56 protein-coding genes, 1 tRNA gene and 4 pseudogenes (1 of these 61 only partly in view) are annotated in these 55,565 nt (G+C 70.9%); 31 read left to right on the forward strand and 30 right to left on the reverse strand.

The window, feature by feature from the left end; all coding sequences use genetic code 11:
• The 11 genes from PVK37_RS08200 to PVK37_RS08250 all read right to left on the reverse strand — a co-directional run.
• Positions 1–182: the start of a DUF2637 domain-containing protein gene (locus PVK37_RS08200; protein WP_275033176.1), read on the reverse strand. 733 nt of this gene lie to the left of the window's left edge; only the first 182 of its 915 coding nucleotides appear in the window; its start codon is at positions 180–182; its stop codon lies off the left edge, out of view.
• 2 nt (positions 183–184) lie between these two features.
• Complete coding sequence (locus PVK37_RS08205; RefSeq protein WP_275033177.1) at positions 185–559, reverse strand: RRQRL motif-containing zinc-binding protein; 375 nt, start codon at positions 557–559, stop codon at positions 185–187.
• Positions 556–861 carry a hypothetical protein gene (locus tag PVK37_RS08210; protein WP_275033178.1) on the reverse strand — a complete coding sequence of 102 codons (306 nt, stop codon included), beginning with the start codon at positions 859–861 and terminating at the stop codon, positions 556–558. The genes PVK37_RS08205 and PVK37_RS08210 overlap by 4 nt, the downstream gene beginning before the upstream one ends.
• Positions 858–1,043 carry a hypothetical protein gene (locus tag PVK37_RS08215; protein ID WP_275033179.1) on the reverse strand — a complete coding sequence of 62 codons (186 nt, stop codon included), beginning with the start codon at positions 1,041–1,043 and terminating at the stop codon, positions 858–860. The genes PVK37_RS08210 and PVK37_RS08215 overlap by 4 nt, the downstream gene beginning before the upstream one ends.
• Positions 1,040–1,483: a DUF6197 family protein gene (locus PVK37_RS08220; RefSeq protein ID WP_275033180.1), complete on the reverse strand. Its 444-nt coding sequence runs from the start codon at positions 1,481–1,483 to the stop codon at positions 1,040–1,042. Before PVK37_RS08220 ends, PVK37_RS08215 begins: the two co-directional genes overlap by 4 nt.
• 85 nt (positions 1,484–1,568) lie before the next feature.
• On the reverse strand, positions 1,569–1,748 hold the full coding sequence (locus PVK37_RS08225) for a hypothetical protein (protein ID WP_275033181.1): 180 nt from the start codon (positions 1,746–1,748) through the stop codon (positions 1,569–1,571).
• Positions 1,745–2,614 (reverse strand): FtsK/SpoIIIE domain-containing protein, encoded by an 870-nt coding sequence (locus PVK37_RS08230; protein ID WP_275033183.1) that lies wholly within the window; start codon positions 2,612–2,614, stop codon positions 1,745–1,747. Before PVK37_RS08230 ends, PVK37_RS08225 begins: the two co-directional genes overlap by 4 nt.
• A gap of 89 nt (positions 2,615–2,703) precedes the next feature.
• Positions 2,704–3,573: a hypothetical protein gene (locus PVK37_RS08235; protein ID WP_275033184.1), complete on the reverse strand. Its 870-nt coding sequence runs from the start codon at positions 3,571–3,573 to the stop codon at positions 2,704–2,706.
• Between the two features lie 141 nt (positions 3,574–3,714).
• Complete coding sequence (locus PVK37_RS08240) at positions 3,715–3,891, reverse strand: hypothetical protein (protein WP_275033185.1); 177 nt, start codon at positions 3,889–3,891, stop codon at positions 3,715–3,717.
• Positions 3,892–3,902: 11 nt separating this feature from the next.
• Positions 3,903–4,331, reverse strand: coding sequence for a DUF3307 domain-containing protein (locus tag PVK37_RS08245; protein ID WP_275033186.1), 429 nt, complete (start codon positions 4,329–4,331; stop codon positions 3,903–3,905).
• Positions 4,332–4,567: 236 nt separating this feature from the next.
• A complete protein-coding gene (locus tag PVK37_RS08250; protein ID WP_275033188.1) occupies positions 4,568–4,888 on the reverse strand; it encodes a hypothetical protein in 321 nt (106 codons plus the stop codon).
• Between the two features lie 175 nt (positions 4,889–5,063).
• Here PVK37_RS08250 and PVK37_RS08255 point away from each other — a divergent pair, with 175 nt between their 5' ends.
• Both PVK37_RS08255 and PVK37_RS08260 read left to right on the forward strand, forming a co-directional pair.
• Positions 5,064–5,822, forward strand: a complete 759-nt coding sequence (locus PVK37_RS08255) for a helix-turn-helix domain-containing protein (protein ID WP_275033189.1) — start codon at positions 5,064–5,066, stop codon at positions 5,820–5,822.
• Between the two features lie 5 nt (positions 5,823–5,827).
• Entirely contained in the window at positions 5,828–6,298 is a 471-nt protein-coding gene (locus PVK37_RS08260; RefSeq protein ID WP_275033190.1) for an NUDIX hydrolase, read from the forward strand.
• Here the strand turns inward: PVK37_RS08260 and PVK37_RS08265 are convergent.
• Both PVK37_RS08265 and PVK37_RS08270 read right to left on the reverse strand, forming a co-directional pair.
• Positions 6,286–6,852, reverse strand: a complete 567-nt coding sequence (locus PVK37_RS08265) for an HD domain-containing protein (protein WP_275033191.1) — start codon at positions 6,850–6,852, stop codon at positions 6,286–6,288. The two genes, PVK37_RS08260 and PVK37_RS08265, sit on opposite strands and share 13 nt — an antisense overlap.
• A gap of 535 nt (positions 6,853–7,387) precedes the next feature.
• Entirely contained in the window at positions 7,388–8,548 is a 1,161-nt protein-coding gene (locus tag PVK37_RS08270; protein ID WP_275033192.1) for a DNA cytosine methyltransferase, read from the reverse strand.
• A gap of 256 nt (positions 8,549–8,804) precedes the next feature.
• Between PVK37_RS08270 and PVK37_RS08275 the strand changes: the two genes are divergently transcribed.
• Positions 8,805–10,964, forward strand: coding sequence for an ATP-binding protein (locus PVK37_RS08275; protein WP_275033194.1), 2,160 nt, complete (start codon positions 8,805–8,807; stop codon positions 10,962–10,964).
• 255 nt (positions 10,965–11,219) lie between these two features.
• The gene (locus PVK37_RS08280; protein WP_275033195.1) at positions 11,220–11,984 is read left to right on the forward strand and encodes a hypothetical protein; all 765 of its coding nucleotides are present in this window, start codon (positions 11,220–11,222) and stop codon (positions 11,982–11,984) included.
• 1,476 nt (positions 11,985–13,460) lie between these two features.
• Here the strand turns inward: PVK37_RS08280 and PVK37_RS08285 are convergent.
• Positions 13,461–14,114 (reverse strand): hypothetical protein, encoded by a 654-nt coding sequence (locus PVK37_RS08285; RefSeq protein ID WP_275033196.1) that lies wholly within the window; start codon positions 14,112–14,114, stop codon positions 13,461–13,463.
• A 288-nt stretch (positions 14,115–14,402) separates the two neighbouring features.
• Here PVK37_RS08285 and ssd point away from each other — a divergent pair, with 288 nt between their 5' ends.
• From ssd to PVK37_RS08320, 7 genes are all read left to right on the forward strand, one after another.
• A complete protein-coding gene (gene ssd / locus PVK37_RS08290; protein WP_275033197.1) occupies positions 14,403–15,503 on the forward strand; it encodes a septum site-determining protein Ssd in 1,101 nt (366 codons plus the stop codon).
• The gene (locus tag PVK37_RS08295; RefSeq protein ID WP_275033198.1) at positions 15,500–16,762 is read left to right on the forward strand and encodes a TadA family conjugal transfer-associated ATPase; all 1,263 of its coding nucleotides are present in this window, start codon (positions 15,500–15,502) and stop codon (positions 16,760–16,762) included. The genes ssd and PVK37_RS08295 overlap by 4 nt, the downstream gene beginning before the upstream one ends.
• Before the next feature lie 392 nt (positions 16,763–17,154).
• Positions 17,155–17,817 carry a hypothetical protein gene (locus tag PVK37_RS31825; protein ID WP_423791018.1) on the forward strand — a complete coding sequence of 221 codons (663 nt, stop codon included), beginning with the start codon at positions 17,155–17,157 and terminating at the stop codon, positions 17,815–17,817.
• Positions 17,817–18,470: a type II secretion system F family protein gene (locus tag PVK37_RS08305; RefSeq protein WP_275033201.1), complete on the forward strand. Its 654-nt coding sequence runs from the start codon at positions 17,817–17,819 to the stop codon at positions 18,468–18,470. The genes PVK37_RS31825 and PVK37_RS08305 overlap by 1 nt, the downstream gene beginning before the upstream one ends.
• Before the next feature lie 40 nt (positions 18,471–18,510).
• Positions 18,511–18,666 (forward strand): DUF4244 domain-containing protein, encoded by a 156-nt coding sequence (locus tag PVK37_RS08310; RefSeq protein ID WP_172900371.1) that lies wholly within the window; start codon positions 18,511–18,513, stop codon positions 18,664–18,666.
• A gap of 101 nt (positions 18,667–18,767) precedes the next feature.
• Entirely contained in the window at positions 18,768–19,085 is a 318-nt protein-coding gene (locus PVK37_RS08315) for a TadE family type IV pilus minor pilin (protein WP_275035028.1), read from the forward strand.
• Positions 19,086–19,093: 8 nt separating this feature from the next.
• The gene (locus PVK37_RS08320; RefSeq protein ID WP_423791019.1) at positions 19,094–19,486 is read left to right on the forward strand and encodes an Rv3654c family TadE-like protein; all 393 of its coding nucleotides are present in this window, start codon (positions 19,094–19,096) and stop codon (positions 19,484–19,486) included.
• Between the two features lie 47 nt (positions 19,487–19,533).
• Here the strand turns inward: PVK37_RS08320 and PVK37_RS08325 are convergent, their stop codons facing one another.
• The 4 genes and pseudogenes from PVK37_RS08325 to PVK37_RS31830 form a co-directional block, all read right to left on the reverse strand.
• Positions 19,534–20,112, reverse strand: coding sequence for an LURP-one-related family protein (locus tag PVK37_RS08325; protein ID WP_275033204.1), 579 nt, complete (start codon positions 20,110–20,112; stop codon positions 19,534–19,536).
• A gap of 530 nt (positions 20,113–20,642) precedes the next feature.
• The gene (locus PVK37_RS08330) at positions 20,643–20,849 is read right to left on the reverse strand and encodes a hypothetical protein (RefSeq protein ID WP_275033206.1); all 207 of its coding nucleotides are present in this window, start codon (positions 20,847–20,849) and stop codon (positions 20,643–20,645) included.
• Positions 20,850–20,910: 61 nt separating this feature from the next.
• Positions 20,911–22,578, reverse strand: a pseudogene (locus tag PVK37_RS08335) (Zn-binding domain-containing protein); the annotation flags it as partial.
• A 207-nt stretch (positions 22,579–22,785) separates the two neighbouring features.
• Positions 22,786–23,463, reverse strand: a pseudogene (locus tag PVK37_RS31830) (DEAD/DEAH box helicase); the annotation flags it as partial.
• 142 nt (positions 23,464–23,605) lie between these two features.
• Between PVK37_RS31830 and PVK37_RS08340 the strand changes: the two are divergent.
• From PVK37_RS08340 to topA, 6 genes are all read left to right on the forward strand, one after another.
• A complete protein-coding gene (locus PVK37_RS08340) occupies positions 23,606–23,962 on the forward strand; it encodes an STAS domain-containing protein (protein ID WP_275033209.1) in 357 nt (118 codons plus the stop codon).
• The gene (locus PVK37_RS08345) at positions 23,962–24,396 is read left to right on the forward strand and encodes an ATP-binding protein (protein WP_275035030.1); all 435 of its coding nucleotides are present in this window, start codon (positions 23,962–23,964) and stop codon (positions 24,394–24,396) included. Before PVK37_RS08340 ends, PVK37_RS08345 begins: the two co-directional genes overlap by 1 nt.
• Positions 24,397–24,799: 403 nt before the next feature.
• Positions 24,800–27,166: a sodium-translocating pyrophosphatase gene (locus PVK37_RS08350; RefSeq protein WP_275033210.1), complete on the forward strand. Its 2,367-nt coding sequence runs from the start codon at positions 24,800–24,802 to the stop codon at positions 27,164–27,166.
• Between the two features lie 148 nt (positions 27,167–27,314).
• Positions 27,315–27,857: a hypothetical protein gene (locus PVK37_RS08355; RefSeq protein WP_275033211.1), complete on the forward strand. Its 543-nt coding sequence runs from the start codon at positions 27,315–27,317 to the stop codon at positions 27,855–27,857.
• 74 nt (positions 27,858–27,931) lie between these two features.
• Complete coding sequence (locus PVK37_RS08360) at positions 27,932–28,663, forward strand: hypothetical protein (protein ID WP_423791063.1); 732 nt, start codon at positions 27,932–27,934, stop codon at positions 28,661–28,663.
• A 435-nt stretch (positions 28,664–29,098) separates the two neighbouring features.
• Positions 29,099–31,915: a type I DNA topoisomerase gene (gene topA, locus PVK37_RS08365; protein WP_275033213.1), complete on the forward strand. Its 2,817-nt coding sequence runs from the start codon at positions 29,099–29,101 to the stop codon at positions 31,913–31,915.
• Positions 31,916–31,979: 64 nt separating this feature from the next.
• Here topA and PVK37_RS08370 read toward each other — a convergent pair whose 3' ends face one another.
• Positions 31,980–33,293 (reverse strand): D-arabinono-1,4-lactone oxidase, encoded by a 1,314-nt coding sequence (locus PVK37_RS08370; protein ID WP_275033214.1) that lies wholly within the window; start codon positions 33,291–33,293, stop codon positions 31,980–31,982.
• Between the two features lie 229 nt (positions 33,294–33,522).
• Between PVK37_RS08370 and PVK37_RS08375 the strand changes: the two genes are divergently transcribed.
• Complete coding sequence (locus PVK37_RS08375) at positions 33,523–34,146, forward strand: TetR/AcrR family transcriptional regulator (protein WP_275035031.1); 624 nt, start codon at positions 33,523–33,525, stop codon at positions 34,144–34,146.
• A 238-nt stretch (positions 34,147–34,384) separates the two neighbouring features.
• Here the strand turns inward: PVK37_RS08375 and PVK37_RS08380 are convergent, their stop codons facing one another.
• Positions 34,385–35,593, reverse strand: a complete 1,209-nt coding sequence (locus tag PVK37_RS08380) for an alanine racemase (protein WP_275033215.1) — start codon at positions 35,591–35,593, stop codon at positions 34,385–34,387.
• Positions 35,594–35,900: 307 nt separating this feature from the next.
• Here PVK37_RS08380 and tmk point away from each other — a divergent pair, with 307 nt between their 5' ends.
• The 6 genes and pseudogenes from tmk (at position 35,901) to PVK37_RS08410 (ending at position 42,026) form a co-directional block, all read left to right on the forward strand.
• Positions 35,901–37,964 carry a dTMP kinase gene (gene tmk / locus PVK37_RS08385; RefSeq protein ID WP_275035032.1) on the forward strand — a complete coding sequence of 688 codons (2,064 nt, stop codon included), beginning with the start codon at positions 35,901–35,903 and terminating at the stop codon, positions 37,962–37,964.
• Positions 37,965–37,983: 19 nt separating this feature from the next.
• Positions 37,984–39,249, forward strand: coding sequence for a DNA polymerase III subunit delta' (locus tag PVK37_RS08390; protein ID WP_275033217.1), 1,266 nt, complete (start codon positions 37,984–37,986; stop codon positions 39,247–39,249).
• A gap of 203 nt (positions 39,250–39,452) precedes the next feature.
• Positions 39,453–39,782: a YbaB/EbfC family nucleoid-associated protein gene (locus PVK37_RS08395; protein ID WP_275033219.1), complete on the forward strand. Its 330-nt coding sequence runs from the start codon at positions 39,453–39,455 to the stop codon at positions 39,780–39,782.
• A gap of 1 nt (position 39,783) precedes the next feature.
• Positions 39,784–40,071, forward strand: a pseudogene (locus tag PVK37_RS08400) (hypothetical protein); the annotation flags it as partial.
• 248 nt (positions 40,072–40,319) lie between these two features.
• Positions 40,320–41,072: a hypothetical protein gene (locus PVK37_RS08405; protein ID WP_275033221.1), complete on the forward strand. Its 753-nt coding sequence runs from the start codon at positions 40,320–40,322 to the stop codon at positions 41,070–41,072.
• Positions 41,073–41,165: 93 nt separating this feature from the next.
• Positions 41,166–42,026, forward strand: a complete 861-nt coding sequence (locus tag PVK37_RS08410) for a PSP1 domain-containing protein (RefSeq protein ID WP_275033222.1) — start codon at positions 41,166–41,168, stop codon at positions 42,024–42,026.
• Positions 42,027–42,059: 33 nt separating this feature from the next.
• On the opposite strand, the gene PVK37_RS08415 is transcribed toward PVK37_RS08410, so the two are convergent.
• On the reverse strand, positions 42,060–43,784 hold the full coding sequence (locus PVK37_RS08415) for a metallophosphoesterase family protein (RefSeq protein ID WP_275033223.1): 1,725 nt from the start codon (positions 43,782–43,784) through the stop codon (positions 42,060–42,062).
• 149 nt (positions 43,785–43,933) lie between these two features.
• Between PVK37_RS08415 and PVK37_RS08420 the strand changes: the two genes are divergently transcribed.
• Positions 43,934–44,007 (forward strand) — tRNA-Thr (locus PVK37_RS08420).
• Between the two features lie 342 nt (positions 44,008–44,349).
• Here the strand turns inward: PVK37_RS08420 and PVK37_RS08425 are convergent.
• From PVK37_RS08425 to PVK37_RS08450, 6 genes are all read right to left on the reverse strand, one after another.
• Positions 44,350–44,994: a response regulator transcription factor gene (locus tag PVK37_RS08425; RefSeq protein WP_275033224.1), complete on the reverse strand. Its 645-nt coding sequence runs from the start codon at positions 44,992–44,994 to the stop codon at positions 44,350–44,352.
• Positions 44,982–46,337, reverse strand: coding sequence for a sensor histidine kinase (locus PVK37_RS08430; protein WP_275033225.1), 1,356 nt, complete (start codon positions 46,335–46,337; stop codon positions 44,982–44,984). Before PVK37_RS08430 ends, PVK37_RS08425 begins: the two co-directional genes overlap by 13 nt.
• A 258-nt stretch (positions 46,338–46,595) precedes the next feature.
• Entirely contained in the window at positions 46,596–47,525 is a 930-nt protein-coding gene (locus tag PVK37_RS08435) for an alpha/beta fold hydrolase (protein WP_275033227.1), read from the reverse strand.
• Positions 47,526–48,409: 884 nt separating this feature from the next.
• Positions 48,410–48,880, reverse strand: a complete 471-nt coding sequence (locus tag PVK37_RS08440) for a hypothetical protein (protein ID WP_275033228.1) — start codon at positions 48,878–48,880, stop codon at positions 48,410–48,412.
• A complete protein-coding gene (locus PVK37_RS08445; protein ID WP_275033229.1) occupies positions 48,877–49,410 on the reverse strand; it encodes an RNA polymerase sigma factor in 534 nt (177 codons plus the stop codon). The genes PVK37_RS08440 and PVK37_RS08445 overlap by 4 nt, the downstream gene beginning before the upstream one ends.
• Before the next feature lie 170 nt (positions 49,411–49,580).
• Positions 49,581–50,225, reverse strand: coding sequence for a hypothetical protein (locus PVK37_RS08450; protein WP_275033231.1), 645 nt, complete (start codon positions 50,223–50,225; stop codon positions 49,581–49,583).
• Between the two features lie 280 nt (positions 50,226–50,505).
• Between PVK37_RS08450 and PVK37_RS08455 the strand changes: the two genes are divergently transcribed.
• The gene (locus PVK37_RS08455) at positions 50,506–50,733 is read left to right on the forward strand and encodes a hypothetical protein (protein ID WP_275033232.1); all 228 of its coding nucleotides are present in this window, start codon (positions 50,506–50,508) and stop codon (positions 50,731–50,733) included.
• A gap of 98 nt (positions 50,734–50,831) precedes the next feature.
• Here the strand turns inward: PVK37_RS08455 and PVK37_RS08460 are convergent, their stop codons facing one another.
• Complete coding sequence (locus tag PVK37_RS08460; protein ID WP_275033233.1) at positions 50,832–51,767, reverse strand: oxidoreductase; 936 nt, start codon at positions 51,765–51,767, stop codon at positions 50,832–50,834.
• Positions 51,768–51,819: 52 nt separating this feature from the next.
• On the opposite strand from PVK37_RS08460, the gene PVK37_RS08465 reads away from it, so the two are divergent.
• The gene (locus tag PVK37_RS08465) at positions 51,820–52,149 is read left to right on the forward strand and encodes a nucleoside triphosphate pyrophosphohydrolase family protein (protein WP_275033235.1); all 330 of its coding nucleotides are present in this window, start codon (positions 51,820–51,822) and stop codon (positions 52,147–52,149) included.
• Position 52,150: 1 nt separating this feature from the next.
• The gene (locus PVK37_RS08470; RefSeq protein WP_275033238.1) at positions 52,151–52,834 is read left to right on the forward strand and encodes a GNAT family N-acetyltransferase; all 684 of its coding nucleotides are present in this window, start codon (positions 52,151–52,153) and stop codon (positions 52,832–52,834) included.
• Positions 52,835–52,990: 156 nt separating this feature from the next.
• Here the strand turns inward: PVK37_RS08470 and PVK37_RS08475 are convergent.
• A pseudogene (locus PVK37_RS08475) lies at positions 52,991–53,695 on the reverse strand (class I SAM-dependent methyltransferase); the annotation flags it as partial.
• Complete coding sequence (locus PVK37_RS08480; protein WP_275033240.1) at positions 53,637–53,855, reverse strand: winged helix-turn-helix domain-containing protein; 219 nt, start codon at positions 53,853–53,855, stop codon at positions 53,637–53,639. The gene PVK37_RS08480 and the pseudogene PVK37_RS08475, both read right to left, overlap by 59 nt.
• Positions 53,856–54,278: 423 nt before the next feature.
• Between PVK37_RS08480 and PVK37_RS08485 the strand changes: the two genes are divergently transcribed.
• From PVK37_RS08485 to PVK37_RS08495, 3 genes are all read left to right on the forward strand, one after another.
• Positions 54,279–54,581, forward strand: a complete 303-nt coding sequence (locus tag PVK37_RS08485) for a hypothetical protein (protein WP_275033242.1) — start codon at positions 54,279–54,281, stop codon at positions 54,579–54,581.
• Positions 54,575–54,862 (forward strand): hypothetical protein, encoded by a 288-nt coding sequence (locus PVK37_RS08490; RefSeq protein ID WP_275033244.1) that lies wholly within the window; start codon positions 54,575–54,577, stop codon positions 54,860–54,862. Before PVK37_RS08485 ends, PVK37_RS08490 begins: the two co-directional genes overlap by 7 nt.
• A gap of 89 nt (positions 54,863–54,951) precedes the next feature.
• The gene (locus tag PVK37_RS08495) at positions 54,952–55,263 is read left to right on the forward strand and encodes a hypothetical protein (protein ID WP_275033246.1); all 312 of its coding nucleotides are present in this window, start codon (positions 54,952–54,954) and stop codon (positions 55,261–55,263) included.
• The last annotated feature ends 302 nt before the right edge of the window (positions 55,264–55,565 follow it).

The following is a 55,565-nucleotide window of genomic DNA, read 5'->3' on the forward strand; positions in this document are numbered from 1 at the left end:
CCGGCGTTCTGGGTCCACAGGTAGTGGGCCTGGTGCAGGTAGCTGGTCAGCAGCGCACCGAGCAGGACGAAGCGGTTGTACCGCTTGATGGAACCGATTGCCTTGAGCATGGTCGGCACCGCGTTGCGGGCGTACTCGGCGGCGAACTGTTCGGTGAACGTGCCGGTTTCGGGTGCGGTCATGGTCAGTGGCCTCCGTGGCAGTCGAGGCAGCAGCCGTAGCGGCGGGGGATGTAGTAGGGCTTGACCTGCTCGCAGAGTCGGCAGGTCCGACGGGCACGCAGCGCCTTGCCGATGGCGGCCCGTTGGGAGGCGGTGGCGGTGCGCTTGGGCTTGGCCAGGTCGAGCCGGTACAGGTAGGCGACGCGCTTGCCGCGCCGCCAGAGGATCTGGGCGACAGGGGTCTGTCCGCCGGGGCGGAGGCCGGCGGCCCGCAGTTGCCGGACGGTGGCGAGCCCGGCCGGGGCCATCAGGTAGGGGAAGGTGGGGAACCCGTGGCGGGTGCCGAGCGGGTCGTAGAACCGCAGGCGCAGACCGATCAGGTGGGTGAGGTCGGTCATGGCCGGTCACCCCAGCGCTGCTGGGCGGCCTGGCGGGAGATGCCGAGCCGGGCACCGATCTCGGCCCAGGAGTAGCCGAAGGCACGGAGGCCGACGACGGCCGCACCGATCGCGTCATCGAGAGCGGCCGAGAGGGAGACCAGGTCGCGGAGGGCTTCCACGTCTCCGGTGGCGACCCGGCGACCGTGGGCACGGATGATCCGCCGTGCGAAGGCGGCGAACTCGTCGTTCTCGACGACGTCCCGACGCCGTTGCTGTCGGGGGAGGGGCGTCAAGGACGCCTTGACGGTCGGAGCGGTCATGCGGCACCGCCCGGGGTCGGGTCTACCTGCTGGTGGTCGGTGGCCCAGGATTCGGCACAGACCTTGTGGCAGGGCTTGCCCTTGGGGCTACGGCAGATGGCCGGTTGCCCGCAGATGACGCAGGGTTCCGGGGTGCCGGCGCTGCCGGACTTGCTCCAGTCGATGAAGACGGTGGTGGTCATCGGGAGTCACCACCGGTCGCGTGGCGGTGCTCCCACTCGTCGGCGGCGGCGTTGAGGGCGTCGATGACGTCCTCGGCGGTGTGGCCGGCGCTGTCGTTCCAGGCGAACGGTTCGGAGTGCTCTTCGAGCCAGTAGCCGTCCTCGTCGACGAGGTGGATGGGGTGGGCGAGGTCGAGGTAGGCGACCATCGCGGCGATAGCTGCCCGGTAGACCGCCCGGTAGTCGGGATGCACCTCGGTGAGGTGCTTGGCCTGCCGGCCCTCACAGGCCATGCCGATAGCCCCGACCAGACAGGCGGGCGGGGTGGGGTCGGTCCAGTCGGTGGGCAGGTAGTACATGCCCTGAATCCAGCCGTGCCGGCTCAGGTAGAGGGCAGCACCACGGAGAACCTCGGCCGGGGTGGCCGGTTCTCCGGTGGGCGGGTTGTGGGTAGCCTTCATGGCAGCCACGTCCTTTCGAGGGCTGTTGGTGAGGCCGGCAGGACCAGCTCTGCTGGCAGGCGGAATGCGCTGGTCCTGTCGGTTGCTAGGTGGTGGGGGTCAGGCGGACGACGATTCGCAGCCGCGTGTCTGCCGCGCTGACCGGAGCGGGTACGGACATGAAGACGAGCCGGCCGCACTGGCGGGCCATCGCCTGAATCACGTCGATCTCTTCGCGGGTGCCGGTGACGACCATTTCGGTGAACCGGCGAGGGGTGTGCTTCATGCGGCCATCCCCCAGTCAGCGGGAGTACCGGTCGGGGTGGTGAGGCCACCGGGGCGACGGACCCAGGCGGCGTAGTCGGCGATGCCGGCGATCTGGGCGTCGGAGAGGTAGGCGGCCTTGATGCGGCGGGGCGTGCCGCCCTCCGCGATGAGGTAGGCCGCGCCCTGGTTGGTGGGCGGGATGTCGGTGGCGGAGTAGCCCTGCTCGGCCCAGCCGTGGCCGAGGACGATGTTCGAGCTGTTCGGGGTGGTGCAGCGGAACGCGGCCCGGTAGCCGAACAGGTCCCGCAGGCTGGTGGGGATGATGTCGAACGACGGCCGCTGGGTGGCGGCGACGACGGGGATGCCGGCGGCCCGGCCCCGGGCGACCAGGTCGCGGAGCAGGGCGACGAATTCTTCCTGTTCCTGCTTGCTGCCGACGGTGGCGGAGAAGAAGGCGATCTCGTCGACCAGGACGGTGATCACGCTGAGTCGGTCGGCGGCGGTCAGCTTGCGGCGGCCGTGGGCGCGCAGCCAGGCGTACCGGTTGTTCATCACCTGCTGGAGCCGTCGCAGGACGGCCAGGGCGGCGGTGATGTCGGGGCCGATGAAGGCGTCGGCGATGTCTTCCCACTGCCCGAGTTCGACGAGCTTGCCGTCGAGGAGCACGAGCCGGGAGTCGACGGACAGGGCCGCGTGTGCGGCGATGGTGTTGAGGAGGCCGGACTTGCCGCCGCCGGGCTCACCGCCGGCGAGGAGGTTGCGGTAGGCCAGGGTGATGTAGACGGGCTGTCCGAACTCGTCGATGCCGATGAAGATCGGGTCGAACATCGACAGGCCAGGCCCCACCGGAACACCGGCGGTCGGGGCGGCAGTGGTGCGGTTCATGGTGGCCCTCCTTGGGCGGTTGTTGGGCGCGAGGAACCCCACGAACGAGCCGTAGCGGGCTCCTCGCGTCCTGGTTGATGTGGTTGGGATCAGATCCAGTCGGACATGTCGTCGGTGTCGGTCGACGACGAAGCCGCCGACGGCTTGGAGCCGTTGGCGGTGGCCGGGCGGGGTGCCGGCAGGGTGACGGTGGAGGCTTCCACGTCGGGAAGATCCAGGGCCGTCGGTGGCGTGACCGGTGCCCGGTCGCTGACCGGGGTGTCGGGATCGATCACGTCGACCAGAGGTGAACCGACGGTCGCGGTGAGCACCTCACGGCGCTTGATGTCGAACCGCAGGAACGCGGCATTGCTGTCGGAGGCCCGCTCGATCAGGGCGGACGAGGCGTGACAGGTGACAGCGATCTTGTCGAGGCGGCCTTCCAGGTCCTTGGCCGACAGGCCGGGACGCAGGTAGACCCAGACCCGCTCACCCACCGGGGTGGGGCGAGCCCAGAGGATCAGCGGCAGGGAGCCGGACTGGTTGGCGATGATGAACTGCGAGAAGCACACCCGCAGCCGGTGGCGCACGATCAGGCACCAGGCCCAGGCAACGATGGCCCGGCGGACCACCGGGATGGCGGCGGGGACACCAACGACCAGGGCGACCACGGCGAGGGTCACCAGGGCCGGGGTGTGGGTGGCGAGTTGCACCCAGGCGGCGAGCAGGGTCGTCGTGATCAGGATTTCGGGCAGCCACCACCACAGCAGCCGCAGGACCGGCCAGATACGGACGAGCAGCCAGGCGGCGGCACCGGTCGGGATGCCGATGGCCGCGCCGACGAACAGGGCAATGATCGGGTGCCAGTACGAGGCGGCGACCACGGCCGACAGGAGACCGACGATGACGCCGGTCAGCACGAACGCCAGCCGGGCGTTACGTGCGGAGGAACGGTGAACCCTGGCCTCGATGACCGTCACCGTTGGCGAGGACTTCCGCCCGAACAGGCGGGCAGGGCTAGACTTGGACACGACACGTCCTCCCAGGAATTGGGGTGGATGGGTTGGAGAGAGCGGGGTCGGCAGGTGTAGGAGCCAGTACCGGCCCCGCGCTCGAATCGCCTAGTTGCGCGTGATCTGCACGACCACACGGCGGCCCGGGAAGTCCTTCAGGATTTCCCGCTTGGCCCAACTGACATCGCTGAAGCAGACCAGGTAGCTGAAGGACGTACCTTCGGCTTTGACCTCACGGTCGGCGTACTGGGAACAAACGGGGTACTGGCACAGCATGTGCATCATGGCGTTCCCTTTCAGAGAGCAGCGACGAGAAGCGCGGACGCCCACAGGCATGCCGCGTGAAGGGACTGGTCGGCCAGGTACATCCCGCAGATCGGGGCCTGACGGTCGGCGAAATCGCCGCTTCCGGTGTGGTTGAGAATCCAGCGCACCGGCCAACGCCGGTCGAGGATCGCGTGAGAGACCGCCGAGAAGGCGAGTCCGGCGGCGAGCCCGGCCACGGTGACCGGCAGATCGAGGACGGCGATGGTGATGGTGAGCATCACCACGACGACCAGGTGATAGGCCACGACGTGGCCCAACAGGTGACGCCAGCCGTCCCAACCCGGGGCGGCCTTGTGTGCGGCCTGCTTGTCGGACTGGCCGAGAACGTGGTCAGCGACCTGGTGGCCGGCGTAGAACGTCGCCGCGACAACGGCGAACACGATGGCGGATTCGAGCATGACAACCACTCCCTGCATTCGGGGGACGATGGGTTGGAAGGTGGGCGGGGCCGGCAGGTGTAGGAGCCAGTCCGACCCCGCGCCACAGATTTCGAGAAGGGCAACCACGGGTTGCCAGGATCGGGAAGGTAGGAGCCAGCGACTTTCCCGAACCGATGAGAACCGGATCAGCGGACCATCAGGCCGCTACAGATGCCACGGACACCGGTGGCAGACACAGCACGATGTGCGAGGAACTACTTCGCCGCCGAGGTGCCAGCCGCCGGCTTCAGCGAGATCGCGCGGAACGCGACGCCGTTGCGCCCGTTGGTCGCCCACGGGATGGCCTCCAACTGCTCGACCGCGATGAGCTGTCCCACCTTCACGCTCGGCTTTTCACCCGCCGTGGTGATGGTGATGACCTCACCGCCCGTCTCGTCGAGTACGAAGACCTGGGTGGACCACATGAGCCGGCCCGTTCCCTTCTCGGACCGCTGGTTGCCGTTCTGGTCGTTCTTCGGCTCCGGGTCCTTCGACACCGTCACCTGCTTGCCCTGGGTGTCCACGTACAGCTTCACTACAGACCTCCTGTGTCTCGGGCCAGAGATTGAGCGTGTCCCCGGTGGACATTTGCTCGTGGCCTCTGCCGACAACACTCCCGGAAATGGGCGGACGAGCCACCCGACGAGGTGGACGACTAGGGACGTCTTTGCTACCTTGAATGCGTCCTAGTCGTCCCCTCTGGAGGGTCGGATGCCGAACAACCGCCTGCGTGACGCCATCCTCCGCAACGGCATGACGCCCGCAGTGATCGCCGAGAAGATCGGGGTCGACCCGAAGACGGTGGAACGGTGGATCACCCAGGACCGGACGCCGTACCCGCGCCACCGGCACGCAATCGCCGCACTCGTCCGCGAGGATGAGTCGTACCTCTGGCCAGACGCGGTGACTGCGGAGGCTGCCTCGCAGATCGGGCAGAGCGAGATGATCCAGCTCTACTCCCGGCGATCCTCTGTGCCGTACGACCTCTGGCGCCGCCTGATCGAGCGGGCGGAGAAGCGGATCGACGTGTTGGCCTACGCCGGCCTGTTCCTGGTGGAGCAGGATCCGATGCTCGTCGACACCCTGCGGCAGAAGGCGGAGGACGGCGTCGAGGTGAAGATCCTGCTCGGTGATCCGACCAGCGACGCTATCGAGCGTAAGAGCGTCGAGGAGGGTACGCCCGGCGTGATGGCCGCGAAGATCCGTCAGGTGCAGCAGTACTACAACCGGCTGGACGGCGTGCAAGGCGTCAAGGTGCTCTACCACGACACGACGCTGTACAACTCGATCTACCGCTTCGATGACGAGATGCTGGTGAACATGCACGTGCTCGGGTTCCCGGCACCACACGCGCCCGTGATGCACCTGCGCAGGATCAACGGCGGTGACCTGTTCCGCACCTACTCCGACAGCTTCGACCGGGTCCTGTCGGCCTCCTGGTCGCTGAAGGGCGGCGAGGTGGCAGCCTAGAGGGCATGGCGAGGATCGAGCACTACCACGACCCGAACGCGCCGAGGGCCAACACCATCGTCGTGGCGGTCTCCGTCTTCGTCCGGGACGACCGTGGCCGGGTGCTGCTCATCCAGCGCACCGACAACGGGCTGTGGTCGCTGCCAAGCGGCGGCCAGGAGATCGGCGAGTCGGTCGCGCAGACGGCGGTCCGGGAGACCCACGAGGAGACCGGCATCAGCGTCGAGGTGACCGGCTTGGTAGGCGTCTATTCCGACCCCGGCCACGTCATCGAGTACTCGGACGGCGAGGTGCGGCAACAGTTCTCGCTCTGCTTCCGCGCTGTGCCGGTCGGCGGCGAGCCGACCCCGAGCGACGAGTCAAGCGACGTCCGATGGGTCGCGCGCGACGAGCTGGGGACGCTGGACATCCACCCGTCGACCCTGCTCCGCATTCAGCACGGCTATCAGGAACGCGGCGAACCCTACATCGGCTGACGAACCCGGCCGGGCAGACGGCGCTCAGTACGCTGGACGGCAGCCACCATCTCCGGCTCGGCACGGATGATGAACCGGGTCACCAGGTGATCCGGCCCGTACCGCGACCGGATCTCCGCCAGCCGCTCCAGTACCTCGAAGTCCTGCCCGTCCGGCCCGGTGGTCATGTCCGAGAAGCACAGCGCGTCGGTGACCGCCGTTTCCTCTCGCGGGAACTCCGCCGCCAGGACGTCACCGAGTCCGCGTTCCTCCGCTTCCAGCCAGGCGCAGGAGTGATGCGCGACAAGGGCGGCAATCCTCTCGTCGAAGCGTTCCCGCCGCAGCCACCGACCACCGTCGAGCGCGTGGAACCCGGTGTCGACAAGCTCGGCGTTGTAGCCGATGTCGTGTAGCCACGCGGACGCCACGAGGACGTCACGATCTTCGGCCGGAACCGCCTCGCTGACGGTCCTCGCTTTGGCGGCGACCGCCTGGACGTGGCTCCATCGACGTGGCAGCGGAGTCTCCAGCTTGCGTCGGGCGATCTCCCGGGCGACATCGACGAGGGCGGCCATGCGGTCAGGGTACGGAGAGCGCACGGTCCGCGCCATCCCGTGTCGATTGGGCGACCGGAACCTAGGTGGCGGCCGGCTGCCGGCGATGTGGTTCAAAGTTTCTGTACGTCTTCAAGGCGGCCCTGGACGGGCCGCACGCGCCGCCGCCAGGGCGCGTGCCCGTCGCTGCGCTGGCGCTCCACTCCGGTCACGCAACACGCCCGGCGGCTGGCGCGGAGGGCGGGTAGCCCGGTGGGCCGCCGCATGACGACAGGCCGTTGCCCGGCGGGGTGGCGGGGCCGGCAGCCGGCCGGGCCGCGCGGCCGACACCCGCGCGGCGTGGGGGAGCGAACGCCGGCTCCGTCGGCGGCCGGCGGCCGGTGGTGGGGTTGCGGTTACTGCGCCTCCGGCGGGGGCGCTCCGGCTCCAGGACCGGCCGGGGGTCCGTCGGCGGCTCGCGGTCCGTGGGTGGTGGCGGTGGGGAGCCATCCCGCCCGCCGTCGACCCGGGCGAGCCGAGCAGACCACCGCCCGACCCGCCAGCGTCCGTGCGGGTGTCAAGGCCGTCTTGACGTGGCGGGCCGGGCAGCGGCCCGCTCCACAGGAGTGCGGGTCGACGGCAGACGGGATGGCAGGGGTCCAGGTGTGGCGGACTGTCCGCAATCCGACAACTGGGCCGAGCCGCCTTGGACGAGACGGCGGACAGTCGCTCCAAGAGCCTTCGCCATACGAACCGGAACGGCGTTACCTATTTGCCGCTCAATTGATCCAAAGTCACCCTTAAAAGCATAGGTCGGTGGAAAGGTCTGGAAAGCTGCCGCCTCGCGAAGCGTGAGGCCGCGATGTTCCGTTGGATGAATGAATGAACCGCACGCCGGAGTGGTGCACCTGGTGGTCATCGTCGGCGCAGGTTCATCCAAGCGAACTCGACCGTACGATGCCGTCGCATGCCTGGCCCGCAGATTGTCATGACAAGCCAAACGATGCTCTGGAGGCAGGTCGAAACGGTTGCCTCCAACAGGGATTGCCTTGATGCGAGCAAGAACCTTTGGCGAATGAACACGATGCCTATCCAGGTTGCTGCCTTCCAGTATCGTGGAGGACAGTTGCTCCAAGGCGGTTCGTGCGGTCGTTGGATTCTCCGTGAACCATTCTCCGAGTAGGTCGGAGACAGTGTCGGGGAGCCGGACGCGGCGACCGCGAATGGCCAGCATGATCAATCGTCGCCTTCGCTGAGGCACCCCAACCCAGGCAGCATCGAGACGGAAACTCTTGATCTGGTAGCCCAGCGCGCTAAGGGCCTTCTGAAGTCGGCTGAACCGCGCGTCCCTCTCAAGGCCAGGAACGTTCTCTAACAACACCGCAGAGGGTTTGAAGGCGCGCACGAACCGGATCACGTCGAGAACCAGGTCGTTCCGGGCGCTACCTTTTGCCGAATCGCCGCCAGGGCCGAGAGTCGAGAACCCTTGACACGGCGGACATGCCTTCAGGAGCGTCAGTTCGCCGACATTCAGGTTCAAGTCCCGGCGCATACCCGTCGCAGTTAACAGCCGAATGTCGCGATCCCAAAGCTTGACATCAGGGTGATTGATTCTATAAGACGCGGCGGCATCGGGGTCAACTTCCACAGCCCCAATGACGTCAAATCCAGCTGACCGAAGTCCCTCGGTGGCGCCACCGGCGCCGGCGAACAAGTCGACGCATGTTAGGCGGATCACGCCCGCATGCTACCTGATCAAGGGCGCGCAGTGTACCCCACACGCCGTAGTAGACAGTGGACAGTGGGGTAGCGAGCCCGGCTCTGATCCGTCACTATGCATGTTCTGACGGCGAGGAGGTCCAGTGCACGAGACCTATCAACCTGGAGAACGTGGCGGTGCAGGCGGATCTCCGCAGCCATCGTCTTCAGGTGGAGCGCAGGTGCCAGCTACGCGCCCTGCGGCTGACGGGGCAGCTGGGCTACCTAAGTACACGATGAAGATCAGCCGGCTCACCATCGACAAGCTGGGCATTAAGCTCTATGACAGGGTCACGGCCGTTCTTGCCGAGCTGATCGCAAACTCTTACGACGCGGACGCGGCGACAGTAACCATCACCCTGCCTTGGGGAACACTTTTGGCCCGTGCCGGCAAGTCCGGACCAGGCGACCATGTGCAGCTTGCCGAAGCTGGTGACGGGAGGCACCAGGCGGTTGAGGTAGCGGATGCACAAGGAGCGCTACTGAGCAGTGATGACGCCGGTGGAGTAGACGGTCAGGGGCGAGGCCATGAGATCTTGATCGTGGATGACGGCCACGGCATGACGTCCGATGAGTTGAACAAGCAATATCTCTCGGTTGGCGCAGACCGGAGGAAACGGACGGGAAGTGATAAATCTCGCCACCGCCACCGACCGGTCATGGGCCGTAAGGGTATCGGGAAGCTTGCCCCCTTTGGGATCTGCGAGACCGTAGAGGTAATCACCGCTGGCGGCGAAGAAACGCCGATGGGCTATCGCGTGTCGCATATCATAATGCGGTTGTCGGAAATGCTTGCTGACACGGATGATGAATACAATCCGCAGCCAGGCGAGTTCGACGGGACGTTCTCCAAAGAGTCGGGCACAACTGTAAAACTGAGGGACTTCTTCAGAAAGCGTGTCCCTAGTCGTGATGAACTCGATAGGCAGCTTTCGGCTCGGTTCGGCCTGACGCGTACTGACTGGATGGTCAGAGTCGTAAACTCGCTCAATGCCCAGCAGTCATTTGAGCTAGGCACACTGAAAATAGATTTTATGGACGACACCTTTATGGATGTGTCCGATATGCCGGTCAGATTCGAAGATAGCTTTCTGCCTGTCACGGGCTTCGTCGCCTACTCGAAGAAGCCGTATAAGGACCCGGCTATGGCTGGTGTCCGAATATATGCGCGAGGTAAGATTGTCGCCCAGACGCGGGATTTTGACATCGGCGCTGGCTTCACTGGCGAATTCACTCTAAGGTCATACCTTGTCGGCGAGATTCATGCCGAATGGCTAGACCAGGAAGATGATTTAGTGCGGTCGGACCGCCAGGACATTATCTGGCATTCAGACCAGGGTGAGGCTCTGAGGAATTGGGGGCAGAAACTTACCAAAGCCCTCGCTAAGCGTGGCGCGGCGGCAATGAAAAAAGAGAAATGGGCGGAGTTCGAGAAAAAATCTGATCTGAAGAAGCGCCTTGATCAAGCAGCGCCGAATGAGCCGGAGCTGAAGCACTCCGTAACTGAGGCGGCGAAACTGCTTGTCAAGGACGTTGACCCCGAGGCCCTGGAGGATCAGGACCACGTCGACCGGCTAACTGAACTCGCCTTCTCTATTGGCCCGCACCAAACGTTACTTGGAACCCTCAGAGAGGTTTCCGAGACGACGGCTACAACAGTTGACGCTGTCATGGCACTGTTTCAGCGGGCTCGTATGGTTGAAATGTACTCCCTGGGGCAAGTGGCTGAGGAGCGCCTCGACGTAATCACAAAGCTGGAAGAGTTAATTGCCAATGGGAGGACGCTTGAGAGGCCATTGCAAGAGCTAATCGAGCAGGCACCCTGGCTATTGGCTCCCGAGTGGACGCCTCTCGGGATGAATGAGTCACTGAAGCGGGTGCGGGCAAGCTTCGAGGCATGGTATGAGAAGGTCTTCGGGGTTGCCGTCGTTACGTCTGCCATCGACAACGAGCGAAAGGAGCCCGACTTCGTTATGCTCAACGACGCCGGAGTCCTCTGGATCGTTGAGATCAAACGGCTTGAATATCACCTGACGGATGAAGAGTATCAGCGCGGGTTCGGCTATCTCGCCGCACTGACGAAATTCCTTGACGATAATCCAGTTCTCGGCGAGCAGTTCCCGATACGAAGGTTAACTTTCGTGTCCGATTATATGGACAAACTTAGCCCTGTTTCGCTCTCGTCTTTGAATTCGGATGCTCGCGTCTCTCACCGTACCTGGCATGAACTCCTCGACTTCACCAAGCGCGCACACCGGGACTTCCTAGTAAGAGTAGAGTCGTCCGGAGTCAGTCTCCGGGCGGATGAGGACCCAGTCGATGAGCAGACGCTGTTTGAGGATCCGCACATTCCCGTGAGCGACGGTGACCGCCCCACAAACCAGCCGACTCAATGAGTGTCTATTGCGGGCTGACCGGATCCTGGGCTGCGACTGGGTCGGCGACGACATGTCGAGCGTGGGAGCCAGGATCCGGCCGAGCAGCCAAGCCCGCGACCTTAAGACGATGCCGTACCGGACGATCAGGCTGGCATGAGGATCAAGCTGTGGGCCGGTGCCGGGCGGCTAACTCGTGATGCGTCGACCGGCCCGAGTGAACGAGGCGGTTGTGAAGCCTGGGAGACTTCGCCAGCGGCCCCTAGACTGCTGACCGTGAGTCGTTCCCGCCACGCCCGCGACGAGTACGCCCAGAACACCCTTGCGCTCGGCCTTGGATACGAACGCCCGGGAGCACCGGCTCTCTTTGATGCGGCTGTCACGAACGCACTCGTCGCCATCGTTGCGTACGAGTGGCCCGGGGAAGAGGTTGAGCCTGGCAGGACAGGACACATGCTCTCCGCGCGACGTCTGCTGAATCTCATCGATTCGAAGGTTGGTAGTGACGCCGAGCTGTCCGATGCCGCCAGACGAGTCGCGAACCACACTGGTGTGTTGCGGAAGACTGTGACGGAGTTGGCACCCGCCAGGCATGGGAGCGGGGGTTGGGCCTCCGTCCATCCAAACGCCGTGGAAGCACTGCGAGACCTAGATCAGCATCCGGCCCTGCTTGTGCTGGACATGTTCGAGGGCGATGAGCGTGAGGCGCAGGATCTAGCCCGCGACGCAGACGCACGAGCTTTCGCAGAGTTGTACCTCGCTCTGCTCAGTGAGGATGAGGTTGCACGTCGAGTGGCAAACCTTGATGACGCTTTGCCGTTTGACCCGAAGGAGCGAGCGGCAAGCCCTGATCCGCAAGAGTGCGACGTATGCGGGCAAGAGACACTAGTGGTTACAAGCATTGATCCTCACGGGGTTGGCGTGGGAATCGGAACCTGCTTTGTATGTGGCTATCACCGTGGAGAGGCGGCAGCGACGTTGGAGGCCCGGCACCGCATCTACCTTGATGACGAGTTGGGTAGCGAGTCCTCACCCGGATAGACGTGCCATGAGAGCTTCCTAGCAGAACGACATGGGGTGGCAGCGGAATGGCTGCCGACAGTAACGATGACAGCAACCATGCCGGACGGCAGCTTGCTGAGGAACACGTGCACCGACGAAGCCCGATCTTGCAGCCGTTCCCGGACGCGTGCGGACGCTGTGCACAGAGCTTGTAAGCGAGGCATCGGGCAGCGGCAAGGCAGCAAGAAGGCAGCGCGAGCGTCGATGCAGGTCGGCCCCGAACGTGAACCGACGACGCCTGGCACCTGCTCACCGACGCAGGCCGCCACCGTTTGACAGCGGCCGGCAGTTTCAGTCCGCATCCCCCCGACGGGGGTCGTCCCTTGTCCGGGTAGACGCTCCGGCGCAGCTCACAGGTTGTCGCCGTCCTCGTCGGAGCCGTCCCCGGAGGCTGATCCCCGGCCGGAAGCGGCGGGACCTGTGACGGCGCCCGGCTCCCATGATCGTCCGAGGGCTGGGGTGTGGTGCAGCGGAACGCTCTTGTGCACGACACCCGTGGTGCCGGTGGAGGCCCTGCTGTCGGTGACCTCGCTGCGGGCCGGTCAGCGGGAGGGGCCGGACGTCCACCCGATCGCCCCGGCACATGAGTCGGCGTTCCGGCCGCTCCCGAGGGGCGAAGCGGTCTGCCGGACGGTGACCGGATCGCGCCGCGGGTCAGTCAGACGGTGACCGGATCGCGCCGCGGGTCAGCCAGGAGACGGCCATCGACAATTGAGCTTCGAATGGCTATGCGAATGGACCGGTCCGGTGCCCTGCTCGGAGGGAGGAAAGGCTGATGCGTTTTCGCTCGGTCGTGCGTGCCTGGGCGGGCTCGTCGGTGTCGTCGTCGCTTCGTCCGCCAGCGCCGCTCCATCGCCTCCGATAACCGAAAGACCGAACGGGCACGTCGCGGTGTCCGCCGGCCCGACCGCCACCCTCGTCGGGGCCGTCGACCGGACACCACGACTTCTCTGACGTATTGCAGAGCAAGATTGTCCGACCGCAGCCACATTGTTTCCTGGTGCGGGAGGTCTTGACATTCTCGCCGTACGGGTCGACCTGCGTCGCCGTCGCTCGGCGGCAACGCTCCCGGAACCGATGCAGTGGCAAGGTTCTGGCCGAAGGCCCGACCTTCGGGCTGCCGGCCACGAGCGCCTTCATCGGCGTCCAGGAATCAATCGGGCGGCCACCGGCGGCGTTCTCGGGCCGGAGACGAGAAGCGAGACCGCGCCGCGAGAAGAGGCATTCGCTGGACGCGGCCGCCTGGTTCGTCTGAGGGTTGATGGAACAGGACGGCCGAGCCGGTCGGTTGCCCGCCGGCCGGCGAAAGTGGCGACGGACGTCGCCGGCGGCCCGCGCCCGTTTCGGACAGTTCTCCGTGTCGACGGGCGTGGATCAGTCGACTTTCGGCCGGGCGGCCAGGATGGCGATTCGGTCGACCGTGGATGATCGCATTCCGGAACGCTTTCCGGTCGACTACTGGATGATCGCCCGGGCGGGCTCGGCGACCGGCTGGAACACGGCCAGCGTCGAACCGTACCGGTTGGTGACCACCCACGGGTGGCCCACCTGCGTGGCCTGCGGGTGCGACTCTCCCGCCGCCAACCGGGTGACGCGCACCCGGTAGCCCCACTCGTTCAGCCGGTACAGGGTCACCTGGTCGTCGCGGCGGTTGACGAACTCGACGGTCGTCTCCGGTCCGCCGTCCTCCGCCCGCAGCTCCCGTTCGCTGCTGGCCGGCAGCGGAGTCAGTTCCGGTACCTCCGGGGAGCGGGAGGGGGTGGGGGAGGCGGGACCCGGAGTGGGACTGGTGGTCCTGGTCGGCTCCGGCGGGGCGCTACGCGACGGCGACGTGGTCCCCGACGGGCTGGCCCGGACCGGCTGGACCGGCCGTGCCGACCCGCTGGGGGCGGCACCGGCGAGGGTGGGCAGCGGCACGGCGGGCAGCGGCGGCTCGACCACCCGTGGAGGCGGACGTTCCTCGGCGGGGGCCATCGCCCACCCCACCGTGGTGGTCAACGCGGTGACCGCGAGCGCGACCAGCAGCAGGTGCCACAGCCGCTTCGGGCGGGCCGCGGTCTCGTCGGTGCCCGCCCGTGCACCCGGTGTGTGTTCCCTGGACTCAACCATCGACGTTCTGGTCTCCGTTCGCCGACGCTGCCGCCAAAGGCGGGCGAAGGCCCGATCATCCGTACGGACGTTCTCGTGGATCAATGGACCTTACCGGCACCGTTCGATGTGATCACGCGGGGACCAGCGACAACCGCCGGTCCGAGGTCCGTCCGCTTAGCAGATCAACTGCCGGATCGGGGGTTGTCCACAGGCGGTCGAGTTATCCACAGGTACGGGTCGGAAGCCAGCGGGCGGGGTGTCCGGTGGAGCAGGGTCTCGGCAACACCCCGACCACTGGAGGCCGCGATGCCATCCCGTACCGCCGTCCGGCCGCGCCAACGACTGCCGCTGGTCGTCACCGCAGACGCCGAGCTGCTCGACGACCTGCTCCGGCTCGCTGCCGCCGGCGGCACCGAGGTCGAGGTGGCCGCCGACCCGGCGGCGGCCCGAACCCGGTGGTCGCCGGCCCCGCTCGTGCTCGTCGGCAGCGACCAGGCCCAGCACTGCCTGCGGGCCCGGCTACCGCGCCGGGCCCGGCTGGTGCTGGTCGGGCGCTCCGGCGTGACGGACCCGGGCTGGGAGGTCGCCGAGCTGATCGGCGCGGAACACGTGGCCGTGCTTCCGGCGGCCGAGCCCTGGATCGTCGACCGGTTCACCGAGTGCGCGCCCCAGCAGACGGCCGCTGCCGCCCGGGTCGTGGCCATACTCGGCGGGCGGGGTGGGGCCGGTGCCAGCGTGCTCGCCGGTGGTCTGGCGGTCACCGCCGCCCGGGCCGGGCTGCGTACCCTCCTCGTCGACGCGGACCCGCTCGGCGGCGGCCTGGACCTGGTGCTCGGCTGGGAGGATCTGGCGGGGCTGCGCTGGCCCGCCCTCACCGACGCCGACGGCCGGGTCGACCCACCCGCCCTGGTCCAGGCGTTGCCCAGTCGAGGCGACCTGGTGGTCCTCTCCTGGGACCGGGGCGACCTGCTGCCACTGCCCTCGCCGGCGATGGCCGCCACCCTCGACGCCGCCCGGCGGGGCCGGGACATGGTCGTCGTCGACCTGCCCCGGCAACTCGACGACGCCGCCGTCGTCGCACTGCAGGCCGCCGACCAGGCCTTCGTGATCGTCCCGGCCGAGCTGCGGGCCACCGCCGCGGCGACCCGGGTGGTCGCCGCCGCAGCGCCGCACTGCGCCGAACTCGCGGTGATCGTGCGCGGCCCCGCCCCCGGGCGGTTGAAGGCCGCCGAGGTGGCCCGGTCACTCGGTCTGCCGTTGGCCGGCACGCTCCGCCCGGAGCCGGCCATCTGCCGAGGGCTGGAACGGGGCGAGGCCCCGGCGGCGGCCGGTCAGGGTCCACTCGCCGCCCTCTGCCAGCGGATCGTCGCCGATCTGACCGGCCGGCCCGTCGAGGACGCGGCATGACCGGCCAGCCCCGGGCCGGATCCGCCGCCGGCCGTCCGGGCACGGCTGCGCCCGACCTGTCCGCCCGGGTACGCCAGCGCTTCGCGGCCGAGGCCACCCCGGTCACGCCCGCTGCCGTGGTGTCGGCGGTACGCGCCGAGCCCACCGCCGCCGTCCTCGGCGACACGGTGGTGCTGCGGATGGCCGACCGGGTGCACGACGACCTGGTGGGTGCCGGTCCGCTCGGTCCGCTCCTGGCCGATCCCGAGGTGACCGACGTACTGGTCAACGGCACCCGGGTCTGGGTCGACCGGGGCGACGGCCTGCGGCAGGTGGCGGTGCCGGTCGGCACCGTCGACGACGTACGCCGGCTGGCGCAGCGGCTCGCCGCCACCGCCGGCCGCAGGCTCGACGACGGCTCCCCGTACGCCGACGCCCGGCTCGCTGACGGCACCCGACTGCACGCCGTCCTGCCCCCGGTGGCGACCGACGGCCCGTACCTGTCGCTGCGGACCTTCCGGCAGCGTCCCTTCACCCTCGACGAACTGGTCGACCACGGCACCGTGCCCCGGCCGGTGGCCCCACTGCTCGCCGCCGTCGTGGCGGCCCGGTTGGCGTACCTGGTCACCGGGGGCACCGGCTCGGGCAAGACCACCCTGCTCAACACGTTGCTGGGGTTGGTGCCGGGCACGGAGCGGATCGTGCTGGTGGAGGACGCCGCCGAGCTGCACCCGCGGCACCCGCACGTGGTCGGGCTGCAGGCCCGCACCTCCAACGTGGAGGGCTCCGGCGCGGTGGGGCTGAGCGACCTGGTCCGGCAGGCGCTACGGATGCGACCGGACCGGCTGGTAGTGGGTGAGTGCCGGGGTGGGGAGGTGGTCGGCCTGCTCGCCGCCCTGAACACCGGCCACGACGGCGGAGCGGGCACCCTGCACGCCAACGCCCCGTCCGACGTGCCGGCCCGGCTGGAGGCGCTCGGCCTGCTCGGCGGGTTGCCGCGGGCCGCCCTGCACGCCCAGGTGACCGCCGCCCTTCAGGTGGTGTTCCAGATGCGGCGGGGCCGGCACGGGCGGGTGCTGGAGTCGGTCTCCCTGCTGCTGCCGGACGGGCCGGATCGGCTGGTCAGCGTCGTGCCTGCCTGGCTGCGGGGACGCGGCCTGGGCCTCGCCGCGCGGGCACTCGGAGCACTGATCCAGCAGCGCGGAGTTCCGGTTCCGCCGATCCTGGCCCAACCCTGGCCGGGTGGGGCCTGGTCCGGCTCGGCGGAGACGTCGTCGTGAGTGCCTCCGCCTGGCCGGTGGTCCTGCTGGTTCTCGCCGCAGCGGCCGTGATCGGGTGGCCGACGGGCGGCTCGCGGCCCCGGCACCGCGCGCTCTTTTCCGTGATCGGCCCCACCGGCGGGGGTTCGACCGACAGTCGGGCCGCCCGTCCGGGGACGCGATTGACGGCGGGGCTGCGGAGCCACGGCCACCTGCCCCGATGGCCGGTCGCCGGGCCGATGCGATCACCGGCCCGGCAGGCACCGGCCGGGCCGCCCAGCCGCCGCGACCCGACCCGTCCGGCAGCCGGCGGCGGCCCCGCCGCCCCACCACCCGACGGGTGGCCGGGCGACGCCGGCCCGCACCGTGCCGTCACCGGCGGGTCCGGCCGGACGGGTCCAGCGGGTCGTCCGGTGACCGGCATCGGCCGGTGGAGGCTGGTGCCCCGCGTCCGTACCGCGCTGGTGACCGGTGCAGCGGCGGTCGTCGGCGGGGTGGTCGCCGGGCCGGTGGCCGCTCTGGTCGCTGCCGCGTACGTCGCCCTGGGGACGCGGGCCCTGCTGCGCCGACGGGCCGTCGCGGCGACCGACCAGCTCCGCCGTCGTCAGTTGGACGACCTGGGTGCACTCGCCGCCGACCTGCGAGCGGGTCTGCCGGTCCCGGTGGGCCTTGCCGGGGAGGAGCACATCGGGGCGGTTTCTGGCGGCACAGGTTCCACCACCGTCGTCCCTCCTTCCCGGCTCGACCGGCTGGCCCGCGCCGCCGCCCGCCTCGCCGACCGGACCGGCGCGCCCCTGGCGGAGCTGGTGGAGCGGATCGAAGCCGACGCGCGGGCGGTGGACCGGGGGCTGGCCGCCGCGGCCGCCCAGGCTGCCGGGGCGCGGGCCACCGCCTGGCTGCTCGCCGCCCTGCCGCTCGGCGGCATCGTGCTCGGGTACACCGTCGGTGTCGATCCGGTCGGGGTGCTGCTGCACACCCCGGTCGGCGCGGCCTGCGCGCTGGGAGCCACCGGACTCCAGACCGTCGGACTGCTCTGGGCGGAGCGGCTCGGCGCCCCGCCGCACGGGGTGCGCTGATGGCCGGTCGACCCAGTGCCGCCGGCGGTCACACCGGTGGCGAGCCGCAGACACCGCCCCGACTCGACCGCGTCCGGTTGGCCGCCGTACTGGCCGGGATCTCGGTCGTGGTGGTCCTCGGTGGTTGGTCCGGAATGGTCGGCGGGCTGCTGACCGCCACCGCGGCGGACCGGCTGCTCCGGCGGATCGAGTCGCCGGCCGTCCGGGACCGCCGGCTCGCCGAGGCGGCTGACCTGCCGCTGGCCGCGGACCTGCTGGCAGCGGCGATGCGGGGTGGCGCTCCCGTCGACCGGGCGGTGACCGCCGTGGCGGAGGCGCTCGGCGGGCCACTCGCCGACCGGCTCGGGCGGGTCGGGCGGACCCTGCACCTCGGCGGTGGTCCGGGCGAGGCGTGGGCGCACCTCGCGCCCGTCACCGGAGCGGACCGGCTGGTCACCGCTGCGGTCCGCTCCGCCGAGAGCGGTGCCGCGTTGGCCGGAGCCCTTACCCGCCTCGCCGACGACCTGCGTACCGACCGGGCCGTCGCCGCCGAGGCGTCCGCCCGCCGGGCCGGCGTCCTGATCGTGCTGCCGTTGGGGCTCTGCTTCCTGCCGGCCTTCATTCTCGCCGGCCTGGTGCCGGTGATCGTCGCCGTCCTCGGCGACGTGCTCTGAGGAACGAACCGTCGAGAAAGGAACAGTCGTGCGCAAACTGATGGCCCGCCTGCGCGGGGACGCCGGAATGAACACCGCCGAGTACGCCGTCGGCACCCTCGCCGCCGTCGCCTTCGCCGGCATTCTGCTGAAGGTGCTGACCAGCGGCAACGTGCAGTCCGCGCTGACTGCGGTGATCGACCGGGCGCTCAAGTGACCGCGCGCCGGCCGGCTGACCGCCCCTGCGGTTCCGCCACGTCCCGCAACGGTCGACGCGGCTGCCGGCCGGGCGGCGACCAGGGTTCCTTCACGGCCGAGTTGGCGGCCGGCCTGCCGGCGCTGATGCTGCTTCTTCTGACCGGGCTGACCGCGGTGAACGCTGCGACCACGAAAGCCGCCTGTCTGGACACCGCCCGGGAGGCGGCGCTCGCCGCCTCCCGGGGCCGGTCCGGCACCGAGGCCGGAGCCGGTAGCGCCCCGGACGGAGCCGACATCGCGATCCGGGTCGGTGGGGACCGGGTCACCGTGACGGTGCGGGCACCCGTACGGGCACTGGGCGCGCACCTACCCCGGCTCACGGTGACAGCCACGGCGGTCGCCGCCGTCGAGCCCGGCATCCCGTATCCGGTGGAGTGAAAGGAGGGATGTGGTCCGTGGGCAGGGCAGGAGTTGGTGCCGTACTGGTGCCGGACGGCCGGGACCAGGGTGGGGCGAGTGTGTTGCTGCTCGCGGTCGGTCTGGTGCTGCTGCTGACCGGGGTGTTCGGTGCGGTGGTCGGCGCGGCCCGCACCGCCCGGCAGCAGGCCCGGATGGCGGCCGACTTCGCTGCCCTGGCCGGCGCGGCCCTCGGTGTCCGGGGTGAGGAGGCCGCCTGTCGCCGGGCCGCCGACTTCGCCAACGCCAACCGGGCGAGGCTGACCCGATGTCAGCTGGAAGGGCTGGACCTGCTGGTCACGACCGAGGTGACGGTCGAGTTGGCCCCCGGGCTGACCCGCCGGGCCAGCATCACCTCACGCGCCGGCCCGACCCGCGGCTGACCCACGTCATGTCGGGGCGGGGCGGGGCGGCGGTAGGGCCGGCTGGTTCAGCGGCCCTGGAGGGCGTCCAACCCGATCGCCATCGCGATCACCAGGCGACGGTCGATGCCCGGGTGCGCCACGTCGACGGTGTACCGGTCGCGCAGACCCCACTGCTTCACCACTGAGAAGACCGGCTGCCCCTGGGCGACGAAGTCGAAGTGGTACGGCAACCAGGACAGCGAGTCGACGAACCGGCGCAGCACCGCCACCGGCATACTCCGCTCCTGGCCGGTGACCGGTGGCAGGCCGGGCTGCTCGACGTGCCAGGTCGAGCGCAGCAGCGACTGGGCGAAGTCCTTCCGGAACAGCCCGATCGGGTTGCCGGTGGGGTCGGTGACGTCGTACGTGGCCCCGATGTCGAGCCGCTGTCGGGCCTTGAAGCCGAGCAGCGGGTACTGCTTGCTGTCGTCGGTGTAGATGGTCACCTGCTCCTTGAAGGCCAGCCGCTTCTGCTGAGCGAAGGCGAGCAGCCCACCCTCGGAGCCGTCCGGGGCGACCGCGTGCACCTCGTACTGATTGACCATCATCCGGATGCGCTGCCGGACATGGAACCGCTGCTGACCCTGGAGCTGCTCAAGCTGCATGAGAGTTCCTCCCCATTTCTGGGCCCGACTCTCGCACAGCTTCCGGCCGACCGCTGGACCAGACCTGGCCGACGGCGGGGTGGAGGTCCGGCGCGGGGAGAAATCGGGCCCGATGGTGGGCCGAGGTCCGGCTTTGAGTGAGCGCCGGGCGACAGCAGGGTGAGATCCGGGCGACGTGGGGTGAAGTTCGACGCTGGGTCGGATCCGGGGGTGAGATCCGGGCCGCTGCGGGTAGGGCCGGAGCGTCGGGGAGCGCCGGCGTGGCCGGGCGGTTGCCGGAGCGTTGGGGGGCGTCGGGGTGGCCGGGTGAGGGCCGGCGCGGTAAGGGAGAGCCGGCATGGCCGGGCGGTGGCCGGAGCGCCGGGGAGAGTCGGCGTGGCGGGGTCGGGGTCCGGAGCCCTCGGGAGCGCTGCGGGGGCCGGGTAGGGGCCGGCGCGGTGAGGGGAGAGCCGGCATGGCCCGGCTGGTGGCGGCCGACCGGGCGAGAGTCGGCCGCCACCGGGGAGCATGCGCGGGGCAGGGTGCGCGGGTCAGCGGGCACCGTCTACCGTCGCGCGCAGTACCCAGGCGTTGAGGACCTGGTGGATGGCGCGGAGCCGCTCGTTGATCTGGTCCAGCCGTTCGGCCTGGGCGAGCTGGGCCAGGGCCGCGCCGAGGGCGATCTGCTGGTCACGGGTCAGGTTTTCCTGGTCGATGGTGTAGAGCAGGTCGACGGTCTCGGTGATGGTGTCGGCCACAACTCCTCCTCGGGGGGGCATGGAAGCGCTCCCAAGCCACCATGCCCCGAAAGGACCTGATCTATGCGTGCGTCTCGCCTGGCAGACTCGCCAGGACCACGTCGAGGACCTGGACGGCGGCCGACTTGTCCAGCGGATTGTTGCCGTTTCCGCACTTCGGGGACTGTACGCAGGACGGGCAGCCGGTCTCACAACCGCACTCGGCGATCGCTTCCCGGGTGGCCCGCAGCCACGCCGCCGCCGTCCGGTACGCCCGCTCGGCGAACCCCGCCCCGCCCGGATGTCCGTCGTAGACGAAGACGGTCGGGGCCCCGGTGTCCGGGTGCAGCGCGGTGGACAGCCCGCCGATGTCCCACCGGTCACAGGTCGCCATCAACGGCAGCAACCCGATCGCGGCATGTTCGGCGGCGTGCAGCGCACCGGGCACGTCGGGTGGCTCCACCCCGGCCGCCGCCAGCGTCTCCGGCGTGAGGGTGAACCAGACCGCGACGGTACGCAGTTCCCGGGCCGGCAGGTCCAGCGGCCGGGTGTCGATCACCTCACCGGACGCGATGCGCCGCCGCTGGTACGAGACCACCTGGTTGGTCACGTCCACCTCACCGAGGAACAACTGCACCGGCCCGGCGTCGACCCGGGACCGCACCGACACCACCGACAGCGCGGTGACGTCCCGGGCATGCGTGGACCAGTCCGGCTCCTCGGCGTGCACCAGCGCGCACCCGTCGGCCAGGTCCAGTTCGTCCACCACGTACGACACGCCCTGGTGCAGGTAGACCGCGCCGGGGTGGACCAGCACGTGCGACGAACCGCCGTCGACGGTACCGAGCAACCGTCCGGTGGCCGCCTCGACCACGCAGACCGGTGCGCCCCCCTCGCCGCGCAGGTCCACCTCGGGACGTTCCCGGTGCCGCCAGTACCAGCCGGTCGGCCGCTGTCGCAGCGCCTGCGCCGCGACCAGCGCGTCCACCGCTTCCTTCGCCCCGTCGCCGAAGAGTTCCAGGTCGGCCGGGGTCAGCGGGGACTCGACCGCCGCGCAGGCCAACTGCGGTGCCAGCACGTACGGGTTGGCCGGGTCGAGCACCGTCGCCTCCACCGGCGCGCCGAACAGCGCCTCCGGGTGGTGCACCAGGTAGGTGTCGAGCGGGTCGTCCCGGGCCACCAGTACGGCCAGCGCCTCGTCGCCGGAGCGCCCCGCCCGCCCGGCCTGCTGCCACAGCGACGCCCGGGTGCCCGGGTACCCGCAGATCAGCACCGCGTCCAGGCCGACCAGGTCGACCCCCAGTTCCAATGCGTTGGTGGAGGCCAGCCCGAGCAGCTCGCCGTCGAGCAGGGCCCGTTCCAGCTCGCGCCGCTCCTCGCGCAGATAGCCGGCCCGGTACGCGGCCACCCGGGCCCCGAGGCCGGGCACCGCCTCGTCGAGGGCCCGCCGTGCGTTGGCCGCCACCACCTCGGCACCGCGCCGGGACCGGACGAACGCGAGCGTGCTTACCCCCTCGATGACGGTGTCGGCGAGCAGGTCCGCCGTCTCGCGCAGCGCCGACCGGCGGACCGGCGTCAGATCCTCCGGCCCGTCGGCGGTGGCCGGCTGCATCGGGGGTTCCCAGAGGGCGAAGGTCACCCCGCCGCGCGGCGAGGTGTCCTCGGTGACGGCGGCGACCGGTAGGCCGGTGAGCCGCCCGGCGGCCGTCGCCGGATCCCCGGACGTGGCCGAGGCCAGCACGAACGTCGGGCCGGTCGAGCCGGCGGGCGGAGCCCCCGACCGGAGGGCGGGTCCGGCGTCCCGGTCCACCAGCCCACCGGCCGGGCCGGCGACGGCGGGGCTGCCGGACGGGCCGGCGAGGGTGGGGCCGGACGAGCGTGCCAGGGTGGCACCCGGCGAACCGGTGGTACCCGACGGGCCGGCGAACACCGGACCGGGCGGGCCGACGGGCATGGAGGTACGGCTCGGCCGTCCGCTCAGCCTGCGGAGCCGGCGCAGCACGTGCGCCACGTGCGAGCCGAAGACGCCCCGGTAGGTGTGGCACTCGTCGACGATCACGTACGTCAGCCGGCGCAGGAAACCGGACCAGTGCGCGTGCCCGGGGAGGATGCCGTGGTGCAACATGTCCGGGTTGGTCAGCACGAACCGGGCGTGCCGGCGGATCCACTCCCGTTCGGCGCGCGGGGTGTCCCCGTCGTAGGTGGCCGGGCGTACCCCGTCCAGCTCAAGCCCGGCGACGGCGCGGAACTGGTCGGCGGCGAGCGCCTTGGTCGGGGCGAGGTAGAGCACGGTGGCCCGGGGGTCGGCGAGCAGGGTGGCCAGCGCGGGAAGCTGGTACGCCAGGGACTTGCCGGAGGCGGTGCCGGTGGCGACCACCACGTGCTGCCGGTCGTACGCGAGGCTGGCCGCCTCGGCCTGGTGCCGCCACGGCGCGACCACCCCGCGTCGGGCGAACGCCGCGCGCAGTTCCGCCGGGGCCCAGTCCGGCCACGGCACCGGTACGCCGGGCCGGGCCGGTACCCGTTCGACGTGGGTGACCGGGTCGGCGGCGGTCCGGGCGCGGAGCCGGCGCAGCAGCTCCTCCGGGGTGCGGCCGGGACCGGAACCGGTCGACACGGTGGCTGCGGAGGTCACGTCCTGCACTCTCGCACTGGGGTACCGGAGTCCGCACGCCCGGGGCTGGGTAGGAGGAGCCCGACGCCGGTGACCTGATCGGGTCGGCGGCGGAGATGGTTAGATGCCCAGGAGAGTTCAGGGCTCTTGCGAGGGAGGACCGATGGAGCTGTCGCTGGCGACCCGCACCGTGGGGGAGCACACGGTGCTCGAGGTCGGCGGTGAGGTCGACGTCTACACCGCCCCCCGCCTGCGTGAACGGCTCATCGAGCTGATCGACGGTGGGGCCCGCCGGGTGGTGGTCGACCTGGGTCGGGTGGACTTCCTCGACTCGACCGGTCTCGGCGTGCTGGTCGGCGCGTTGAAGCGGCTGCGGTCGGCCGGTGGCACCTTCGCGCTGGTCTGTGACAAGGAGCCGCTGCTCAAGATCTTCCGGATCACCGCGCTGGACCAGGTCTTCCCGCTGCATCCCACGGTCGACGCGGCGGTCGCCGCCGACCCGTCAACCCCGGGCGCGTGATGGCGACGGTCCGGCTCTCCTTCTCGCCCGCCCCGGTCCACGTCCGCACCGCCCGACTGGTGGGGGTGGCGGTCGCCCGACGGGCCGGGGTCCGCGAGGATCTGCTGGACGAGGTGCGCCTCGCCATCGGTGAGGCGTGCACCCGGGCGGTCGCCCTGCACCGGCAGTACGGGGTGTCCGACCCGGTGCTGGTCGAGATGTCGGACTCCGGGGCGTACGCGGTGCGGGTGGTGGACCGGGCCCCGATCGAGGCGGGGATCGGCCTGGCCGCGCTGGACGCGGACCAGTTGGCGAACGAGTCGTTGACCGACGAGGCGCTCACCACCGGGGTGGGCTTCGCGCTGCTCGCCGGGTTCGTGGAGGACCTTCAGGTGCGCCCGGTGGACGAGGGCATCGGCACCGAGGTACGGATGGTCTGGCCCGTCGGCCGCTGACCTGCGGGCCGGGCAGGCGCACCGGGTCCCCGGACCCGGACCACGTGCCGTCGGCCGCTGACCTGCGCGTAGGACACCAGAACCGCGAAGAACACCGAGAACAGGCCGTACCCGCACGGGTACGGCCTGTTCGGCGTGCGTCCCGCCTATATCAGATTTTCTCTCATATCACAGCGACGAAGATCATCGACACGTGGCGTACCCTCGGTGTGACCTCCGACACGGGGTGGGGCTACAGTACGCGGGTTGTCAGCAAGTGTCCGGCCCACCACCAGCGGCTATTTGTGATCTTCGCTGTCCGCGTACCGGCGGTGGTTCGGCTCCGCTTGTGAGTCCGCATCCAGGCGTCCGGTCGGTACGTCCCTCCGGCCGGCGCGCGAGTGTTCGGTACAGGAGGACACAGATGTCCGGGATCTTGGCCGCCGACGGCGGCGAGCTCTCCCTTACCGGTGCCAACGTGTCGTACGTCGTCATCGCCGCGGTCATCGCGTTGGTGGCGCTCGTCTTCGCCGCCGCCTTGACCAAGGCGGTACTGGCAGCCGGTAAGGGCACCACCAACATGCAGGAGATCTCCGGGGCCGTCCAGGAGGGCGCCTCGGCCTATCTGCTCCGGCAGTTCAGAACACTCGCCGTGTTCGTGGTCGTCGCCGTCGTACTCCTCTTCCTGCTGCCGGTGCACGACACCGACGGCAGCGAGACCATGGTGAAGATCGGGCGGTCCGCCTTCTTCGTCGTGGGCGCGGGGTTCAGCGCCTTCATCGGCGGCGCCGGGATGTGGCTCGCCACGCGGGCCAACCTGCGGGTGGCCGCGGCGGCCCGGGAGCGCCAGGGTGGCCGGGAGGCGGCCATGAAGATCGCCTTCCGTACCGGTGGTGTGGTCGGCTTCCTCACCGTCGGCCTCGGCCTGTTCGGCGCGGCGCTGGTCGTCCTGATCTACCGGGGTGACGCGCCGACCGTGCTGGAGGGCTTCGGCTTCGGGGCCGCGCTGCTGGCCATGTTCATGCGGGTCGGCGGCGGCATCTTCACCAAGGCCGCCGACGTCGGCGCCGACCTGGTCGGCAAGGTCGAGCAGGGCATCCCCGAGGACGACCCGCGCAACGCCGCCACCATCGCCGACAACGTGGGCGACAACGTCGGCGACTGCGCCGGCATGGCCGCCGACCTGTTCGAGTCGTACGCGGTCACGCTGGTCGCCGCCCTGATCCTCGGTCGGGCCGCGTTCGGCGAGGAGGGCCTGGTCTTCCCGCTGATCATCTCCACCATCGGCGTGGTCATCGCGATCATCGGCGTCTTCATCACCCGGCTGCGCGCCACCGACCGGTCCGGCCTGACCGCGATCAACCGGGCCTTCTACCTCTCCGCGCTGATCTCCGCGGTGCTGGTGGCGATCGCCGCCTTCGCGTACCTGCCGGCGAGCTTCGCCGACCTCGACGGCGGCCTCACCGACGTGGACCGCAACCCGCGCCTGGTCGCCATCGGCGCGGTGATCATCGGTATCGTGCTGGCCGCCGCCATCCAGGCGCTCACCGGCTACTTCACCGAGACCGACAAGCGCCCGGTGCAGGACATCGGCAAGAGCTCGCAGACCGGCCCGGCCACCGTCATCCTCGCCGGCATCAGCGTCGGCCTGGAGTCGGCGGTCTACTCGGCGCTGCTGATCGGGGCCGGCGTGTTCGGCGCGTTCCTGCTCGGCGGCAGCTCGATCACCCTGTCCCTGTTCGCCGTCGCGCTGGCCGGCACCGGCCTGCTCACCACGGTCGGCGTGATCGTGGCGATGGACACCTTCGGCCCGATCTCCGACAACGCGCAGGGCGTGGCCGAGATGTCCGGCGACATCGACGAGCACGGCGCGCAAACCCTCACCGAGCTGGACGCGGTCGGCAACACCACCAAGGCGATCACCAAGGGCATCGCGATCGCCACGGCGGTGCTGGCCGCCACCGCACTGTTCGGCTCGTACACCGACACGCTGCGCACCGCGTACGCCGACGCCGGCGTCGGGGACGTCGGCGCGGAGATCCTCAACTCGCTCAACGTCGCCAACCCGCGCAACCTGGTCGGCCTCATCATCGGCGCTGCGGTGGTCTTCCTCTTCTCCGGTCTGGCCATCAACGCGGTGTCCCGCTCGGCCGGCGCGGTGGTGATGGAGGTCCGCCGGCAGTTCCGTGAGCTGCCCGGCATCATGGACCGCACCCAGCGTCCCGAGTACGGCAAGGTCGTCGACATCTGCACCCGGGACGCCCAGCGCGAGCTGATCACCCCCGGCCTGCTCGCCATCCTCGCCCCGATCGCGGTCGGTTTCGGCCTCGGGCCGGGCGCACTGGCGTCGTACCTGGCCGGAGCGATCGGCGCCGGCACGCTGATGGCGGTCTTCCTGTCCAACTCCGGTGGGGCCTGGGACAACGCCAAGAAGATGGTCGAGGACGGCGCGTACGGCGGCAAGGGCTCCGAGGCGCACGCCGCCACGGTCATCGGCGACACCGTCGGCGACCCGTTCAAGGACACCGCCGGCCCGGCGATCAACCCGCTGATCAAGGTGATGAACCTGGTCTCGCTGCTGATCGCGCCGGCCGTGGTGGCCTGGAGCGTCGGCGACGACCGGAACACCGCCCTGCGGGTCACGGTCGCGGTGGTGGCGACGTTGATCATCGTCGCGGCGGTGATGTTCAGCAAGCGCAAGGGCGTCGCGATGTCCGACTCCGACTCCGACACCGACGGCGGGACCGTCGCCGGCAACCCGGGCACCCGGGCGGAGACGGTCGGCGCCTGAGCCGTACCAGGATCGGGTCGTCCCCGGCCGGCGGGTCCACGCCGGCCGGGGACCTCCGTCCACTGCGGGGCCGGGCCGCCGCCGGGCCCCGGACCAGGGCATCGACGGCGGGGTGGCGCATTACCACCGAGGCCGTACGCTGCAACGCATGCGTACGTGCCGGGCGGCAACCGCCGGAAAGCTCACGGTGGTCCTGGCCACGGTCGTCCTGCTCGCCGGCGCGTGCGGCGGTGGTCCCAGCCCTCGGGTGTGGGCGGCGGCGGTCTGCGAGGCGCTCACCCCGTGGCGGGCGGAGATCAGCAAGCTGACCAGCAGCACCCAGCAGCAGATGACCGCGCAGACCACTCCGGCCCAGGCCAAGGAGAACCTGGTCCGGCTGTTCGCCGGGGCCGAGAAGGCCAGCGAGAGCGCCCGCAGGCGGGTCGAGCAGGCCGGGGTGCCGGACACCGAGCACGGTGAGCAGGTCTCGGCCGGTTTCCTCAGCTCGCTGGAGAAGGTCCGGGACGCCTACGGCCGGGCGCGGCGCACCATCGCCGGTCTCGGCACCGGCACGCCGACCGAGTTCTACGACGGGGTCCGGGGCGCGGTCGAGACCCTCAACAAGGAGTACGACGCGAGTGCGCTGGACACCAGCAAACTCAACTCGGAAGAACTCAAAGAGGCCTTCGACGAGGTCCCGGAGTGTCGCTGACGCCAGCCGAGCCGCCGCCTGTCGCCGAGCCACCACGCCCGGCCGGGTCGCCGTCTGCTGCCGGGCCGTCGCCGGTGGCCGACCTCCCGTCGCCTGCCGGGCCGTCGCCTGCCGCCGGGCCCCCGTCGGCTGTCGTCGGGCCGTCGCCCAGCGCCGGGCCGTCGCCGCCGTCCGGCGGGCCGGTGCGCCAGCTCTCCCTCTTCGGTACCGAGGCAGCCGACCCGTCCCCGGCGGACCTGGCCGGTCTGCTCGTCGGGCCGGGTGAGATCGTCCGGATGGGCGGCACGGCCCGCCTGTCGATCATGGTGGACGCCGCCTGGCGGGTGCACGTGCTCGTCGCCGAACTGGCGACCCGGGGGCTGGCGGCGAACTGGGAGGCGACCCCTGACGGTCGACACCTGGTACGTACCTCGTACACCAGCGCGCTGGCCCCGCTCGCGGTCGCCTGGCTGCGCGGACAGCCGGAGCAGGCCGGTGACCGCACCGGGGTCGGGCCGGCACCGGTGAAGCGGCCCCCGCCCGGCTTCCACCTCAACGGCCGCCGGCTGCGGCTCTGGCTCGCCGCCGCGGGTGTTGCCGAACCGTCCGGTCACCTGCTCCGGCTCGGCCCGGACGACGGGCCGTGCCACGGTCCGGCGGGTGCGGCGCTGGCCGCCGTCGGGCTGACCGCGGCGTTCCTGGACGTCGGTGCGGGCGGTCCGGCGTACCGGATCACCGGCCGGCGTCGCCTCGCCCGCCTCGCCGAACTGGTCGGCGACCGGCCGGCGGCGGCCCCGTCGACGCAGTGGCCGTCCGGGGTATCCTGATCACTCCCTGCTTGCCGTGACTCAGTGTGACCGATCGCCCGCAGAAAGTGCGAACCGGACCGTACGGTACTCCGGTTCCCCGCCCTCGTGGGCGACTGCCGGGTGTCCTCCGGACGGTCTGGCCTGCTGTCGGGTAGGGGACCGAAGGGTGCCGAACGGCGCTCGGGACCGGCCGGTCAGGTGGTCGCCCGCGAGCCGACGTTCGACACAGTGGCCCGCCCGAGGGCCGATCGTCGGTGTACGGTGACGCCGTCCGGCAGATGCGTCCACGCGGCGTCGGGCGGCGACCGCCGTCGTGGGCGGGTTCCCGCCCACGAAACCCCGAACGCGGACGGCGCGTTACGTTGGACATCCGGCCGCCGGCGGCGGCGGTAGTACCGCCGGTGCCGTCCGGTTGGCGGCCGGGCCACGAGCAGGAGTGAGGTCGCGGGAGACGTGCCGAGCAACGCCAAAACCACCCGTCTGGTCATCGTCGAGTCACCGGCGAAGGCCAAGACGATCTCGGGCTACCTGGGCCCGGGGTACGTCGTGGAGGCCAGCTTCGGGCACGTCCGCGACCTGCCCCGCAACGCCGCCGACGTGCCGACGAAGTACAAGGGCGAGCCGTGGGCCCGGCTCGGCGTCGACGTCGACAACGGCTTCCACGCCCTGTACGTGGTCTCCGCCGACCGGAGGCAGCAGATCACCAAGCTGACCCGGCTGGCCAAGGAGGTCGACGAGATCTTCCTGGCCACGGACGAGGACCGCGAGGGCGAGGCGATCGCCTGGCACCTGGTGGAGACCCTCAAGCCCAAGGTGCCGGTCAAGCGGATGGTCTTCCACGAGATCACCAAGCCGGCCATCCAGGCGGCGGTGGCGAACCCGCGCGAGATCGACCGGGCCCTGGTCGACGCCCAGGAGGCCCGCCGGATCCTCGACCGGCTCTACGGCTACGAGGTCTCGCCGGTGCTCTGGAAGAAGGTCATGCCGAAGCTCTCGGCGGGCCGGGTCCAGTCGGTCGCCACCCGGATCGTGGTGGAACGCGAGCGGCAGCGGATGGCGTTCCGCACCGCCGAGTACTGGGACATCCTCGCCAGCCTGTCCGTGGCGAAGCCCGGTGAGGGGCCGCGCAGCTTCTCCGCCACCCTGGTCGCGCTGAACGGCGACCGGATCGCCACCGGCAAGGACTTCGAGCCGACCACCGGCCGGGTGAAGCCCGGTGCCGGCGTGGTGCACCTCGACGAGGGTGGGGCCCGGGGGCTCGCCGCCCGCCTGGCGGGTCGGCCGTTCACGGTCACCCGGGTCGAGGAGAAGCCCTACCGGCGTCGCCCGTACGCGCCGTTCATCACCTCCACCCTCCAGCAGGAGGCGGCCCGCAAGCTCCGGTTCTCGTCCCAGCAGACGATGCGTACCGCGCAGCGGCTCTACGAGAACGGCTACATCACCTACATGCGTACCGACTCGGTGAACCTGTCGGAGACCGCCATCGCGGCGGCCCGCCGGCAGATCGTCGAGCTGTACGGCGAGCGCAGCGTGCCGCCGGAGCCGCGCCGCTACACCGGCAAGGTGAAGAACGCCCAGGAGGCGCACGAGGCGATCCGCCCGGCGGGGGACAACTTCCGTACCCCGGGGGACGTGGCCAAGGAACTGTCCGGCGACGAGTTCAAGCTCTACGAGCTGATCTGGCGGCGGACCATCGCCTCGCAGATGACCGACGCGGTCGGTTCCAGCGTGTCGGTGCGGATCCGGGCGATCTCCTCCGCCCAGGAGGAGGCCGACTTCGGGGCGACCGGCAAGACCATCACCGACCCGGGCTTCCTGCGCGCGTACGTCGAGTCGTCCGACGACGAGAACGCCGAGGCCGAGGACGCCGAGCGTCGGCTGCCCAACCTGGTCAAGGACCAGCCGTTGACCGCCGACGAGCTGGCCGCCCAGGGCCACCACACCCAGCCGCCGTCGCGCTACACCGAGGCGTCCCTGGTCAAGGCGCTGGAGGAGCTCGGCATCGGCCGCCCGTCCACCTACGCGTCGATCATGCAGACGATCCAGGACCGGGGGTACGTCACCAAGCGCGGCCAGGCGATGATCCCGTCGTTCCTGGCGTTCGCGGTGATCGGGCTGATGGAGCGGCACTACCCGCGCCTGGTCGACTACAACTTCACCGCCAGCATGGAGAACGAGCTGGACGAGATCGCCGGTGGTGACCACGCGGCGGTCGACTTCCTCACCGCGTTCTACTTCGGCAGCGCCAACGGGGCCGGTGACCAGGCCATCGCCCACGCGGGCGGGCTGAAGAAGCTGGTCACCGAGAACCTCACCGACATCGACGCGCGCAGCGTCAACTCGATCCCGCTGTTCACCGACGACGAGGGCCGCGAGGTGGTGGTCCGGGTCGGCCGGTACGGGCCGTACCTCCAGCGGGCGGTGCCGGGTGAGGCCGCGCACGAGGGCGAGGAGGGTGGTGCCCCCGGTGACCGGGCCCCGCTGCCGGAGGGGTTGGCCCCCGACGAGCTGACCCCGGAAAAGGTGCACGAGCTGTTCCTCGGCGGTGGCGGTGAGCGCAAGCTCGGCGACGACCCGGCGACCGGGGAGCCGATCCTGCTCAAGTCCGGCCGGTTCGGCCCGTACGTCTCCAGCGGGGAGCGGAAGTCGTCGCTGCTGCGCACCCAGTCACCGGACACGCTCACCTTCGACGAGGCGTTGAAGCTGCTCAGCCTGCCCCGGCTGGTCGGGGTGGCCCCCGACGGGGTGGAGGTGTTCGCCAACAACGGCCGCTACGGTCCGTACGTCAAGCGGGGTGAGGAGTTCCGTTCGCTGGACTCCGAGGAGAAGATGTTCACGGTCACCCTGGACGAGGCGTTGGCCCTGCTCGCCGCCCCGAAGACCCGCCAGCGTCGGGCCGCCGCGCCGCCGTTGCGGGAGATGGGTGCCGACCCGCTGACCGAGAAGCCGCTGGTGATCAAGGACGGTCGGTTCGGCCCGTACGTCACCGACGGCGAGACGAACGCGTCGCTGCGCCGGGGGCAGACGCCGGAGGCGCTGACCGTCGAGGAAGCCTCGGAGATGCTTGCCGAGAAGCGGGCCAAGGGTCCCGCCCCGAAGAAGGCCGCCAAGAAGGCCGCCCCGGCGAAGAAGGCCCCGGCGAAGAAGACGGCGGCTGCCAAGAAGGCCGGGGACACGAAGACCCCGGCCGCCAAGAAGACCCCGGCCAAGAAGACGCCCGCGAAGAAGACCACGGCCCCGCCGAGGAAGTCCGGCGTCAAACCGGAGTGACCGGCCCGGAGTTCCGGTGATCGTGGTGGCGAACGGCCCTCCCGGGGGCCGGTTCCCACCACGATCAGCCGAGCACGCGGGTCAGGTAGGGGTTGGTGAAGACCCGGTGGGGGTCCAGGCGGGTGCGGAGGGTCTGGAAGTCGTGGAAGCGGGGGTAGACGGGGGCGAGGGAAGCCGCGTCCCGGTAGTGCAGCTTGCCCCAGTGCGGGCGACCGCCCAACCCCTCGGCGACCGCCTCGAACGCCCGGAAGTACGGCTCGTACGGCATCCCGACGTACTGGTGCACGGCCAGGTAGACGGACTCCCGCCCGTACCCGTGCGACAGCCAGATGTCGTCCGGGGCGGTGAACCGCACCTCGACCGGGAACAGCACCTTGAACGGCAGCCCGTCGACGATCCGGCGCAGCGCGGTCAACGCCTCGCCGAGGGCGGCGCGCGGCAGGCCGTACTCCATCTCCACGAAACGGACCCGGCGCGGGGTGCAGAAGATCCGGTCCGAGCGGCCGGTGTAGCGGCGTTCGGTCAGCGCCCGCGCGCTGACCGCGGCGATCGTCGGGACCAGCCGGGGTGACGCCCGGCCGAGCCGGCAGGCCCGCTCGAAGACGGTGTTCGCCAGGAAGTCGTCGTCCAGCCAGCCCCGCCAGGGTGCCAGCGGCCGGTCGTCGTCGGCCACCCGGTCGTTGGTCTTGACCTGCACCCGGTCGGTGTACGGGAACCAGTAGAACTCGACGTGGTCGTGCCCTTCCAGCAGGGTGGGCAGGTCGGCCAGCACGTCGGCCAGCTTCGCCGGGCGTTCGTGGGCGAGCAGGGTGAAGGCGTCCACGCAGCGCAGGGTCAGCTCGGTGACGACGCCGAGCGCACCGAGCCCCACCCGGGCGGCGGCGAACACGTCCGGGTGCTCGTCGGCGGTGCAGCGCAGCACCTCCCCGGTACCGGTGACCAGCGTCAACGCCTCGACGGCGGTGGCCAGGCAGCCCAGCCGCGCGCCGGTGCCGTGGGTGCCGGTGGCGAGCGCGCCGGAGATGGTCTGCGCGTCGATGTCGCCCAGGTTGGGCAGGGCCAGGCCGTGCCCGGCGAGCAGTTCGTTGAGCGCACGCAGGGTCATCCCGGCGGGCACCGTGACCAGCCGGCGCTCCCGGTCCACCCGGACCGGCTCGGCCAGGTCGGTCAGCTCCATCCGCCGCCCGTCGGTGGCGGCGATGCCGGTGAACGAGTGGCCGCTGCCGACCGGCCTGATCCGGGCGCCGGTCTCGACGGCGGCCCGGACCGCCGAGGCCACCTCGGTGGTGTCGTGGGGCCGCAGTACCGTCTCGGCGACGCTGCGCTGGTTGCCCGCCCAGTTCGACCAGGCGGTGTCGACGGATGTCGTCCGAACCATGCCTGCCCCTCCATCCACAATCCGAACTGTTTTCATATCAGGAACGTTGTGCCTGGTAAACACCGCAATGCCGGTCCGATCGTTAGAACCGGTAGCGTCACGCTTCCGTGACGTGTCGATATGTTCATCCGTCGAAGGGGGGTGGCGTCGAGTGTCCACACCAGCCGCCACGACCGGGCCGCTGCGCCGGGTACCGGTGCAGGGGCGAAGTGTCGCGCGGGTCCAGCGGATGCTGGACGCCTGCGCCGAGCTCGTCGACGAGGTGGGGTACGAGGGGCTGACCACGACCCTCCTCGCCGAGCGGGCCGAGGTGGCGATCGGCTCGGTCTACCAGTTCTTCCCGGACAAGCGGGCGATCGTGCAGGCGTTGACCCTGCGCACGATGGAGTCCTACCTCCAGCGGCTCGACGAGCGGTTCGCCTCCGACGACCTCTCCGACTGGTGGGACGGGGTCGACGCGGCGATCGACGAGTACATCACGATGCACCGCACCGTCCCCGGGTTCCGTACCCTGCACTTCGGCGACGTGGTCGACCTGCACCTGCTGGACGAGCAGCGGGACAACAACGGCGTGATCGCCGACCAGTTGGCCCGGGTGCTGACCGAGCGGTTCGGTCTGACCGACGAGCCCCACCTGCGGTTCATCCTGGAGATCGCCGTGGAGGCCGCCGACTCCCTGATCAAGCTGGCGTTCCGCCGCCAGCCCGAGGGGGACGACCGGGTACTGGACGAGGCGAAGGCGCTGATCCGGGAGTACCTGCACCGCCAGGTGGCCGCCAGCGCCACCACCGCCACTGCCACCACCGCCGGCACCGCCGGCACCCCGGCCGCCTCCGGCGCGGAGCCGGGCTGAGCACAGGTGATCCACGCTGCGCGGGTGGTTGAGCCCGGGCAGCCGGCCGGCTCCGGCGCGGTGCCGGGCCGAGCGCAGGTCCGGCGGTACGGCGGTCCGGTGCAGCGGACCGCCGTGCGTCAGCACCGCCGCCACCGACCGGTCGCGCGGGCCGACGGCCCGCCCCGCACGGGCAGGGCGTTCGGGCGTCCCGAGGTCGACCCTGGGATGCGGGACGCGTGGCTGTGCGCCGACGCGTTCAGAGGAAGGCGTGGCCATCGCCCCGGTAGGTGGGGACGGTCGCCACCACGGCGTCCCCGTCCACCAGGTGCAGTTCGTTGACCCGCTCACCGACCTCGCCGGCCTTGGCGTGGCGGAACCAGACCCGGTCGCCCACCCGCAGCAGGTCGGCCGGCGCGCCGGCCAGCGGGGTCTGCACCTCGCCCGCGCCCTCGGTGCCGACCAGCCGCAGCCCGGCCGGCAACCAGGGCCGGGGGAGCCGGCTCGGGTCGGCCGGACCGGAGGCGATCCAGCCGCCGCCGAGCACGGTGGCCAGCCCCGGTGCCGGACGGCGGACCACCGCGCAGGCGAAGAACGCCGCCGGGACGGGCCGCCAGGCCCGGTACGCGTCGAACAACGTCGGCCCGTACAGCCCGGAACCGGCGGTGATCTCGGTGACCGACTGGTCGGCGCTGGTCGCGGCCACGCTGCCGGTGCCGCCGCCGTTGACGAACTCCAGGTCGGCGTGCGCCCGTACGGCGGCCACCGCCGCGCCCCGGCGGGCCAGCAGTTCCCGGTACGACCGGCGCTGCATCGCCCGGATCGCGGTGGCCCGGAGCGTCTGCCCCGGTGGGGCGTCGCCCAGCCCGGCGATCTGCGCCTCGTACGCCATCACGCCCACCAGCCGGAAGCCGCGCCGGCCGGCGACGGTGGCGGCGAACGCGCCGGCCGCCGTGGCGCTGTGCAGCGGGGACCGGCGCACCCCGACGTGCAGCCGACCGCGCAGGGGCCGCCAGGAGGCGTCCAGGTCGAGGCAGAGCCGCAGCTCGGGGCGCTGCCCGGGGGCGCGTACCACGTCGATCAGGTCGAGTTGGGCCGGGGCGTCCACCATCAGGGTCACCGTGTCGGCGAGCGCCGGGTCGGCGGCCAGTTCGGCCAGGGCGGCCCGGTCGGCGGTCGGGTACGCCACCACCACGTCGTCGCTGACGCCGGTGCGGACCAGGTGGATCGCCTCGGGCAGGGTGAACGCCAGCACACCCTGCCAGCCGGGCCGGGCGAGGACCCGGCTCAGCAGGTCACGACTGCGTACCGACTTGCTGGCGACCCGGATCGGCTTGCCGGCGGCGCGGTCGGCGAGCGCGGCGGCGTTGGCGTCGAACGCGGCCAGGTCCACGGCGACGAACGGCGGGTCGAGGTGGGCGGTCGCCTGGTCCAGGCGGTCGCGGAGCAGGTCGCGTTCGGTGGCCACGGATGCACGCTAACTGTGAGGACGGGTAATGCGAAACACCCTCGCATCCTTCGGGTCTGTGGCGTCGGGCGTCGAACCCCTAGGCTGCCCGAGCAGGAGAATGTCACTGAGCGGGACGACTGCCCACCGCGACTAGAGTGTGACACCGGGGGATGCCCAGAGATGGGCCGGCACTGGAGGTACGGCCATCGAAAGCCAGCAGAACGGCGAGTCGTCCGGCGTGTCGCCGACGAGCCAGGTCGACCGGACCGGCTACGCCGCACTTCGCTCCGTGCTGCGCATCCGGCCGTTCCGCCGGTTGTGGATCGTGCTCGGCGCGGCCTCGTACGGTGACTGGCTGGGCCTGCTCGCCACCTCCGTCTTCGCCGCCAGCCAGGTGGAGGGCAGCACCGCCAAGGGTGCCGCGTTCGGCACCCTGATCGCGATCCGGCTGCTGCCCGCGCTGCTGCTCGGCGCGGTCGCCGGGGTTCTCGCCGACCGGTTCGACCGGCGCTGGACGATGGTCATCTGTGACGTGCTCCGGTTCCTGCTGTTCGCCAGTATCCCGCTGGTCGCGCTGCTCGGGGCGAGCGGAGCCACGGTGGTCGGCTGGGCGGTGGTGGCGACCATCCTGATCGAGACGATCACCCTGCTGTGGATCCCGGCCAAGGAGGCGGCGGTCCCGAACCTCATCCCGCGCGCCCGGCTGGAGACGGCCAACCAGCTCACCCTGATCACCACGTACGGCATCACCCCGATCCTGGCCGCGCTGAGCATCGCCGGGCTCGACGGCGCGGTCCGCGCGGCCACCGGCGGCGAGGTGCCGTCCTGGTCCGAGCCGGCGCAGCTCGCGCTCTGGTTCAACGCGCTGTCCCGGCTGGCGACCGCGCTGGTGGTGGCCTTCGGCATCAAGGAGATCAGCCAGGGCGGGGCCGACCAGCAGGCCCGTACCGAGCAGAGCATGTTCCGCCAGTTCAAGGAGGGCTGGCGGTTCATCGGCCGGACCCCGCTGGTCCGTGGCCTGGTGCTCGGCATCTTCGGGGCGTTCGCCGGGGGCGGCATCGTGATCGGCACCGCCCGGTTCTTCGCCGCCTCGCTGGGTGCCGGTGACGCCGCCTTCTACCTCCTCTTCGGGGCGATCTTCATCGGCCTGGCCATCGGTATCGGGCTCGGCCCGATGATCGTCCGGGAACTGTCCCGGCGGCGCTGGTTCGGGATGAGTATCGTGCTGGCCAGCGCGTCCGTGCTGGCGCTCGCCTTCGCCATCCACCTGTCCATGGCGATGCTCGGCGCGGTGCTGGTCGGCGCGGGTGCCGGCATGGCCTTCCTCGCCGGCACCACCCTGCTCGGTGGGGAGATCGCCGACGAGGTACGCGGCCGGGTCTTCGCCGTGGTCCAGATCGGTACCCGGCTGGTACTGATCTTCGCGATCTCGCTGAGCAGCCTGCTGGTCGGCGTCGGCGGCTCGCGGGAGCTGCGCATCGCCGACCTGGGCATCTCCATCTCCTCGACCCGGTTGCTGCTGCTCGCCGCCGGGCTCGCCGGGATCTTCGCCGGGATCAGCGCCTTCGGCCAGATGGACGACAAGAAGGGCGTCCCGGTGCTGGCCGACCTGTGGGGCTCGATGCGGGGCCGTCCGCTCACCCCGGCCGAGCCGTTCGTCTCCAGCGGTCTGTTCGTGGTCTTCGAGGGCGGTGAGGGGGCCGGCAAGTCCACCCAGGTCACCCGGCTCGCCGAGACCCTGGGCGGGCAGGGCCGTGAGGTGGTGGTGACCCGGGAGCCGGGTGCCACGGGTGTCGGCGCGCGGATCCGCGCGCTGGTGCTCGGTGCCCCCGGCTCGGACACCCCGTCGCCCCGCGCCGAGGCGCTGCTCTACGCCGCCGACCGGGCGCACCACGTCGCCACCGTGGTCCGGCCGGCGCTCGCCCGGGGCGCGGTGGTGATCAGCGACCGGTACGTCGACTCGTCCCTGGCGTACCAGGGGGCCGGCCGGACGCTCCCGGTCGACGAGGTCTCCTGGCTCTCCTCCTGGGCCACCGGCGGCCTCAAGCCCGACCTGGTGGTGCTGCTGGACGTGGAGCCGCAGACCGGCCTGGGCCGGGTGGCCAGCCGGGGCGAGGCGACCGACCACGTGGAGGCCGAGTCGTTGGCCTTCCACGAACGGGTCCGGTACGCCTTCCTCGACCTGGCCGCCGCCGACCCCAAGCGGTACCTGGTCCTCGACGCGTCCCGCCCGGTCGACGAGATCGCCGCCCGGGTGGCCCGCCGGATCGAGGAGATGCTGGTCGACCCGTCCGCGATCGTGCACCCGGCCCCGGCGAAACCGCCGGACACCTCGGTGCAGCCGGAGTTATCCGACGCGGAGCTGGTGACGATGGAGCAGACCCGCTGATGCCGGAGGTCACTGCCTGATGCCGGAGGTCTTCGCCGACCTGGTCGGCCAGGACGAGGCGGTGGAAACCCTGCGCCGGGCCGCCGCCGCTGCCGCCGCCGTGTTCCGCGCCGCCCACGCCGGACCCGCCCCCGCTGCCGCCGCCGGCGGGGTGGAGACCGGGAACGGCCCGGGGGAGGCGGGGGCACCGGTGGACCCGGGTGCCGGGATGACCCACGCCTGGATCTTCACCGGACCGCCCGGTTCGGGGCGCTCGGAGGCCGCCCGCGCGTTCGCCGCCGCCCTCCAGTGCGTCCGGGGCACCGGGTGCGGGGAGTGCGCCGGCTGCCACACCACCCTGGCCGGTACCCACGCCGACGTGCGCCTGGTCGTGCCGGAGGGGCTCTCCATCGGCGTCAACGAGATGCGGGCGCTGGTGCTGCGGGCGGCGTCCACCCCGTCCGGGGGCCGGTGGCAGGTCGTGATCATCTCGGACGCCGACCGGCTCACCGAGGCGGCCGGGAACGCGCTGCTCAAGGCGATCGAGGAACCACCACCCCGGACGGTCTTCCTGCTCTGCGCCCCGTCCACCCACCCCGACGACATCTCGGTGACCATCCGGTCGCGCTGTCGACTCGTACCGCTGCGGCAGCCGCCGCCCGGCGCGGTGGCCGAGGTGCTGGTCCGCCGGGACGGCATCGCACCCGACGTGGCCGAGTGGGCGGCGTCGGCCGCGCAGGGGCACGTCGGCCGGGCCCGGCTGCTGGCCGCCGACCCGGAGGCCCGGGCCCGCCGGGACGCGGTGCTCGCGGTGCCGCGCCGGCTCACCGGGGTGGGCGCGGCCTTCGACGCCGCGTCCGCGCTGATCGAGGCGGCCGAGGCGGAGGCCGCGGCGGCGGTCGCCGAGACCGACGCCGCCGAGCGGACCGCGTTGCAGACCGCGCTCGGCGCGGGCGGCACCGGCCGGGGTGCCGCCGGAGCCATCCGGGGTGCCGCCGGCCAGCTCAAGGAGCTGGAGCGGCGGCAGAAGTCGCGGGCCACCCGGGCGCAGCGCGACGCGCTGGACCGGGCCCTGGTCGACCTGGCCGGCTTCTACCGGGACGCGCTGGTCACCGCGCTACGGGCCCCGGTCGCGCCGGTGCACACCGACACCGTGGCGATGGCCCGCGCCGGGGCGGAGAAGTGGGACGCCGAGGGCGCGCTGCGGCGGCTGGAGGCGGTACTGGAGTGCCGGGCCGCGCTCGAGGCCAACGTCAAGCCCCGGATCGCCGTGGAGGCGATGATGCTCGCCCTCTGGAAGGGCTGAGTCGGGTCACGCGGGCGTCCCGGTGTCCGCCCGGGAGCCCCGCCCGGTCACGTCGCGCGCCCACACGTCACCTGGTACCGCTGAGCTGACGGATTCCCAGGTCCCGCACGGATCGACAGTGCCGATTGATTGCGGTACGGTCCACGTGCCGTGGTGACGGCGACGGCACCCTCAGTGACACCGCTTGCGGGAGGAGTCCGCCCATGCCGCGGGGGGAGATCGACGAAGCCTGGATCGAGGAGGCGGTGCGGCGCTACCGCCGGATCGAGTCCCTTCAGGCCGAGTTCGACGCGGCGGTCGCCACCGTCCAGGTCACCGTACGGTCACCGGACGGGCTGGTCGAGGTGGTGGTCACCGCCGCCGGCACGATCACCGACGTCCGGTTCCTCGGCCCACTGCACCACCGCAGTCCACGCGACGTGGCCAACTCGGTGCAGGCGGCGGTCACCGCCGCCGGTGACGCCGCCCAGTGGGCCCGGGAGAAGCTGCACAACGAGACCTTCACCGCCTACCGGCCGCTGGCGGGAGCCTGAGATGGAGAGCCTGTACGCGCTCGCCGCCCGCCTGGACGAGGCGAGCGCCACGCTGGCCGCGCTGGCCCGCGCGGTGACCGCCACCGACCCGGCCCAGGCGGCCTTCGGCGCCGACGGGGCGGGCCGCCCCGGCGAACTCGGCCGCGCCCTGCACCGGCAGTGGGCCACCGCCACCGACAACCGGGCCCGGGAGGCGAGCGCCGCCGCGGCCCGGCTCACCGCCGCCGCGTCCGCGATCCGCGACGCCGCCGGGCGGTACGCCGACACCGACGACGCGGTCCGGCACCGCCTGCCCCGGCCGGTCGACCCGGGAGCGTCGCCCACCGCCGCGGCGTCCGGCCGGCCCGACCCGTGGTTCACCGAGGACCCGGCCACCGGCGGCCTCGGTGCCGAGCTGGCCCGGCGCGGTCTGGGCGGGGAGCTGGGCGGGTCCGGTCCGGGCGGGGAGTTCAGCCGGCCCGGTACGGGCGGGGGGCTGAGCGGCGGTGGCCGGTCCGGGTTCGGGATACCCCGGCCCCGACGCGGCGAGGACCACTGATGGACCGGCTCGACCGGCTCGCCGAGCCCGGCCTGGACCTGCTCGGCCGGGTCGACACGCTGCTCGGTGCCGGTGTGCCCGAGGGGCACCCGGTCTGGCCGCTGCTGCGCCGGATGCGGGCCCTGCCCGGTGACGCCGTCCGGACGTTCCTCGACGTGCATCCCGCGCCGCTGGCCGGTGCCGGGCACGGCGTGCGCCAGCTCGTCCGGGGGTACGACGAGGTGTGCGCCGCCCTGGCCGACCAGCACGCCTGGTCCGGTCCGGCCGCCACCGCGTACGGGGAGGTGCGGGCCACCCTGCAACGGCACCTGGACGAGGGGCCGGACAGTCTCGTCGGGCGGCTGGAGTCGACCGCCGGGTACGCTGACGCGCTCGCCGACTGGGTGGACCGTACCCGTCTGTCGCTGGCCCGCACCCTGGCCGAGGTGCTCGGCTCGGCCGAGGCGGTGACCGTGGTGGTGGCGACGGGTGAACGCGCCGGCCAGGGTACCCGGGACGGGCGTTGGGCGACCGGCCCGGCCGGCGGTGGAAGTGCCCGGTTCGACCAGCCGGCCGGCGGGGCGCAGGCCGGCGCGCTCGCCGCCGCCGAGATCGCGGCCCGGGTGCTCGCCGTCCTCTCCGCCGCGTACGACGGGGCGGAGACCCTGCTAAGGCAGTGGGCGCCCAGCCTCGCCGAGACCCCGTGGCGACCCCGACCGGCCGGCGGGTCGGGCGGGCCCGGTGGGTCCGGTACCACCCGGGTCCGCTGGTGAACGGGCCGGGCCGTCGGTGGATCGCTGCGCCGGGTGACCGGACGGCGACGGACGGGGTGGGTGCGGACGGTCACCCCGTCGTAGGGTGAGACCATGGGCATGCTCTGTGCGGTCAGCTTCAACCGGTACGGGCGTCTCTACTACCTCGACCCGGGCGAGTTCCGGCCGCAGGTGGGCGACCGGGTGCTGGTCCCCACCGACGACGGGCCCGAGGTGGCCGAGTGCGTCTGGGCGGCGCAGTGGGTCAGCGAGGACACCGACGGTTTCCCGAAGCTGGCCGGGCTCGCCGACGAGGAGGACCTACGCCGCGACGAGCAGCTCCGCAAGCGCAAGGCCGAGGCGAAGGTGGCCTCGAAGCGGCTGATCCGTGAGCACGGGCTGCCGATGAAGGTGGTGGCCGTCGACCACGTCCTGGGTGCCGAGTCCGGGGGCAACGGCCGGACCACCGTGTACTTCACCGCGCCGCACCGGGTGGACTTCCGGGCCCTGGTCCGGGACCTCGGCGCGACCCTGCACTGCCGGGTCGAGCTGCGGCAGCTGTCGGCCCGCGATTCGGCCCGGGTGCAGGGCGGCATCGGTTCCTGCGGCCGGGACCTGTGCTGCGCCACCTTCCTCACCGACTTCGAGCCGGTGACCATCCGGATGGCGAAGGACCAGGACCTGCCGCTCAACCCGCTGCGGATCTCGGGAGCGTGCGGCCGGCTGATGTGCTGCCTGAAGTACGAACATCCGCTGTACCAGAAGTTCCACGAGTCGGCCCCGTCGATCGGGTCCCGCGTCTCCACTCCGGAGGGCGACGGCAAGGTGGTGGGCCACAGCGTCCCGAGAGACGCGGTGACCGTCCGGCTGGACGCCGACGGTTCGCGCTCCATGTGCTCCCGGGCCGACGTCTGCGGCTCCCGGCGCGCCTACGACAGCCGTGACCCGTCGGATCCGGCGGGGGCGACCCGCTGACGGTGCCCGTCCCCGCCGTTCCGGCAGCGTCGGTCATGGGGAGGGCGGCAGGACGATCGGGGGTTCCGCCAGGTGGGGGGTCAGCGGACGTTCGGGGACCAGCCAGGAGGCGGTCGGCGACTGGTCCGGGTTGACCCGCCAGCGCCGGGACACCTTCGGTACGGCGATCGGGTAGATCGTCAGCGTGCCGTCCGGGTCGATGCGCAGCCGGAGGAAGGACTTCGCGTCCTCGATGCCCTGGCCGGCGAACAGCTCGTTCACGTTCACCCCGAAACTCCCCGCCACCAGCAGGTATCCGGCGGTGAGCTGGCTGGCCAGCACGCCGATCACCGGCCCGTACAGCACGGCGGCGGCGACCACCGGCATCGGCCACGGCCAGTCGTAGAACGGTAGCCGCAGCCAGACCCAGGTGCCGGCGGCGGCCAGCGCGACGTGCGCGAGCCCGTGCGTCAGGCCGAGGATCCAGTGCCGGGCGTGCCGCCTGCCGTCCGCGCTGGGCGGCTTGGCGAAGAACCCCGCGCCGAGCAGCGTCACCAGCAGCATCACCACCAGCGGCACGCTGAACAGCCGCTGCTCGGCCCCACCGGTACGGTTCGACGACACCGCCGCCATGGCCAGCATCAGCAGGGTGTGCAGGGTGCCCAGCAGCGCGCAGAACCCCGGGTTGCGCAGCGGCAGCCGGGGGAAGATGCCCCAGGCGTACCGCCGGGAGCGGGCCGCCGTCGGGTACCGGCCGGCCAGCTCGTACGGCTCGGAGTGGCTGGCCCGGCGGGCCAGGGTGTCGCGCGGTGGCACCTCGATCCGCTCCGGGAGCTTGTGCGTGGGGTAGAGGTACGCGCCCCCGCCCCCGCAGGTGACCAGCTGCCGGTCCGGGCCGGCGTAGCGGGCGTAGTGGTGCAGGTCGCCGGTGACGATCAGGCGTACCGTCGCCCCGGTCGGCGTGACGATGGTGCGGATGAAGTAGTCCAGCGAGTCGTACGCGGTGGGGCTGTCGACGGCGCGCACCCAGGTCGGGGCGGGCACCGCCAGGATCACCCGGGACCGTGGCCCGAGCCGGGCCGCGACCTGGTCGAAGTAGCTGAGCTGCGGATCGTCCAGATACGACCCGGACTGGTCGTCCAGGCCCAGCAGCCACCAGTCGGCGGGCAGCTCGACGGCGAAGTACGACCGGGACTGCGCGGTCCGCCAGCCGCCGAAGAACTGGTCCCGGGAGCGGACGAACAGCCGCAGGAACGCGGTCAGCCCGTCGTACCAGTCGTGGTTGCCGGGCACCGCGAACAGCGTCGGCCCGCCCGGGGTGGCCAGCGGCAGCGCCGCCTGGTACGGCCCCTTGCACCGGTCCTCGTACGCGCCGTAGCCGGCCGACGGGTACACCTGGTCGCCGCCCATCACCAGGGTCCCCGCCCGGGGCAGCCGGTGCCCGTCGACGGTCAGCTCCGGCTGGCCGATCAGGTACGCCACCGAGTACGTGGCGTCGAAGCCGTCGCCCAGGTCGGCCACGTAGTCCAGCCAGAGCCCGCCGTCCGGGCCGACCTGGCGGAACACGCCGTCGCCGAGGGCGTTCTGCAACTCCCGCTTGTCCAGGTACGCCCCGAAGAGCATCGCGAGCAGCGTACGGATGCCGGTGCTGATCAGCAGGAACGGCGCGAGCCACGGCACCGCCCGGCGGGGCGTGAACCCCAGCTCGCGGGGCTCGGTGCTGCGCGGGCGGCGCGGGTCGCGGCTGACAGGCTCGTCGCGTAGGGGCTCGTCGCTCACGGGCGGAGCCTAGCCCCGACCGCTGACGACCGCTGTCTGTTGCCGGACGGGTTGTGGCTCGTTGTCCGGTTCGTCGGTCCGGGCAGACCTGGCAGCGGGGGATCCCGCGAGACCGGCTGGGGTGGTGTGCCGTACACTTGTTGATCGTTGCCGCCTTAGCTCAGTCGGCTAGAGCGACGCACTCGTAATGCGTAGGTCGACGGTTCGATTCCGTCAGGCGGCTCAGAAGGATGCCCTGGCCAGCGGAGACGCTGGTCAGGGCATCGTTTGTATCGATGAGGATTTGAGTCACCCCCCGAAAACCGCAGCTCCGTCCGTACTCCGAGCAGCGCTGGGTCCGGCGATGTTGCCGGATTCCTCGTGCGATTCTCGACCGTGGTGACGCCGATGTCCCCGGGGGACGAGGCGAGCGTGCGGCGGCAGATCCGGCGGACGTTCGACACTGGGGCGACCGACTTCGTGGCGGTGCTGATGGGTTCGGACGAGGAGCGGGCCCAGGCCGCAATGCCCAGGCCTGACCGAAGATGCCATGCCTAGATCAGGTGGCCGGTTTGAACTCCGCTTCTCAGCCCTGCAGGTAGGCCAGGACCGCCAGGATCCGGCGGTTGTCGTCCTCGGAGGGCTTGAGACCGAGCTTGGCGAAGATGCTGTTGCTGTGTTTGCTGACAGTCTTCTCGGTGACGAACATCCGGGCGGCGATCGCAGCGTTCGACCGGCCCTGGGCCATCAGAGCGAGGACCTCATGCTCGCGTGGGCTCAGGCCCAGGAGCTTAGGGTCGGCGGAGCGGCGGGTGAGCAGTGCACTCACCACGTCGGGGTCCATAACGGTGCTGCCGGCAGCGACCTGCCGGACACTGGCGACGAATTGGTCGACGTCCGTAACCCTGTCCTTCAACAGGTAGCCCACCGCGCCCGCCCGATCCGACATCAGCTCTCTGGCGTAGATCTGCTCGACATACTGCGAGAGCACCATGATGGGCAGGCCTGGAATCTGCCGGCGGGCTTCTATGGCGGAACGCAGTCCCTCGTCGGTGAAGGTCGGCGGCAACCGCACGTCGACGATGGCGACGTCGGGACGGTGCGTCATCAGCGACCGGATCAGCGCGGCCCCGTTGTCAACGGCCTCCACAACCTCGAACCCATTGGCCTGCAGAATCCTGATCAGGCCCTCGCGGAGCAGGGCGAGGTCCTCGGCTATCACGATACGCACGGCAGCGACATCCTCACCTCGGTAGGTCCGCCCGGCGGACTGTCAACGGCCAGCGTGCCGTCGAAGGCCGCCAGCCGACGCTGGATGCCACGCAGGCCGGTGCCGGAATCGATCGAAGCACCCCCACGGCCGTCGTCGGACACCAGCATCGTCAACTCTCCTGCGGCGCCGTCCCGATGGGGTGCGAGCTCCACAGTGATCCGGATCTGCCGGGCCTGGGCGTGCTTGATCGCGTTCGACAATGCCTCGGCGACGGCGAAGTAGGCCGCGGACTCGATCGGGGCCGGCAGCCGTCCGGGTAGGCGGGTCACCACCGTGGTCGGGATCGGATTGACCAGGGCCAGGGCCTTGAGGGCGCCCTCCAGGCCACGGTCGGCCAGTACCGGCGGATGGATGCCTCGTACCAGGTCGCGCAGCTCGGTCAGGGCGCTGGAGGTCGACTCGCGGGCCTCAGCCAGCAGCTGCTGGGCTGCCTGCGGATCCTTGGGCAGTAACTGTTCGGCCAAGCCCAGGCTCATACCCAGCGACACCAGCCGGGCCTGCGCGCCGTCGTGCAGGTCGCGTTCGATTCGGCGCAGCTCGCCGGCCTGGGTGTCGGCGGTCTCGGCTCGCGAGGTCGCCAACTGTTGAACGCGTGCCCGCAGGCGCGCCTGCTCGGTGGGGCCGAGCAGAGCGCGGATCACCCGAGCGTTGAGGTTCGCCAGGCGTGCCGCAGTGGTGTACCAGAGCAGAAGGAAAACCGGACCGAGCGGTACCAGCGCGAAAGACTGCGCGACGCTGTGCAGCCGGAAGGCCTCCCCCATCGGGGTGCGGAACACCTGAGGAGGCGTCAGTTGATAGATGAGCGGATAGGTCAGGTAGACGACTCCGAAGGCGAAGAACAGCAGCGACAGTCCGCTACTCAACCATATGGTGATCGAGTTGACCACCAACCAGATCCAGTCCCGCCACGTCGCCGGGTCGCGCAGGATCGTCCAGAGCCGCGCCAGCCACCCGGCGTCCGGCGTCGGCTGATAGGGGTGGGCGGGCACCGGTACGCCGAGCCGGTCGGCGGCCCACTGGCGGTGCAGGTCGGCAAGCCAGCGCACCAGTGCGGTGGTGAGCAGAATCAAGGGGATTCCGACGCCGAGAGCGGCGATTGACACCGAGGTGATCCAGACCGTGGCCAGCACGGCACCCAGGACCGAACCTGTCAGCAGCACCAGCGACCAGCCCAACAGGCTCATCCGCAAGGCCAGCGCGGAGCGCGGAGTTGGACCGCTGCGTGCGACGGGACCAGGCCCGGAGCGCTCCCGCGAGGGCGAGGAGCCGCCGGGAAGTGTGGTTCCGCTGAAATCGGTCATCTCACTCCCTCGTCGCGCATCGTGCCGAATCGACGGGACTGGCGGTCGGGCCATATCGGCCCCGGGCGATCCGCAATTTCCGCAGTGGGGTTTCCTTCACTCCCTGCGGGGCCAGCACCCAGGTTGTCCGTTCTCGGCAATGGAAGCCGGCGCACACCTTACCCGCCGCGCAAGCAGTGTCGGCCCGCCCCCGGAATCTCTGCCGCCACCTCGCCGTCATCGAGATCGGGGCCCCTGCCACCCGCTGGCACGATGCCGTTACTTGACGGTGGCGGTCATCTGTGCGATTTCGTTGAGCACCAGGACGGGCTTGTCCTGGGGAACGTCGTGCGAGCTGCCCTTGGCGGCGACGAGGGTGCGGTCGGGCCCCGCCTTGACGAACGCGGCGGCCGCGTCGCGCCAGGCCTGAGCGTCCTGCGGAGATCCGTCGAAGGGTGTCTTGTCCGACACGACATAGATGACGGGGACGCTGTCGGGCCAGGAGACCTTGTGGTACGCCTGGTGCGTGGGACCGAAGTTGTCGGCCGTGGCAATGAGCTGGCGGTTCGCCTTCGTCGACGGCGCCTTCTTGAGCTCTTCGATCTGCGGCGCGGTCAGCGTGACAATTCGTTGGATCTGGGTGTCGGTGAAGAATTGCGGCACGTTGGCATCGATCAGCACCGCCCCGGAGACAACGCCGGGGTTCGCGAGGACGAAGTAGTGGGCCACCTCCCCTGCCTGCGAGTGGCCCGCGAGGACCACGTTCTGGGTGACGCCGAGTTCACGCAGACCGGCCTGCAGGTCGGAGGCGGCGGCCTGGGGGTCCCACGGGCCCTGCACCTCCTCGCTGGCGCCCATACCGGCCCGGTCGTAGGTGATGATCTGCGATCCGGTGGCCTGCGACAGCTGCGGCACCAGGGCATCCCAGTACGAGGAGTCCTCGCCGCCGCCGGCGTCCAGCACGATGGTGGGAGAACCTCCGGGCGTGACGTGGAAGGCAAGCTGATGCCCGTTGTTGGCGATCATATGCAAGCCCGCTGCGGGCGCCGCGCTTACCGAGGTCGAGGGAACCGCGGCTTCCGGACTGGCCGCGGGCGCGGCCTGCGGCTCCGTCGAGTCATCACATGCGGCGAGTGCCCCTATCACGGCGACGGGAAGGACGAGGGCCAGGGCAGCCCGATGGAACCGGGAGATTTTCTGTGTGGTCATGGAAATGAGCGTCCACGGTTTCTGGATCTTGTGCGAGCCTGCTAGCCCCCAGTCGGGTTGGGAGTTATCTCTACCCTTCCCGAAGGCGAGTCAGAACCCGTCAGGTACTGCTGGACGCGCATCTCTCCAGTATCCGTCCGGGTAGCGGGGCGCTCGAGCTGCCGCTCCAGCCACGCCAGGTGCGCCCGCGAAGGATCTCGGGATCAGCGAGTCCTGCCCGCGCAACTGGCTGGCCAAAGCTGATACTGACGACCCCGGTGGTGGCATGGGCCAGCCGACCAGCACAGAAGAAGGAGCTGCGCCGCCGTCATCGTCAGCTTGAGGTGGGAACGAGTTCCTCAAGCGGGCGGCTGCGTATTTCTCCCGGAAGAACGTTCTCCCGATGTAGCATTCCGGCCGGTTGCAGAACTCGCTGACGACGGCATCGACGTTGCCGGTCTGCTGCCGGGTGTTGAAGCGCAGACAGCACCCGTCACTCTGCTGCACCCACGCCAGAACTGGGGACGCTGATCCAGCGCTTTCGCTGCAGCCTCGGATCTGCGACGTGCCAGGCACGCCAGGCGTTGGCGAAGTCGCGGGGATGCCCGAGAGCGCCTGGTAGGGCCCGCGAAGGTCCCGGTAAGGGCCAGCGGCGCCCCCGTCACCCCCCGAAAATCCTTGGCGAGGGCCGACTGTCAGTAACGAACGTTGGCAAGCTGACGATGGTGTCTATACAGGTCAGCAATGGTTTTTGACGATCAATGACAAGTCAGGGAGCTTGACGTTCGGTAGGCGTAGGTCGACGGTTCGATTCCGTCAGGCGGCTCAGGGAAAAGCCCTGGCCAGCATCAGTGCTGGCCAGGGCTCATCTTTGTTGATGGGGATATGAATCGCCCTCCGACTGCTCAACCGTGCTGGCGTTCGAGTTCGTGCCGGCGGGCGAGCAGTGCGCTGCGGTAGGCCCGGGCCCGGGCGAGCAGCACGCTCGCCACGACGGTCAGGGCCACGCCGAGACCGCCGACGGCGAGGACGCCTGCGGGGCCGGCACGCATGACGGCGACCGTCACCATGCCGACTGTCATCAGGGCGCTGAAGGCGACCGCGAGCCAGGCGGCGATCACCCGGTCGACAGCGAACAGTGGGCGGCGGGCCAGTGCCCAGCCCGCGAACCCGGCCCACGCCGTCCCGATACCGATCATCGCGAGGAACGCGATCCTGGTCCGTAGCGGCAACCCGCCGGGTTCGGTGGCCAGCAGGAGGCCGATGGTCACGGCCGCCGCCAGGCCACCGAGCCCAGCCACGAGGAGGCCGACGCGTCGTGGCAGCGACAGCCCGCGCACGATGTCGTCAGGGCCGTACGCGGGTCCCTCGGTCATCCTGAATATCCCTTCTCGATCATGTGGTCACGCAGCATCCGGCGCGCGCGGAACAGCCGGGACTTCACCGTCCCCTCCGGGATCGCCAACACCTGCGCACACTCCTCCAACGTCAGGTCGTAGAGATAGAACAAGATCAGCACCTCTCGTTCGCAGACCGGCAACCCGGCCAGGCTTTCGATGACCTGCGCCTGGTCCAGCACCGCGGCGACGTCGTCGTCCCCCGCCGGCTCACCGTCCAGCGGATCGGCCTGGCGGTACCTGTCCCGCAGGTGATTCATCACCGAACGCCGAGCGATCGTGAACAGCCAGGGCGCGAACCGTTCCGGCTCCTTGAGGGCCGGCAGCGCCTTCAGCGCCCCGGCCCACACCTCCTGGCTCACATCGTCGGCCAGGTCGGCCCGGTCGAGCATGCGCCGCACGTAGCGCCACACCGGTTCGTGCCAGTACCCGACCAGTTCGGCCAGCGACCGTCGGTCTCCCAGTTGCGCCCGCACCACCAGCAGCGCGTCGCGTCTGACCCGGTCCACATCGTCTCCCGCCCGTATCGCCTGTCACGCCCCTACAGTCGCGCGGCAGGCCGCCGAGGTTCACGACGTCCGTTCATCGACGTTGCTCTCGTCAGGCTCGGGTGGGTCACGCGGTGGGCGGCATGCAGAAGACCAGGTCAGATGGTTTCGGCTTTGCGGTTAGGGTGCGGTCAGCCGGGACCGTCGAGCCAGTACCAGCCGTCGCCGAGGGACCACCGCACCCGGCAGGGGGCGGCGAAGCAGTCGAACGTCGTGCCGATCGCCGCGCCGGTGAGATGGGCGTATCCGGACGCGCCGTCGGGACTACCGATCCGTACCGGGAGGAACGGGGCTGTCGGTCCGGCGTCGGCACCGGTGTCGAGCCGGACCGCCCGTCCACCGGCGGACAGGTGTTGCAGGTCGTCGGGGAGGAGTTGCCCGTAGCGGTCGTCGTACCTGGCGGTGATCTTGTCGTCGAGCGCGGCGGCCGCGGCGAAGTCGGCCCGGTGCAGGCGGTAGAAGTGGTGCACGTAGAGCGACGTCCAGTCGACGGCCACGATCACCGCCGGGGCCAGCACACCCGGTACGAGCACCAGCGCGGCCCGACGCGGGCCGCCGGCGCGCCACGTCAGCAGCACGGCGAGCGCGGTGACGGTGATCGCGGCCAGCCATCCCGCCAGGTGAACGAGCGTCCCGAGCAGCCAGAGGTTGGCGATCCGTAGACCGAACAGGTGCAGCCCGGCGGCGAGCAGCCACACCGCACCCACGGCCGGCAACCAGAGGACCAGGCTCCGGGAGCGTCGGCGCGGTTGGGGTGGGGAGTCTGCTGTGACCATCGGCCCATTCTCGGCAGGCCGGGCAAGCCGGGCCGCCGTCGAGGATGCGTCCGTGCGGCAGACGTGAATCGTCAACATCGAAAAATAGACGTACGCAAGTGGATCTGAAACGATTTCGAGAGACAGGAAGGCTCTCGTCGATCAGTTGGAGGAATCGGTGCTGCGTCGTGTAATGGCCGTTCTTGCGTTGGCGTTTCCCCTGATCATCGGTCCCGCCGCAATTCCCGCGAATGCGGATGCGGCGTCGTACGGAAACCGGATCAACGGGGAGTCCGCGCCCGTGGTGCTCAGCCTCGACGGCACCTGGTCCTGCTCGGTGCCGAGCGGCTACGTCTGGGACTGGGTGCAGAACACCAGCGCCTGCGGGGCGTCGCCGTACCAGTACCGGCTGCGGACCCCGGTCAACGGCCTGTGGGCCTGCACCATCCCGTTCGGATGGACGTACGACTCGATCAGGTCCACGACCCTGTGCGGATCGAGCCCCTACCAGTACCGCCTCCTGGGGTGAACGGTTCCGACTCCTGACGGGCGCACCGGCAGCACCGTCGGTCGGCCGTGACACCAGGACGAACGGAAACCCGGGCCACCCGGCCCGGGTTTCTCCGTTCACCGGGGTCCGCCACCGTCGTCTCCGCAGGTGACGCCGAGGTGCGCCGCGTCGAGCCGGGCGAGTTCGTCCGGCGTGAGCTCCAGTGCGCCGGCGGCGACATTCTCGACCAGGTGGTCGGGGTCGCCGGTGCCCGGGATCACCAGCAGGTGCGGTCCGCGGAGCAGCGCCCAGGCCAGCCGGACCTGGGCGACGGTCGCCCGACGGGCCCGCGCGACGGCCCGTACGGCCTCGGGCTCGTCGTCACCGGCGCCCGCCTCCCGTCGTCCACCGGCGATGCTGAAGAACGGTACGAAGGCGATGCCCTGTGCGCCGCAGGCGCGCACGAACTCGTCCTGCTGCGGTCGGTGACCCAGGCCGTAGGAGTTCTGTACGCACACCACGGGGGCGATGGCCTGCGCCTCGACCAGCTGTTGCGGGCGGACGTTGGACAGGCCGAGGTGCCGGATCAGGCCGCCGTCGCGCAGCGCGGCCAGGGCACCGAAGTGCTCGGCGATCGGGCCGGGCCCGGACACCCGCAGGTTCACCACGTCGAGATGGTCGCGGCCGAGCTGGCGCAGGTTCTCCTCGACGTCGCCCCGCAACTGTTCCGGGGTTGCCGGCGGCAGCCACCCGCCGGAGGAGTCCCGGCGCGGCCCGACCTTCGTGGCGATGACCAGGTCGTCCGGGTACGGGGACAACGCCTGGTTGATCAGCTCGTTTGCCGCGCGCAGCCGCGAGAAGTAGAAGGCCGCCGTGTCGACGTGGTTCACGCCCAGTTCGACCGCCCGACGTAGCACCTCGATCGCCTGGTGCCGGTCCCGTGGCGGGGCGTCGGAGGCGAACGCCGGACCCGTCTGGGGCAGCCGCATGCTGCCGAACCCGACCCGGTTGACGGCCAGCCCTCCGAGCCGCCACGTCCCCGCCGCTGCCGCAGTGATCGCGCCCGAAGTCATGACGGTGAGTCTGGCACGCGTTCGGGTGCCCTCTCGTCGTTACGCTAACCGGATGGATCTGCGCCAGTTGACCGATGAGGTCGAGGCGGTGTCGCGTGCCTACGCCCGGCGGCACGGGATAACCCAGGATGCGACCTGGTTCCTGCTCAAGCTCCAGGAGGAGGTGGGCGAGCTGACCCAGGCGTACCTGATGCGGACCGGCCAGGCCCGGACCAAGGAACTCACCGCCGGGGAGATCGACGAGGGTTTCCGGGCCGAACTGGCCGACGTCTTGTGCCAGGTGCTGCTGCTGGCCCGCCACCACGAGGTCGACCTGCCCACCGAGGTCGCACGGAAGTGGCTGCGCTGGAAACCGGCCGTCGATCGGTGGACCGGGGACTGACGTGCTCGTCGATCACTGGCCCCTGCTGGGGCTGCGGGTGACCACCGCCCGGCTGGAGCTTCGCCTGCCCACCGAGGCCGAACTCGCGGCGCTGGCGGACGTGGCGGCCCGGGGCGTACACCCACCGGACCAGCGTCCGTTCCTGGTGCCGTGGACCGAGGGCACCCCCGCCGAACGGTCCCGCATCCTGATCCAGAAGCACTGGCGGCGTAGGGGTGCGTGGACGCCGCAGTCCTGGGTGCTCGACCTGGTGGTCTTCGTCGACGGCCGGCCGGTCGGCGTGCAGGAGATGCACGGGCAGGACTTCGCGGTCCGCCGCGAGGTCGGTACCGGTTCCTGGCTGGGCCTGGCGTACCAGGGGCGGGGGATCGGCACCGAGATGCGGGCCGCCGCGCTGCACCTGGCCTTCGCCGGGCTCGGGGCCGCGCACGCCACCACCGCGTCGTTCGCGGACAACCCCGCGCCGCTCGCGGTTTCCCGCAGGCTCGGGTACCGACCGGACGGGATCAGCCGGGACGTCCGCGACGGTCAGGTGCTGGTCAGCCAACGACTGCGGCTGACCAGGGCGGACTGGGAGCGGGTCGGGCGTCCGCTGGTGCCGGTCACGGTGACCGGGTTGGAGCCCTGCCGGGACATGTTCGGGGTCGATGGATTCCGCACTGACAGTGATGTTCGGCCCGAGTAGCCTGCCGTCGAGCTGTGGGGCGGTGGCGCGGGCGAGCACGATCAGCTCGCCGTCCGCCGCGCCCACGGCCTCCCGCCGCCACCCCCCGTACAGGTGCTGAACGGCGAAGCCGTGCGCGGCGAGCGAGGCACGGATGGTGGCCTGGTCCCGGAACCGCAGGGTTTCGGTGTGCCGCAGTTCCTGGTCGGGCAGCCGGTAGTGGTGGGTGAAGGTGACCAGCTCGCCGGCGACGTCGATGACCTCGGTGACCTCGGTCCAGGCGTCCACCGGGCGGCCGTCCGGCAGGCGCAGGTTCCGTCGTGAGTCGACCGGGTTCCACCGTTCCCAGCTCCGGGCCGTCGGGTCGCGCGTGTCGAAAACCAGCCGCCCACCCGGTACGAGCGCCCGGCGCAGGTCGGCGAGGACGGCGTTCCACTCCTGGTCGGTGCGGAAGACCTGGGTCACGTGGCTGGTCAGCACGGCCACCTCGAACGCCTGATCCGACAGCACCGCCGAGGTGCCCTCGATCCAGGTCACCCGCTCCGCGCCCGGCTTCGCGCGGGCGGCGTCGAGCGCGGCCCGGTCCGGGTCGACCCCGGTCACCCGGTGCCCGGCGGCGGCCAGGGCCACCGTCAGCCGGCCCGTCCCGCACCCCAGGTCGAGCACCCGGGCGTCCGGGGTCTCCCCGGCCACCCCGAGGAAGAACGCGTCGTCCGCTCCCCACCCGTTCTCCGCGTCGTAGAGCGCGACCCGCAGGGCGGATCGTGGTGGGAAAGGGCCCTCAGAGGGGCCAGAAGCCACCACGATCACCTCGCCGTCCGGCTCACCGTTCGGCGACGAAGACGCCCCGGCCGGGCCGACCGACCAGAACGCCCTGTTCACGCAATTTGGCCACCGCCCTGTGGATGGTCGAGTGGGACAGGTCGTAGTGGTCGGAGAGTTCGCGGGTGGACGGAATCTGAGAGCCCGGCGAGAACTCCCCGCTCTCGATGCGCTTCACGAGATCAGCGAGCAACTCGTCCATGGTGGGAGGAATCGGCACGTGGAGGCCCCTTGCAGTCGGTTGGCGCTCCCAGTATCGATCACCGTTTCGTGACCGGGCAACGACTGTGGGCAGACGAAGATCAGCACGTGTAGACAGATTAGCTAGGGAAGACAGCGTTGACAGAGGTTGTAGCGCTCGGTAGCGTCTTGACTGCGATGCGGCACCGGCGGTCGGTTGGCACCTCTCGTACGGACGGCATCGATGCTTCAACACACCTGCCCTGAGGTGGGTGGTCGGCTGCTTCCCCCGGCCGGCTGCCCGTTCCCCGGTTCCCGGGGCGGCCCTGTCGTCGTCCGCCGGTCGTGGCTGCGCAGGACAGGGCGGGGGTGTCCCGGCCGGACCCGAACCAGCAGGGGCACCCCCACATCTAGGAAACACCACTTCGGCGAACATCACCTGACTTCTGGAAGGCGGTCACCCGTGCGCGCGCTCCTGCGCCGGCTCTCCTCCCGGGGCCGGCACCGTCCACGTCCCCCGTCCACCCACGACAACCGGCACCCGCCGCTCTCGCCGGAACGCATCCGGGAACGGCGCTTCACCCTGCGCCGCCGGGGAGCCGACCCGGCCGAGATCACCTTGTTCCTCGCCCGGGTCGCCGACGAACTGGCCGTCGCCCAGACCGCCCTGACCGCCGTACGTGAGGAGAACGCCCGGATCAAGCACGCCCTGCGTACCTGGCAGTCCGCTCAGCGGCCGAATCACCGTGAGCTGGCCCGATGGTGACCGCGCCCCGGAACCGGTGGGTCATCCACCTGCCGGTACTGGTACCCGACCTCAACCGGGCGCGGATCTTCGCCCGCACCGCCGTCCGGGCGCTCGCCCTGGTCACGACCTGTGTGGACGCCGGTGAGGTGACCGTGTCCGAGGAGGACGCGCAGGGCGTACGGCACCGGGTGTTCTGTGACCGGCTGCTGCCCGCCGGCGGCCGGTGTGCCCTGCCCACCGAGCACAGCGCGCCCTGCACCGCCCGGCGGCGACGTCCCAACCCCTCCCGGTACCGCTGAAAAGATCCGGGCCGGCGCATCCAGGGCGTCCGGACCGGACGAAGAGGAGGCAGGACCGTCCCTGGAGCTGTCACAGAGAGGGAACCAGCATGAAGAAGAAGATGATGACCGTCGGTGGCCTCGCCGCCGCTGGCCTCGCCGCGAGCCTCGCCGTCGCCGCGCCGGCCTCGGCCGCCGGACCCGCCAACCCGGGAGCCGCCTGCGTGCAGGCCGGCCTCGGCACCCTCAAGAGCCTCGGCCTGCTCGAAGCCGCCGCGCAGAAGCAGGTCGACTACGCCACGCTGGCCGACCCGGTGAACGGGCCGATCTTCGCGGACCTGCCGGCCGGCTCGTACCTCTCCCTCGGTGCGGTCGTGAAGCTGCACACCACCAACCCCGAGCTGTTCGCCTGGTGCCGGTGACGACCGGCCCGGCCGGTCCCACCTCCGGCCGGCACTGACGGACACTCGGGTGGACACGGCCCCGGCTCCGACCTCCCGCGCGGTCGGGCCGGGGCCGTGCTCCGCGTTCGTGATCTCCATCGTCACGTTGTCCCTCCCCGTGCGTTGACCCGGATGACAGCGCCCACGCCGGGAAGCCGGTGGGCCGCCCCCACCAGCCCGGGGCGGCGGCCAGGGCGAGGTTCGTGCGCGAGGTGCGCGGGTACCGCCCCAGGCGGTGCCCGTCGCCGCGTGCCGGTGGTGCGCGCCGCCGCCACGTACCG

The sequence above is a fragment of the Micromonospora cathayae genome (genome assembly GCF_028993575.1).
Lineage (GTDB): Bacteria > Actinomycetota > Actinomycetes > Mycobacteriales > Micromonosporaceae > Micromonospora > Micromonospora cathayae.

Excerpts from the sequence above, each read along its gene's own strand:
- PVK37_RS08205 (WP_275033177.1), bottom strand. The coding sequence starts at position 559 with ATGACCGACCTCACCCACCTGATCGGTCTGCGCCTGCGGTTCTACGAC.
- PVK37_RS08210 (WP_275033178.1), bottom strand. The coding sequence starts at position 861 with ATGACCGCTCCGACCGTCAAGGCGTCCTTGACGCCCCTCCCCCGACAG.
- PVK37_RS08215 (WP_275033179.1), bottom strand. The coding sequence starts at position 1,043 with ATGACCACCACCGTCTTCATCGACTGGAGCAAGTCCGGCAGCGCCGGC.
- PVK37_RS08220 (WP_275033180.1), bottom strand. The coding sequence starts at position 1,483 with ATGAAGGCTACCCACAACCCGCCCACCGGAGAACCGGCCACCCCGGCC.
- PVK37_RS08225 (WP_275033181.1), bottom strand. The coding sequence starts at position 1,748 with ATGAAGCACACCCCTCGCCGGTTCACCGAAATGGTCGTCACCGGCACC.
- PVK37_RS08230 (WP_275033183.1), bottom strand. The coding sequence starts at position 2,614 with ATGAACCGCACCACTGCCGCCCCGACCGCCGGTGTTCCGGTGGGGCCT.
- PVK37_RS08240 (WP_275033185.1), bottom strand. The coding sequence starts at position 3,891 with ATGATGCACATGCTGTGCCAGTACCCCGTTTGTTCCCAGTACGCCGAC.
- PVK37_RS08245 (WP_275033186.1), bottom strand. The coding sequence starts at position 4,331 with ATGCTCGAATCCGCCATCGTGTTCGCCGTTGTCGCGGCGACGTTCTAC.
- PVK37_RS08255 (WP_275033189.1), top strand. The coding sequence starts at position 5,064 with ATGCCGAACAACCGCCTGCGTGACGCCATCCTCCGCAACGGCATGACG.
- PVK37_RS08260 (WP_275033190.1), top strand. The coding sequence starts at position 5,828 with ATGGCGAGGATCGAGCACTACCACGACCCGAACGCGCCGAGGGCCAAC.
- PVK37_RS08265 (WP_275033191.1), bottom strand. The coding sequence starts at position 6,852 with ATGGCCGCCCTCGTCGATGTCGCCCGGGAGATCGCCCGACGCAAGCTG.
- PVK37_RS08275 (WP_275033194.1), top strand. The coding sequence starts at position 8,805 with ATGAAGATCAGCCGGCTCACCATCGACAAGCTGGGCATTAAGCTCTAT.
- PVK37_RS08285 (WP_275033196.1), bottom strand. The coding sequence starts at position 14,114 with ATGGTTGAGTCCAGGGAACACACACCGGGTGCACGGGCGGGCACCGAC.
- ssd (WP_275033197.1), top strand. The coding sequence starts at position 14,403 with ATGCCATCCCGTACCGCCGTCCGGCCGCGCCAACGACTGCCGCTGGTC.
- PVK37_RS08295 (WP_275033198.1), top strand. The coding sequence starts at position 15,500 with ATGACCGGCCAGCCCCGGGCCGGATCCGCCGCCGGCCGTCCGGGCACG.
- PVK37_RS08305 (WP_275033201.1), top strand. The coding sequence starts at position 17,817 with ATGGCCGGTCGACCCAGTGCCGCCGGCGGTCACACCGGTGGCGAGCCG.
- PVK37_RS08310 (WP_172900371.1), top strand. The coding sequence starts at position 18,511 with ATGGCCCGCCTGCGCGGGGACGCCGGAATGAACACCGCCGAGTACGCC.
- PVK37_RS08320 (WP_423791019.1), top strand. The coding sequence starts at position 19,094 with ATGTGGTCCGTGGGCAGGGCAGGAGTTGGTGCCGTACTGGTGCCGGAC.
- PVK37_RS08325 (WP_275033204.1), bottom strand. The coding sequence starts at position 20,112 with ATGCAGCTTGAGCAGCTCCAGGGTCAGCAGCGGTTCCATGTCCGGCAG.
- PVK37_RS08340 (WP_275033209.1), top strand. The coding sequence starts at position 23,606 with ATGGAGCTGTCGCTGGCGACCCGCACCGTGGGGGAGCACACGGTGCTC.
- PVK37_RS08345 (WP_275035030.1), top strand. The coding sequence starts at position 23,962 with ATGGCGACGGTCCGGCTCTCCTTCTCGCCCGCCCCGGTCCACGTCCGC.
- PVK37_RS08350 (WP_275033210.1), top strand. The coding sequence starts at position 24,800 with ATGTCCGGGATCTTGGCCGCCGACGGCGGCGAGCTCTCCCTTACCGGT.
- PVK37_RS08355 (WP_275033211.1), top strand. The coding sequence starts at position 27,315 with ATGCGTACGTGCCGGGCGGCAACCGCCGGAAAGCTCACGGTGGTCCTG.
- PVK37_RS08370 (WP_275033214.1), bottom strand. The coding sequence starts at position 33,293 with ATGGTTCGGACGACATCCGTCGACACCGCCTGGTCGAACTGGGCGGGC.
- PVK37_RS08375 (WP_275035031.1), top strand. The coding sequence starts at position 33,523 with ATGCTGGACGCCTGCGCCGAGCTCGTCGACGAGGTGGGGTACGAGGGG.
- PVK37_RS08390 (WP_275033217.1), top strand. The coding sequence starts at position 37,984 with ATGCCGGAGGTCTTCGCCGACCTGGTCGGCCAGGACGAGGCGGTGGAA.
- PVK37_RS08395 (WP_275033219.1), top strand. The coding sequence starts at position 39,453 with ATGCCGCGGGGGGAGATCGACGAAGCCTGGATCGAGGAGGCGGTGCGG.
- PVK37_RS08405 (WP_275033221.1), top strand. The coding sequence starts at position 40,320 with ATGGACCGGCTCGACCGGCTCGCCGAGCCCGGCCTGGACCTGCTCGGC.
- PVK37_RS08410 (WP_275033222.1), top strand. The coding sequence starts at position 41,166 with ATGGGCATGCTCTGTGCGGTCAGCTTCAACCGGTACGGGCGTCTCTAC.
- PVK37_RS08430 (WP_275033225.1), bottom strand. The coding sequence starts at position 46,337 with ATGACCGATTTCAGCGGAACCACACTTCCCGGCGGCTCCTCGCCCTCG.
- PVK37_RS08435 (WP_275033227.1), bottom strand. The coding sequence starts at position 47,525 with ATGACCACACAGAAAATCTCCCGGTTCCATCGGGCTGCCCTGGCCCTC.
- PVK37_RS08440 (WP_275033228.1), bottom strand. The coding sequence starts at position 48,880 with ATGACCGAGGGACCCGCGTACGGCCCTGACGACATCGTGCGCGGGCTG.
- PVK37_RS08450 (WP_275033231.1), bottom strand. The coding sequence starts at position 50,225 with ATGGTCACAGCAGACTCCCCACCCCAACCGCGCCGACGCTCCCGGAGC.
- PVK37_RS08460 (WP_275033233.1), bottom strand. The coding sequence starts at position 51,767 with ATGACTTCGGGCGCGATCACTGCGGCAGCGGCGGGGACGTGGCGGCTC.
- PVK37_RS08465 (WP_275033235.1), top strand. The coding sequence starts at position 51,820 with ATGGATCTGCGCCAGTTGACCGATGAGGTCGAGGCGGTGTCGCGTGCC.
- PVK37_RS08490 (WP_275033244.1), top strand. The coding sequence starts at position 54,575 with ATGGTGACCGCGCCCCGGAACCGGTGGGTCATCCACCTGCCGGTACTG.
- PVK37_RS08495 (WP_275033246.1), top strand. The coding sequence starts at position 54,952 with ATGAAGAAGAAGATGATGACCGTCGGTGGCCTCGCCGCCGCTGGCCTC.